Origin of the sequence: Belnapia rosea (assembly GCF_900101615.1) — a bacterium.
GTDB classification, from domain to species: domain Bacteria; phylum Pseudomonadota; class Alphaproteobacteria; order Acetobacterales; family Acetobacteraceae; genus Belnapia; species Belnapia rosea.
Map to the genome: position 1 here is coordinate 55,522 of NZ_FMZX01000011.1, position 56,137 is coordinate 111,658.

Annotated in this window: 51 protein-coding genes (2 of these 51 running past the window's edge); 33 read left to right on the plus strand and 18 right to left on the minus strand. The window is 71.8% G+C overall.

Annotated features, from left to right (window positions below; translation table 11 throughout):
* Both BLR02_RS17480 and BLR02_RS17485 read right to left on the minus strand, forming a co-directional pair.
* Positions 1–160, minus strand: partial view of a hypothetical protein gene (locus tag BLR02_RS17480; RefSeq protein WP_090664098.1) — the beginning only. 170 nt of this gene lie to the left of the window's left edge; 160 of the gene's 330 nt are visible here — the first part of the coding sequence; the start codon lies at positions 158–160; its stop codon lies off the left edge, out of view.
* A gap of 83 nt (positions 161–243) precedes the next feature.
* A complete protein-coding gene (locus BLR02_RS17485; protein ID WP_090664099.1) occupies positions 244–951 on the minus strand; it encodes an RraA family protein in 708 nt (235 codons plus the stop codon).
* A 204-nt stretch (positions 952–1,155) separates the two neighbouring features.
* On the opposite strand from BLR02_RS17485, the gene BLR02_RS17490 reads away from it, so the two are divergent.
* The 9 genes from BLR02_RS17490 to BLR02_RS17530 all read left to right on the plus strand — a co-directional run bounded on the left by BLR02_RS17490 (position 1,156) and on the right by BLR02_RS17530 (position 13,079).
* Complete coding sequence (locus BLR02_RS17490) at positions 1,156–3,102, plus strand: type VI secretion system Vgr family protein (protein WP_176849643.1); 1,947 nt, start codon at positions 1,156–1,158, stop codon at positions 3,100–3,102.
* Between the two features lie 4 nt (positions 3,103–3,106).
* Positions 3,107–3,703 (plus strand): DUF6931 family protein, encoded by a 597-nt coding sequence (locus BLR02_RS17495; RefSeq protein ID WP_090664100.1) that lies wholly within the window; start codon positions 3,107–3,109, stop codon positions 3,701–3,703.
* Positions 3,703–3,990, plus strand: a complete 288-nt coding sequence (locus tag BLR02_RS17500) for a PAAR domain-containing protein (RefSeq protein ID WP_090565296.1) — start codon at positions 3,703–3,705, stop codon at positions 3,988–3,990. Before BLR02_RS17495 ends, BLR02_RS17500 begins: the two co-directional genes overlap by 1 nt.
* A complete protein-coding gene (tagH, locus tag BLR02_RS17505; protein ID WP_090664101.1) occupies positions 3,990–5,393 on the plus strand; it encodes a type VI secretion system-associated FHA domain protein TagH in 1,404 nt (467 codons plus the stop codon). The genes BLR02_RS17500 and tagH overlap by 1 nt, the downstream gene beginning before the upstream one ends.
* Positions 5,394–5,643: 250 nt before the next feature.
* Positions 5,644–6,981: a type VI secretion system baseplate subunit TssK gene (gene tssK, locus BLR02_RS17510; protein ID WP_090565292.1), complete on the plus strand. Its 1,338-nt coding sequence runs from the start codon at positions 5,644–5,646 to the stop codon at positions 6,979–6,981.
* Positions 6,978–8,357: a type VI secretion system protein TssL, long form gene (tssL, locus tag BLR02_RS17515; protein WP_090664102.1), complete on the plus strand. Its 1,380-nt coding sequence runs from the start codon at positions 6,978–6,980 to the stop codon at positions 8,355–8,357. Before tssK ends, tssL begins: the two co-directional genes overlap by 4 nt.
* Entirely contained in the window at positions 8,357–11,824 is a 3,468-nt protein-coding gene (gene tssM / locus BLR02_RS17520; protein WP_090664103.1) for a type VI secretion system membrane subunit TssM, read from the plus strand. The genes tssL and tssM overlap by 1 nt, the downstream gene beginning before the upstream one ends.
* Positions 11,803–12,360 carry a type VI secretion system-associated protein TagF gene (gene tagF / locus BLR02_RS17525; protein WP_090664104.1) on the plus strand — a complete coding sequence of 186 codons (558 nt, stop codon included), beginning with the start codon at positions 11,803–11,805 and terminating at the stop codon, positions 12,358–12,360. The genes tssM and tagF overlap by 22 nt, the downstream gene beginning before the upstream one ends.
* Complete coding sequence (locus tag BLR02_RS17530; RefSeq protein ID WP_245704836.1) at positions 12,357–13,079, plus strand: PP2C family protein-serine/threonine phosphatase; 723 nt, start codon at positions 12,357–12,359, stop codon at positions 13,077–13,079. The genes tagF and BLR02_RS17530 overlap by 4 nt, the downstream gene beginning before the upstream one ends.
* A gap of 14 nt (positions 13,080–13,093) precedes the next feature.
* Here BLR02_RS17530 and BLR02_RS17535 read toward each other — a convergent pair whose 3' ends face one another.
* The 3 genes from BLR02_RS17535 to tssH form a co-directional block, all read right to left on the minus strand.
* The gene (locus BLR02_RS17535; protein ID WP_090664105.1) at positions 13,094–13,561 is read right to left on the minus strand and encodes a type VI secretion system tube protein Hcp; all 468 of its coding nucleotides are present in this window, start codon (positions 13,559–13,561) and stop codon (positions 13,094–13,096) included.
* Between the two features lie 138 nt (positions 13,562–13,699).
* Entirely contained in the window at positions 13,700–14,176 is a 477-nt protein-coding gene (locus BLR02_RS17540; protein WP_090565283.1) for an Hcp family type VI secretion system effector, read from the minus strand.
* Positions 14,177–14,229: 53 nt separating this feature from the next.
* Positions 14,230–16,878, minus strand: a complete 2,649-nt coding sequence (gene tssH, locus BLR02_RS17545; protein ID WP_090664106.1) for a type VI secretion system ATPase TssH — start codon at positions 16,876–16,878, stop codon at positions 14,230–14,232.
* Between the two features lie 147 nt (positions 16,879–17,025).
* On the opposite strand from tssH, the gene tssA reads away from it, so the two are divergent.
* The 11 genes from tssA to BLR02_RS17600 all read left to right on the plus strand — a co-directional run bounded on the left by tssA (position 17,026) and on the right by BLR02_RS17600 (position 28,577).
* The gene (gene tssA, locus BLR02_RS17550) at positions 17,026–18,162 is read left to right on the plus strand and encodes a type VI secretion system protein TssA (protein ID WP_090565279.1); all 1,137 of its coding nucleotides are present in this window, start codon (positions 17,026–17,028) and stop codon (positions 18,160–18,162) included.
* A gap of 109 nt (positions 18,163–18,271) precedes the next feature.
* On the plus strand, positions 18,272–18,781 hold the full coding sequence (tssB, locus tag BLR02_RS17555; RefSeq protein ID WP_090565277.1) for a type VI secretion system contractile sheath small subunit: 510 nt from the start codon (positions 18,272–18,274) through the stop codon (positions 18,779–18,781).
* 3 nt (positions 18,782–18,784) lie between these two features.
* Positions 18,785–20,278, plus strand: a complete 1,494-nt coding sequence (gene tssC / locus BLR02_RS17560; protein ID WP_090664107.1) for a type VI secretion system contractile sheath large subunit — start codon at positions 18,785–18,787, stop codon at positions 20,276–20,278.
* Between the two features lie 185 nt (positions 20,279–20,463).
* On the plus strand, positions 20,464–22,044 hold the full coding sequence (tssC, locus tag BLR02_RS17565) for a type VI secretion system contractile sheath large subunit (RefSeq protein WP_245704837.1): 1,581 nt from the start codon (positions 20,464–20,466) through the stop codon (positions 22,042–22,044).
* Positions 22,041–22,844, plus strand: a complete 804-nt coding sequence (locus BLR02_RS17570; protein WP_090565272.1) for a type VI secretion system accessory protein TagJ — start codon at positions 22,041–22,043, stop codon at positions 22,842–22,844. The genes tssC (BLR02_RS17565) and BLR02_RS17570 overlap by 4 nt, the downstream gene beginning before the upstream one ends.
* A 30-nt stretch (positions 22,845–22,874) precedes the next feature.
* Positions 22,875–23,375, plus strand: a complete 501-nt coding sequence (gene tssE, locus BLR02_RS17575) for a type VI secretion system baseplate subunit TssE (protein WP_090664108.1) — start codon at positions 22,875–22,877, stop codon at positions 23,373–23,375.
* A gap of 1 nt (position 23,376) precedes the next feature.
* Positions 23,377–25,200: a type VI secretion system baseplate subunit TssF gene (gene tssF / locus BLR02_RS17580; protein WP_090664109.1), complete on the plus strand. Its 1,824-nt coding sequence runs from the start codon at positions 23,377–23,379 to the stop codon at positions 25,198–25,200.
* Entirely contained in the window at positions 25,164–26,210 is a 1,047-nt protein-coding gene (gene tssG / locus BLR02_RS17585; RefSeq protein WP_090664110.1) for a type VI secretion system baseplate subunit TssG, read from the plus strand. Before tssF ends, tssG begins: the two co-directional genes overlap by 37 nt.
* Positions 26,211–26,344: 134 nt before the next feature.
* Complete coding sequence (locus BLR02_RS17590) at positions 26,345–26,908, plus strand: OmpA family protein (RefSeq protein ID WP_090664111.1); 564 nt, start codon at positions 26,345–26,347, stop codon at positions 26,906–26,908.
* Positions 26,909–26,978: 70 nt separating this feature from the next.
* On the plus strand, positions 26,979–27,650 hold the full coding sequence (locus tag BLR02_RS30895) for an OmpA family protein (RefSeq protein WP_090664112.1): 672 nt from the start codon (positions 26,979–26,981) through the stop codon (positions 27,648–27,650).
* Between the two features lie 6 nt (positions 27,651–27,656).
* Entirely contained in the window at positions 27,657–28,577 is a 921-nt protein-coding gene (locus BLR02_RS17600) for a hypothetical protein (RefSeq protein ID WP_090664113.1), read from the plus strand.
* 9 nt (positions 28,578–28,586) lie between these two features.
* Here the strand turns inward: BLR02_RS17600 and BLR02_RS17605 are convergent, their stop codons facing one another.
* Both BLR02_RS17605 and BLR02_RS17610 read right to left on the minus strand, forming a co-directional pair.
* Positions 28,587–30,602, minus strand: coding sequence for a serine/threonine-protein kinase (locus BLR02_RS17605; protein ID WP_176849645.1), 2,016 nt, complete (start codon positions 30,600–30,602; stop codon positions 28,587–28,589).
* A gap of 67 nt (positions 30,603–30,669) precedes the next feature.
* Positions 30,670–33,738, minus strand: coding sequence for a CHAT domain-containing protein (locus BLR02_RS17610; protein WP_090664115.1), 3,069 nt, complete (start codon positions 33,736–33,738; stop codon positions 30,670–30,672).
* A 242-nt stretch (positions 33,739–33,980) separates the two neighbouring features.
* On the opposite strand from BLR02_RS17610, the gene BLR02_RS17615 reads away from it, so the two are divergent.
* From BLR02_RS17615 to BLR02_RS17630, 4 genes are all read left to right on the plus strand, one after another.
* Entirely contained in the window at positions 33,981–34,277 is a 297-nt protein-coding gene (locus tag BLR02_RS17615; protein ID WP_176849646.1) for a type II toxin-antitoxin system prevent-host-death family antitoxin, read from the plus strand.
* A 72-nt stretch (positions 34,278–34,349) separates the two neighbouring features.
* Positions 34,350–36,167 carry an ABC-F family ATP-binding cassette domain-containing protein gene (locus BLR02_RS17620; RefSeq protein WP_090664117.1) on the plus strand — a complete coding sequence of 606 codons (1,818 nt, stop codon included), beginning with the start codon at positions 34,350–34,352 and terminating at the stop codon, positions 36,165–36,167.
* A gap of 61 nt (positions 36,168–36,228) precedes the next feature.
* Complete coding sequence (locus tag BLR02_RS17625) at positions 36,229–36,813, plus strand: hypothetical protein (RefSeq protein WP_090565252.1); 585 nt, start codon at positions 36,229–36,231, stop codon at positions 36,811–36,813.
* A 7-nt stretch (positions 36,814–36,820) separates the two neighbouring features.
* Entirely contained in the window at positions 36,821–37,579 is a 759-nt protein-coding gene (locus BLR02_RS17630; protein ID WP_176849647.1) for an endonuclease/exonuclease/phosphatase family protein, read from the plus strand.
* Here BLR02_RS17630 and BLR02_RS17635 read toward each other — a convergent pair.
* The 6 genes from BLR02_RS17635 to BLR02_RS17660 form a co-directional block, all read right to left on the minus strand.
* A complete protein-coding gene (locus tag BLR02_RS17635; protein ID WP_090565248.1) occupies positions 37,518–38,360 on the minus strand; it encodes an alpha/beta fold hydrolase in 843 nt (280 codons plus the stop codon). The two genes, BLR02_RS17630 and BLR02_RS17635, sit on opposite strands and share 62 nt — an antisense overlap.
* Before the next feature lie 70 nt (positions 38,361–38,430).
* On the minus strand, positions 38,431–39,165 hold the full coding sequence (locus BLR02_RS17640) for an aspartate/glutamate racemase family protein (RefSeq protein WP_090664119.1): 735 nt from the start codon (positions 39,163–39,165) through the stop codon (positions 38,431–38,433).
* Positions 39,166–39,169: 4 nt separating this feature from the next.
* Positions 39,170–40,000, minus strand: a complete 831-nt coding sequence (locus BLR02_RS17645; protein WP_143018180.1) for a hypothetical protein — start codon at positions 39,998–40,000, stop codon at positions 39,170–39,172.
* Positions 40,001–40,037: 37 nt separating this feature from the next.
* Positions 40,038–41,171: a zinc-dependent alcohol dehydrogenase family protein gene (locus tag BLR02_RS17650; RefSeq protein WP_090565243.1), complete on the minus strand. Its 1,134-nt coding sequence runs from the start codon at positions 41,169–41,171 to the stop codon at positions 40,038–40,040.
* A gap of 11 nt (positions 41,172–41,182) precedes the next feature.
* Complete coding sequence (locus BLR02_RS17655) at positions 41,183–42,145, minus strand: Bug family tripartite tricarboxylate transporter substrate binding protein (RefSeq protein WP_176849648.1); 963 nt, start codon at positions 42,143–42,145, stop codon at positions 41,183–41,185.
* Between the two features lie 215 nt (positions 42,146–42,360).
* Positions 42,361–42,816: a cupin domain-containing protein gene (locus tag BLR02_RS17660; RefSeq protein WP_176849649.1), complete on the minus strand. Its 456-nt coding sequence runs from the start codon at positions 42,814–42,816 to the stop codon at positions 42,361–42,363.
* A 143-nt stretch (positions 42,817–42,959) separates the two neighbouring features.
* Here BLR02_RS17660 and BLR02_RS17665 point away from each other — a divergent pair, with 143 nt between their 5' ends.
* Positions 42,960–43,367 carry an ester cyclase gene (locus BLR02_RS17665; protein WP_176849650.1) on the plus strand — a complete coding sequence of 136 codons (408 nt, stop codon included), beginning with the start codon at positions 42,960–42,962 and terminating at the stop codon, positions 43,365–43,367.
* 114 nt (positions 43,368–43,481) lie between these two features.
* Here BLR02_RS17665 and BLR02_RS17670 read toward each other — a convergent pair whose 3' ends face one another.
* A complete protein-coding gene (locus BLR02_RS17670; RefSeq protein WP_090664124.1) occupies positions 43,482–44,120 on the minus strand; it encodes an MBL fold metallo-hydrolase in 639 nt (212 codons plus the stop codon).
* Positions 44,121–44,196: 76 nt separating this feature from the next.
* Here BLR02_RS17670 and BLR02_RS17675 point away from each other — a divergent pair, with 76 nt between their 5' ends.
* From BLR02_RS17675 to urtE, 6 genes are all read left to right on the plus strand, one after another.
* A complete protein-coding gene (locus BLR02_RS17675; RefSeq protein WP_090565233.1) occupies positions 44,197–45,105 on the plus strand; it encodes a DMT family transporter in 909 nt (302 codons plus the stop codon).
* Positions 45,106–45,332: 227 nt separating this feature from the next.
* The gene (urtA, locus tag BLR02_RS17680; protein WP_218127984.1) at positions 45,333–46,577 is read left to right on the plus strand and encodes an urea ABC transporter substrate-binding protein; all 1,245 of its coding nucleotides are present in this window, start codon (positions 45,333–45,335) and stop codon (positions 46,575–46,577) included.
* A gap of 53 nt (positions 46,578–46,630) precedes the next feature.
* Positions 46,631–48,190, plus strand: a complete 1,560-nt coding sequence (gene urtB, locus BLR02_RS17685) for an urea ABC transporter permease subunit UrtB (RefSeq protein WP_090664125.1) — start codon at positions 46,631–46,633, stop codon at positions 48,188–48,190.
* Positions 48,187–49,281, plus strand: a complete 1,095-nt coding sequence (gene urtC / locus BLR02_RS17690; protein WP_090664126.1) for an urea ABC transporter permease subunit UrtC — start codon at positions 48,187–48,189, stop codon at positions 49,279–49,281. The genes urtB and urtC overlap by 4 nt, the downstream gene beginning before the upstream one ends.
* Positions 49,278–50,015 (plus strand): urea ABC transporter ATP-binding protein UrtD, encoded by a 738-nt coding sequence (gene urtD / locus BLR02_RS17695; protein WP_090664127.1) that lies wholly within the window; start codon positions 49,278–49,280, stop codon positions 50,013–50,015. Before urtC ends, urtD begins: the two co-directional genes overlap by 4 nt.
* A 3-nt stretch (positions 50,016–50,018) precedes the next feature.
* A complete protein-coding gene (gene urtE / locus BLR02_RS17700) occupies positions 50,019–50,714 on the plus strand; it encodes an urea ABC transporter ATP-binding subunit UrtE (protein ID WP_090664128.1) in 696 nt (231 codons plus the stop codon).
* Here urtE and BLR02_RS17705 read toward each other — a convergent pair.
* From BLR02_RS17705 to BLR02_RS17715, 3 genes are all read right to left on the minus strand, one after another.
* Positions 50,700–51,590 carry an MBL fold metallo-hydrolase gene (locus BLR02_RS17705; RefSeq protein WP_090664129.1) on the minus strand — a complete coding sequence of 297 codons (891 nt, stop codon included), beginning with the start codon at positions 51,588–51,590 and terminating at the stop codon, positions 50,700–50,702. The genes urtE and BLR02_RS17705 overlap by 15 nt on opposite strands.
* A 49-nt stretch (positions 51,591–51,639) precedes the next feature.
* Positions 51,640–52,170: a GNAT family N-acetyltransferase gene (locus tag BLR02_RS17710; RefSeq protein WP_090565221.1), complete on the minus strand. Its 531-nt coding sequence runs from the start codon at positions 52,168–52,170 to the stop codon at positions 51,640–51,642.
* An 87-nt stretch (positions 52,171–52,257) separates the two neighbouring features.
* Positions 52,258–53,445: an amidase gene (locus BLR02_RS17715; RefSeq protein ID WP_245704838.1), complete on the minus strand. Its 1,188-nt coding sequence runs from the start codon at positions 53,443–53,445 to the stop codon at positions 52,258–52,260.
* 157 nt (positions 53,446–53,602) lie between these two features.
* On the opposite strand from BLR02_RS17715, the gene BLR02_RS17720 reads away from it, so the two are divergent.
* Entirely contained in the window at positions 53,603–54,412 is an 810-nt protein-coding gene (locus BLR02_RS17720; protein WP_090565219.1) for a ferredoxin--NADP reductase, read from the plus strand.
* Here BLR02_RS17720 and BLR02_RS29575 read toward each other — a convergent pair.
* Positions 54,402–54,539 carry a hypothetical protein gene (locus BLR02_RS29575; protein ID WP_176849651.1) on the minus strand — a complete coding sequence of 46 codons (138 nt, stop codon included), beginning with the start codon at positions 54,537–54,539 and terminating at the stop codon, positions 54,402–54,404. The genes BLR02_RS17720 and BLR02_RS29575 overlap by 11 nt on opposite strands.
* A gap of 287 nt (positions 54,540–54,826) precedes the next feature.
* On the opposite strand from BLR02_RS29575, the gene BLR02_RS17725 reads away from it, so the two are divergent.
* On the plus strand, positions 54,827–56,137 hold the 5' portion of the coding sequence (locus tag BLR02_RS17725) for an MFS transporter (RefSeq protein ID WP_245704839.1). 405 nt of this gene lie beyond the right edge of the window; the window shows 1,311 of its 1,716 coding nt (coding positions 1–1,311); its start codon is at positions 54,827–54,829; its stop codon lies off the right edge, out of view.

Here is a 56,137-nt window from a genome sequence, read left to right on the forward strand (position 1 = left end):
ACCGCTCCGTCACCGCGCCGCGCCGTACCCGGACGGCGAGCCGCGCATTCGCGGCCGGCCCCACATCGTCGATGAAGCCGGTGAGGTCGCCGGCCAGGCAGGCCCGCAGCGCCGGGACGAAGGCGGCGAGGGAGTTCTCCCAGCCGGGCTCGGCCGCCAATGGCCGCGCCAGCAGCAGGCCCGGGAGGAATGCCAGGCAGAGGCGGCCCGGCGAGCCGGGCCGGCGCCGGGCGGCCTTCCCCCTCAGTGGATCTCGTCCGACCGCGAGAGCGCCTCCTTCAGCTTGTGGATGTCGAAATCGTCGCGCTTGGCCATCTCGAGGATCACCGCCTCCCGCCGGGTGCAGAGGTCGATCGCGGCGGGCAGCTGACGCACCGCTTCGGCCGGAATCACCACCGCCCCGTGCCGGTCGGCATGCACCACGTCGTCATGCATGCAGGGCATGCCATGGACGATCACGTCCCGGCCGAAATCCACCATATGCACATGCGCATGGCTCGGGTTGAGCATGCCGCCGATGATCTGGAAGCCAGGCGCCAGCATGTCGAGGTCGCGGAAGGAGCCGCTGGTGACGCAGCCCTGGCAGCCGAGGCCCTTATGGACATTGCTGTTCACCTCTCCCCAGAAGGCGCCGATGCCAGGGCTCTCGTCCAGGTCCTCGATGACGGCGATGGTCGGGAGGTCGGCATCGGCGACGTACTCGTACCAGCCTATGCGCGCGTCGCGGTCCTGCTCCCGGCTGCGGCCGGAGGGGGCCGCGGCGCGGATCTGACCGGTGCGCGCGAGGCCGCAGATCGGCGGCAGCGAGGGATCGGCGGCGACGAATTGCTTCAGGGTGAAGCCGCGGCCGCGCCGCGCCGGCGCCACAAGCTCCAGCGCGTTGCAGATGGTGGGCGTGTCCCAGCGCCGCAGCAGATCGAGGTCGGCGCGGGTGAAGGGGCGTTCGGTCATGGATTGGTCCTCCCGGGGAGGCCTAGCTTCGGGGAGGTACCGCGGCCGGTCAAATCCCGGGTCGTGGGGCCCGATGCGGTTCGGTCACGACCTTTGACATAATCCTCACCTCGTCGCGAAATGTGTGCTGGCACAGGCCGGTTCGCGGTATTCCACCGCGGGTAGGCCCCCTGTATGATGGCGAAACGGGGCGTAGGGGGGGGTATGTCGTCAACGCCGGAGATCAGCCAGTCGGGCCGGCTCCTCAGGATCACCTCGCCGCTTGGTCCGGATGCGCTGATCCTGCGGCACCTCACCGTCACCGAGGCGATCGGCCGCCCCTTCACCATCGAGGCCGAGGTGGTCTCGGCCCGGGACAGCCTGACGCCCAAGGATCTGCTCGGCAAGTCGATCACCTGCACCGTCGCCTTCGGCGACCAACCGGAGCGGCATTTCAACGGCATGGTCCGCGCCTTCGGCAAGGTCGGCGCGCATGAGCGCGACCTGACCACCTACCGCCTCGAAGCCGTGCCGCTGCTCTGGAGCCTGACGCGCACCGCCGACTGCAGGATCTTCCAGGAACAGGCGGTGCAGGACATCCTCGGCACGCTGTTCGGCGAAGGTGGCGTCGCGCCGGTGCGCTTCGGCACCCTGCCGTCCAACCCGCGCCCCTACTGCGTGCAATTCCATGAGACCGATTTCGACTTCGCCAGCCGGCTGATGGACGAGATCGGCGCCGGCTACTTCTTCGAGCACAGCGCCAACGACCATACCCTCGCCGTGACCGGCGAGAATGCCGATTTCCCGCTGGTGCCGGGCCAGCCGCTGGTCGTCCGGGCCGAGCGCAACGCTGCGGATGTCGTCACCGGCTGGTGCGTCACCGGCTCGCTGCAGCCCGGCAAGCATGTCGCCCATGACTTCGACATGCTGAAACCCTCCTCCCTGCTGCAGGCGGAGGAGCCGACCCGCCTCGACACGCCGAATGCGGGCCAGTGGGAGGTCTTCCGCTGGGGCGCCGGCCAGGCCGCGCAGCCGGATGCGAGGCCCGCCAGCCTTGGGATGCAGCAGAACGAGGCAGATGCCGATTCGGCCTCGGGCCAGACGCAGACCGCCGCCCTCTTCGCCGGGGGACGGCTCAAGGTGCAGGAGGGCCTGGCCGGCGCTGAGGCGACCTGGCTGCTCACCACCGTGCAGCATGTGGCAATGGATGAGAGCCAGATCGTCGGCGACGGCCAGTCGAGCTACGCCAACAGCTTCATCGCCATCCCCGCCGACCGGACCTGGCGCAATGCGAGGCCGCGCCGCCGCCCGGTGATGCCCGCGCTGCAGACGGCGATCGTCACCGGCCCCGCCGGCGAGGAGATCCATTGCGACAAGTACGGCCGGGTGAAGGTGCATTTCCTCTGGGACCGCGCCGGCAAGCGGGACGACACCTCCTCCTGCTACGTCCGCGTCTCGCAGCCCTGGGCCGGCAAATGGGGCGGCACCTGGTTCCTGCCCAGGATCGGCGACGAGGTCCTGGTCGGCTTCCTCGACGGCGACCCGGACAAGCCGGTGGTGCTCGGCAGCCTCCACAACGAGGAGGCGATGCCGCATTACGGCCTGCCCGGCGCCAATACCCGCAGCGGCATCACCAGCCGGTCGTCGAAGGGCGGCGGCAAGGACAATGCCAACATGCTGCGGCTCGAGGACAAGAAGGGTGCGGAGGAATTCTACCTCCAGGCCGAATACGACATGAACGTGCTGGTGAAGCACGACCTCTCCACCACCATCCGCGACGGCGACGAGACACGCGAGGTCACGACCGGCAACCGCGACACCATCATCAAGACCGGCAACGACACCTACACGCTGAGCACCGGCAACCTGTCGCAGACCCTCGACAAGGGCAATTACGACCTGAAGCTCTCCATGGGCAACATGAGCACCAAGCTCGCCATGGGGAACTACAACCTCAAGCTCGACCTCGGCGCCGTCACCATCGAGGCCATGCAGGCCATCACGCTGAAGGTCGGCCAGTCCGAGGTGAAGATCGACCAGATGGGCGTCAGCATCAAAGGCATGATGGTGAAGCTCGAGGGCCAGATGATGCTTGAGGCAAAGGGGCTGATGACCACGGTCAAGGGCGATGCCATGACCCAGGTCTCCGGCGCCATCATCATGATCGGCTGAGCGGATGAGCGGAGCACGCCCCCCGTCGAAACTCCTGGTCGCCTTGCCGCCGCTGCTGCCGCGACTGGAACTCGACACCGAAGGCCGGTCGCTGCTCAACGGCGCCGCCGATGCCGCCACCGCGCTGGAGCGGCTGGAGGCCGCGGGCCGGATGATCGAGGCGCTGCGCCTGCTCGCCCATGCCCTGCCGAAGCGCGAGGCCGTCTGGTGGGCCTGCATGTGCGCCCGCGCCGTGCCCGACCCGGCCACCCGCCCGGAGGATGCCGCGGCGCTCGAAGCGGCCGAGAGCTGGGTGCGCCGGCCGGAGGAGCCGGCCCGCCGTGCCGCCATGGCCGCCGCCGAGCGCGCCGCCTTCCGCAGCACGGAAGCCTGGGCGGCGGTCGGCGCCTTCTGGTCCGGCGGCAGCATGGCGCCCGAGGGCCAGCCGGTGGTGCCGCCGGCCGAGCACCTCACCGGCGTCGCCATCGCCGGCGCGGTGGTGCTGGCCGCCGTCCGCACCGCGCCGGAACGGGCCGCGGCGCGCTATCCGCGCTTCCTGGCCAGCGCGCGCGACATCGGCGCCGGCGGCGCCGGCCGCCTCCCGCCCGAGGGAGAGGGCTGATGCCGCCCGCCTCCCGTGTCACGGACATGCATGTCTGCCCGATGGTCACCGGCGTCGTCCCCCATGTCGGCGGGCCGGTCCTGCCGCCGGGTGGCATGACGGTGCTGATCGGCGGCCTGCCGGCGGCCCGCGTCGGCGACATGTGCGTCTGCGTCGGCCCGCCGGACGTCATCGCGATGGGCTCCGTCAAGGTGCTCATCAAGGGCCAGCCGGCAGCCTATATGGGCAGCCTCACCGCGCATGGCGGCACGGTCGTCCTCGGCTGCCCGACGGTTCTGGTAAGCTGATGAGCCTGACCCTCAACGTGCTGCGCTGCCCGGATGCCGCAGTGCCGGAGAGCCGCCACTCCTCCGGCGGCGACCTCACCATCGGCCGCGGCCTCGAATGCGACTGGATGCTGCAGGACCCTGAGCGGGTGCTGTCCAAGCGGCATTGCGTGCTGGAATTCCGCGGCGGCTTCTGGCAGGTGCGCGACCTCTCGACCAACGGCACCTTCCTCAATCACGCAGCGACGCCGATCGGCCGTGACCTGGTGGCGTCGCTCTCCAATGGTGACCGGCTGCGCCTCGGCAGCTACGAGATCGAGGTGCGGATCGGCGCGGCCGAGACGCAGGGCTTCGGCGCCGCACCGGCCTGGGGCGGGCCGCCCTCCGCCGGCATGGGCCGCGCCGTGCCGGACCCCTTCGCCGATCCCTTCGCGCCGCCGCCGGCGGCCGGCCCCTCGCCCGGCTTCGCCACCCCGCCGCTGCCGACCGCCGGCGTTGCCCTCCCCGACGATTTCGATCCCTTCGGCGATGAGCCGCCCATGCCGGACCACCGGCCGGCCGCCTCGGATGCCTTCGCCCCGCCACGCCCCGTGGCGTCGGCTGCCCCGCTGCCGGATGATTGGGACCTGGATTTCGACCTCGCGCCGCAGGCCGCGGCCAGGCCCGCCGCTCCGCCTCCGGCCGCACCACGACCGCCCGCCTGGACGCCGCCACCCGTGGCATCGCCGGTGGTGCCGTCGCCGGTGGATGCCACCGAACCGGCCGATCCCTTCGCCGAGGACGGCGTGCCGAGCATCCCCATCCCGGCCCCCCTTCCCGCAGCAGCGCCGCCGCCACCGGCGGCACCCGTCGCGGCCATCGCCCCCGATGCGGCGCTCGCCCTGCTGCTGCAGGGCGCCGGCCTGCCGCCCAGCGCGCTCGCCGGGGCCGATCCGGCGGCGACGCTGCTCGCGGCCGGGGCCAGCCTCCGCGCCGCCGTCGCCGGGCTGCGCGCCCTGCTGATCGCCCGGGCCGATGTGAAGCGGGAATTCCGCATCGAGCAGACCATGCTCCGCGCCGCCGGCAACAACCCGCTGAAATTCGCGGCGACCGACGATGCGGCACTCGCCGCCCTGCTCGGCCCGAAGCCCGCCGTGACGGCGGTCGAGGAGACGGTCAACGACCTCAACGCCCATCAGGTCGCCTCCCTCGCCGCCACCCAGGCGGCGGCCCGCGCCCTGCTGGACCGCCTCGCCCCGGCAGGGCTCGAGGCGCAGGACAAGGGCGGCGGCTTCCTCGGCGCGAAGGAGAAGCGCCTGTGGGAGGCCTACAAGGTGCTGCACGCCCAGCTGCTCGACCAGTTCGAGGATGACTTCGACAGCGCCTTCGGCAAGGCCTTCGCGCGGGCCTATGAGGAAGCGTCGCGCAAGGATGGCGGGCGCTAGTGTCCTGCCCCTGTCATTTGTGGGCTTGCCCGCGAATGACAGGGACAAGCAGGCCACTGACACTGAAAGCCAGTGTCCTGATGTCGAAGTCCACAGGACTTCGACATCAGGACACCAGAGCAAACTCCGGTCGGGCGGACTCACCTGATCGGAGATCCTTGCTCGACGAAACAACAGGCTAGAGCGGCGTCATCCCGCCAGGCTACGGATGACGCCGTCCTGTCCGGCAGCGCCGGGGAGTGGGGGGTTGATGAGCTGGTATGACAAGGTGGTCTGGCAGGAGGGCATGTTCCTCCGCGCCCAGCACTTCCAGCAGCAGGACCGCTACCTGGAGCATCTGCTCCAGGCGCGCACCGCACCGCTCCGCCCGCATCCCTGGGGCGTGACGGAGCTCTCGCTCGACCGCGACCTGCTGGGCGCCGGCAAATTCGCCCTCGCCAGCGCCGCCGGCGTGCTGGAGGACGGCACGCCCTTCGCCATTCCCGGCCAGGCCGACCAGCCCCTGCCGCTCGACCTGCCGGAAGGCACGCGCAATGCGGTGGTCTATCTCGCCGCGCCGATCCGCCAGCCGGGCAGCCCCGAAGTCGCCTTCACCGAGGGTCCGGAGAATGGCGGCGCCCGCTATGCGCTCCGCAGCTTCGAGGCCTTCGACACGCATTCCGACAGCACCCTGCCGGCCGAGTTGCAGGTTGGCCGGCCGCGCCTCCGCTTCATGCTGGAGACGGAGGAGCGCGCCGGCTTCACCGGCATCGGCATCGCCCGCATCGTCGAGGTCCAGGCCGACCGCCGCGTGGTGGTGGATGAGCGCTTCATCCCGACCTGCCTCCGCATCTCCGCCGCACCGCCGCTCGCCAATCTCGTCGCCGAGCTGGTCGGCATGATCGGCCAGCGGGCCGAGGCGCTGGCCGGGCGCCTTGCCCAGCCGGGCTCGCGCGGCGTCGCCGATGTCAGCCAATTCCTGCTGCTGCAGGCGCTGAACCGATGGCAGCCGCTGCTCGCCCATTGGGCCGATGCGGGCAACACCCATCCGGAGGCGCTCTATGCCAGCCTCGTCCAGCTGGCCGGGGAGCTTGCCACCTTCACCGACCCGAGCCGCCGCGCGGGCAGCTATCCCGGCTACCGGCACGAGGACCTGCAGCGCAGCTTCGCCCCGGTGATCGCCGATCTGCGCCGCGCCCTCTCGGCCGATATCGACCAGAACGCCGTCTCCATCCCGCTGCGCGACGCGCGGCACGGCGTCCGCATCGGGCCGATCACGGACCGCAACTGGCTGCGCGCCGGCTCCTTCGTGCTGTCAGTCCAGGCCGACATGCCATCCGAGCATCTGCGCCGCCTCTTCCCGAACCAAGTCAAGATCGGCGCCGTCGAGCATATCCGGGAGCTGGTGAACGTGGCGCTCCCCGGCATCGCCGTGCGCCCCCTGCCGGTCGCGCCGCGGCAGATCCCCTTCCATGCGGGCGCCACCTATTTCGAGCTGGATCGCGGCAGCCCGCACTGGCAGCAGATGCAGACCTCGGGCGGCTTCGCCATCCATGTCTCCGGCGACTTCCCGAACCTTCGCATGGAGCTGTGGGCGATCCTCGCATGAGCGACAATCCCTTCTCCGAGCCCGAGGACAGCGACCGCACGGTGGTGCGCGGCCCGACGCGCGCCGCGACCCCGATCCCGGCCGCTGCTCCGGCGGTGCCACCGGGCTTCGCGCCCGCCATGCCGGCCGGCCCGACACCCCGCATGGCGGGCGAGGCGGAGACCTTGCCGAAGATCGGCCTCGGCCCGCTCTCCGCCGCGGCCGGGCCGCTGCTCGACCTGCTCTCGCGGCTGGTCGCCAATGTGCAGGTGCCCAACCCGGCCGAGCTGCGCGAACGCGCGGTCCGTGCGCTGCGCAGCTTCGAGGCCGAAGCGCGCGCCGCCGAGGTGAGCCCGGATGAGATCCGCGCCGCGCATTACGGCCTCTGTGCCGCGATCGACGACGTGGCGATGGCGACACCCTGGGGCCAGCAGAGCGGCTGGAGCGCCCATTCGCTCGTCTCCACCTTCCACCAGGAGGTGAAGGCCGGCGACCGGTTTTTCGACCTGCTCGCCGGCATGCAGAAGGACCCGGGCCGCTACCGCCAGGCGCTGGAAGTGGCCTATCTCTGCCTGGCCCTCGGGCTGCAGGGGCGCTACCGCCTCTCGCCGCGCGGCGCCGCCGAACTCGACCGCATCCGCGAGGGCCTCTACCAGCTCCTGGTCCAGCTCCGCGGCCCCTATGAGCGCGAGCTTTCGCCGCATTGGCGCGGCGTCGACGCACCGCATCGCCGCGCCGGCCGCAGCGTGCCGAGCTGGGTGGCCGGCGCTCTCGCCTTGGCCGTGCTCGGCATCGGCTATGCCGGGCTGGCGAACAGCCTGAGCGGACGGTCGGAGGATCTCTTCGCCCGCCTCGCCGCGCTGCCGCCCGGCGCCCTGCCGACCATCCAGCGCGCCGCGCCGCCGGTGCCGCCCGCCCCTCCGCCGCCCGCCCCGGCCCCGAGCCGGCCCGACCTGCAGACGCGGCTCCGCCAATTCCTCGCCCCCGAGATCCAGCAGGGGCTCGTCACCGTGCTCGCCGACCCCAACCGCGTCATCGTCCGCATTCGCAACCGCGGCATGTTCGCCTCCGGCAGCGCCAGCCTCGACCCGCGCTTCCGGCCCCTGCTGAACCGCATCGGCGAGGCGCTGCGCGAGGAGCCGGGGACGGTGCAGATCCTCGGCCATAGCGACAACCAGCCGATCAGGACGGCGCGCTTCCCGTCCAACTACCATCTCTCCACTGCGCGGGCGCAGGCGGCGCAGGATGTCATCGCCACGGCGACAGGCGGCGACCGCGCCCGCTTCAGCGCCGAAGGCCGCGGCGAGAGCGAGCCGGTTGCGGCGAATGCGACGGCCGAGGGACGCGAGGAGAACCGCCGCATCGAGGTCGTGGTGAATTACGGAAGGTCCCGCTGATGGACGCGTTGCTCTCCGTCCTCGGCACCGTCCCGGCGCTGGCAGGGCTCGTCGCGGCCCTGGCCATGGCGGCGCTGTTCTGGATCTACGCGCCGCTGATCGGCGCGGGCGACGTCTATCCCTTCGACTCCCTCGTCCCTCGCCTGATCCTCGCCGCGCTGCCGGTCATCGTCTTCCTCGTCACCATCACCCTCATCGGCCTGCGCCGGGCGCGGCGCGACACGGCGCTGGTCACCGAGGCCGCCGCGCCCGACCCCGCCGCGCAAGCGGGCGCCGAGGAGGAGGCCGCGCTGCGCGAGAAGCTGACGGCGGCACTCGCCGCGCTGAAGCAGGCGACCGGCGGCAAGGGCGGCTATCTCTACGACCTGCCCTGGTATGTCTTCATCGGCCCGCCCGGCAGCGGCAAGACCACGGCCATCGCCCAGTCCGGCCTCGAATTCCCGCTGGCCGAGGGCCGCGTCGCCGGCGTCGGCGGCACCCGCAATTGCGACTGGTGGCTGACCGACCGCGCCGTTCTCATCGACACCGCCGGCCGCTACACCACGCAGGACAGCGACGCCGCGGCCGACAAGGCAGGCTGGGACCGGTTCCTGGCCATGCTCCGCCGCAACCGACCACGCCAGCCGCTGAACGGCGTGCTGGTCTGCTTCGGCGTCGACATGCTGAGCCGGCTCGACGCCCAGGGCCGCCAGGACCATGCCCGCGCCGTCCGCAAGCGCATCAAGGAGTTGGAGGAGAAGCTCGGCCAGCGCCTGCCGGTCTACCTGCTGGTCAGCAAGGCCGACCTCCTCTCCGGCTTCACCGAATTCTTCGACGATCTCGACAAGGAGACACGCGCCCAGGTCTGGGGCATGACCTTCCCGGTCGAGACCGGCCCCGAGGGCACCGCCGGGCGCTTCGCGGGCGAGTTCCAGGCGCTGCTCGGCCGGCTGCAGGCCCGGCTGCTCGAACGGCTGCAGGCCGAGCGCGGCCCCTCGCAGCGCGCCGCCATCATGGGCTTCCCGAGCCAGGTCGCCTCCCTCGCCGAGCCGGTCGGCGCCTTCGTCCAGGCCGCCTTCGGCGGCACGCGGCTCGACCCGGCGCCGATGCTGCGCGGCGTCTATCTCGCCTCCGGCACGCAGGAAGGCACGCCGATCGACCGGCTGACCGGTGCGCTCAGCCGCGCCTTCGGCCTCGACCCGCGCCGCCCCGCCAGCGTGCTCGGCCAGCGGGGCCGCAGCTACTTCCTCGGCCGGCTGCTGCGCGAGGTGGTGTTCAACGAGGCACGCCTCGCCGCCCGCGACCGTGGGGCGGAGCGCCGCCGCCACATGGTCGCCATCGCCGCCTGGTCCCTCGCCCTGGTGGTGACGCTCGGCGGTCTCGGCTGGGCCTACGGCGCCTATACCGCCGAGCAGCGCCGCGCCGCCGCGCTGGAGGAGGCGCTGGCCAAGGCCGAGGGCGCCGGCCGCACCGTCCGCTTCGACCCGGTGGTGGATGCCAACCTCGCCGCCATCCTGCCCTATCTCGACGCGGCACGGCCCCTCCCCGCCGCCGCGCACACGCCCGGCGGCGGCCTCGGCCTGTCGCAGGAGGCGGAGCTGGCGACGGGTGCCGAAGCCGCCTACCGCCGCACGCTGGACCGGGTGATGCTGCCGCGCCTTCTGGCCGGGCTCGAGGCGCAGATCCGCGCCAATTTCCAGCGCCCCGATTTCCTCTACGAAGCCTCCCGCGTCTACCTGATGCTCGGGCGCCAGGGCCCGCTCGACCGGCCGCTGGTCCGCGAATGGCTGCTGTCCGACTGGCTCCGCAGCTTCCCCGGCGCGACGGGCGCACCGCAGCGCGACGCCCTGCTCGGCCATCTCGACGCGCTGATGGCGATGGAATTCTCTGCCTACCCTCTCGACGGCGCGCTGGTGGATGGCGCCCGCCGCGTCTTCTCCCGCCTCCCCATGGCCGAGCGCGTCTATTCCCGCCTCCGCCCGCTCGGCCAGCCGCTCCGCCCCTGGACGCCGGCCGAGGCGATCGGCCCGGCCGGCCAGCGCTTCTTCACCCGGGCCTCCGGCCGGCCGCTGACCGAGGGCGTCCCCGGCCTCTTCACCGTGGACGGGCTGTACCGCACGCTGATGCCCGCCCTCGGTGATGCGGTGCGCGGGGCGGCGGCGGAATCCTGGGTGCTCGGCCCCGAGGCGCAGGCCGGCGGCGCCGAGGACCCGGCGCGGCTCGAGGCCGCCGTGCTCGGCCTCTATGCCGAGGATTATGCCCGCGCCTGGCAGACCCTGCTGGACGACTTGGTGCTGCCGCCCTTCCGCAACCTCACCGAGGCGGCCGAGGGCCTGAACGTGCTCGGCGCCCCGACCTCCCCCATCCGGGACCTGCTGCGGGCCGCGGCACGCCAGCTCTCGCCCGGCACGCCACCCGAGGGCTGGGCCGCGGCCGGCCGTGGTGCCGAGGCGCAGCGGGTCCAGGCAGCCCAGGGCCAGGCCCCTGCGCCCACCGGCGCCGAGCCGGTCGCGCAGCTGGTGGAGGGCCGCTTCCAGGCGCTCCGCACCGCCGCCGGCCAGCCGATCGACGGGGTGCTGGCGATCGTCAACGAGCTCTATGTCCAGGTCGCCCGCCTCGCCTCCTCCCCGCCCGGGACGGTGGTGCCGGCGCCGACCGCGGGGCTCGACCCCGGCCAGCGCCTGCTCGCCGAGGCCGCCCGGCAGCCGCAGCCGCTGGCCCGCTGGCTGACCGCCCTCGGCCAATCGACCGCTGCGCAGCGAAGCGGCGGCGCTAAGGCCGCCATCGCCGCGGCCGGTGGCCAGGCGCTCGGGCCGGTCTGCCGGGCATTGGGCGATCCGCGCGCCATCCCCTTCCCCTTCCGCCGCGACGCCGCGCAGGACATCCCGGTCGATGATTTCGCCCGCCTCTTCGGCCCGGGCGGTTCGCTCGACCAGTTCTTCGCCCAGTGGATCCGCCCCTATGTCGACACCACCCAGCGCCCCTGGCGGCTGGTGGCGACCGCCGGCCTGGCCCCGCCGGTGACCCAGGCCGATGTGCTGCAATTCGAGCGCGCCCAGGCCATCCGCGATGCCTTCTTCCCCGGCGGCGCCATGATGGGCGGCCTTCGCTTTGAGCTGGTGCCGCAGGGCTTCGACCCGAATGCCCAGGGCGCGATCCTCGAGGTGGATGGCACGCGCTACGAGATGGCGCGCGGCGCCCCCTCCCGCCCCATCCCGCTCGGCTGGCCGAGCCGCGGCAACCTCACCCTCAATTTCGAGCCGGCCTCCTCCAGCGGGCCGCTCGCCTTCGACAGCGGCTGGTCGGCCTTCAAGCTGGTCACCGGGCGGCAGGCGACGCTCCAGGCCACCGGCCAGGGCAGCCGGTTGCGGGCCACGGTGACGCAGGGCGACCGTTCGGTGGTCTTCGAGCTGCGGACCGGCAGCACGATCCACCCCTTCGGGCTGCGCGAGCTGCAGGAATTCCGATGCCCGCAGCTCGCGCCCTGATCGGCCTGCATGGCAAGCTGCCGGCACACGGGGATTTCGTGCGCCGCGGCCTGCCCGCGAGCTTCTGCGAGCCCTGGGATGCCTGGCTCCAGGCCGGCATGACCGCCGCGCGCAGCAGCCTCGGGCCCGGCTGGGAGGCCGCCTGGGCCACCGCCCCGGCCTGGCGCTTCGCCCTGCCTGCCGGCGCCTGCGGGCCCGACCCCGTCGCCGGCATCCTTGCCTGCTCGACGGACAGCGTCGGCCGCCGCTTCCCGCTCACCCTCGCCGCCATCGCACCCGGCCAGGCCGAGCCGCCTTGGCACGTCCCCTGGCCCGCCCCCTGGTTCGCACTGCTGGAGGGTGCGCTGCGCCAGGCCCAGGCCGAAGGGCTCGATGCCGATGCCCTGGCCGCCCGGCTGCCGCCACCCGGCGAGGCGGACCCCACCGAGGCGCCCGAGCCCGGCTGGTGGACCGCCGGCGAGCCCTGCCTGGTCTGGCCGCTGCCCGCCCTGCCCGCACCCCATGAATTCGTCCTGCTGCTGGATGCCCAGCCATGACCCCGTCGATCGAGCCCGGCCTGCTCTCCGACTCAGCCACCCATCCCGGCGCCGTCCGAAAACGCAACGAGGACAGCCTGGTCCATCGGCCCGATCTCGGCCTCTGGGCCGTGGCCGATGGCGCCGGCGGCCATGGTGCGGGCGATGTCGCCAGCCAGGCCGTTGCCGCGGCGCTCGAGGCCATCCCGCCCGGCCTGTCGGCCGCCGAGATCCTGACCCAGGCCCGGCTCCGCCTCGCCGGCGTCCATGCCGAATTGCAGGCCCAGGCCGCCGCCCTCGGCGCCGACCGGGTCATCGCCACGACGGTGGTGGTGCTGCTCGCCCGCCACGGGCATTTCGCCTGCCTCTGGGCCGGCGACAGCCGCGCCTATCTGCTGCGCGACGGCCTGCTGCAACGGGTCACGCGCGACCACTCGCTGGTGCAGGAGATGGTGGACCAGGGCACGTTGACCGAGGCGGAGGCGGAGACGCACCCCCAGGCCAATGTCATCCTGCGCGCCGTCGGCGCCGCGGGGGAGCTGGTGCTCGACAAGGTGAGCGGCCGCATCACGCCGGGCGACAGGCTGCTCCTCTGCAGCGACGGCCTCTTCAAGGCGCTGCCGGAGGAGGAGCTTGCCGGGCTGCTCATGCAGGGCGCGGGCGCCGAGGCCGTGATCTCCGCCGCCGTCGCGCGGGGCGCCCGCGACAATGTCAGCGCCGTCCTGCTCTGCGCGACCTGAGGGCGGCGCGACGCCTAGTCGCCGGTGGCGACGTTGTAAAGGATGTTGGCCGAGACGCCGGTCAGGTCGTCGCCATAGGCGGTGTACTTGATGTCGATGGTGGTGAAGTTGATGGCGAAGGATTCCATCGGCACGCCATCCCCCGCGCTGCTGTGCTGGAAGGAGGCGATGCCCGCCTCGCCCAATGTGTAGACGAGATACGGCAGCAGCATGCCGGTGCCCTGCCGGACGAAGCTGATGGTCACCATGCGGTCGAACTTGCCGGTGAAGCCTTCGGTCAGCAGGCCGATGGTGCTGGTGTCGCTGACCTTGGTGCAGGTGACCTCGGTCACGGCAGGCTCGGTCCTGGCACGCAGCCCGGCGCGCACCGCACCGCTGGCACGGGACATGCCCCAGCCAAGGCTCTCGAGCTTGATGTAGCCTGCCTCGCCGTTGAGGCTGTGCTCGCCCTCGATGCCGTCATAATGCATGAAGATGGTCATGCGGGCCTGCCCCGGGATGCTACGGCATGGTCACTGGAATGGCGGGCGCGCATCACGCTGCGCGCCGGAACCCAGGCGCCGGATGGGATGCGGGGCGAAGCCGCCGCATCCCAGGGCCCGGGGCAGGCGCAGCCGGGCTCAGGCGCCCTTCGCGGTAGACAGATCCCAGCTGTAGAAGCTCTGCGAGCCGCTCAGGTCATCGCCGACCGGGTTGTAGCCAAGCTTCACCTTGTCGAAGTTCAGGCTGATGGATTCCGTCGGGCGGTCGCCGCCGGAGCTCATCGAGAAGCCGGAGACGCCGCAGCCCTGCAGCTCGACGCTGAAATAGACGACCGGGGTGTTGCCCTTGCCGGTGCGGACGAACTTGATCTCGACGGTGTTGTCGAGCTCGCCATGCAGCGCTTCCTCGAAGAGCTTGATGGTCGTGCCGTCGCTCACCTTGGTCATGGTGATCTCGCTGACGGACACCACGCTGCCTTCCCGGGTCGAGGTGCCATAGGCGGAAGAAATCGCGCGGCCGACGCCGAACTGGAAACTGCTGACCTCGAAATGATCATCGAAGCCGGTGATCTTCGACTCACCCTTCACGTCCGGGTACTTAACGAGAATCGGCATTGGTGAACTCCCTTTCTGCCTGCCCGGCCTCGGTGGCGGCCCTTTGCCGTCGCCTAGCCGATATCGTAGCGGAATGTGCCCGCTTCGCCCATTCCAACCTGCACCCGGCCGATCTCGCCGCCCTCCGCCAATCGCGAGAGAATGCGAGATGAGAGCTCGGGAAGCATCGTGCGGTTGAGGATATTCTCAATATTTCGTGCGCCGCTTTCGACCTCTTTGCAGCGCGCCACGATGGCCTCGGGCACGCTGTCCTCGACCTCGAACCCGACGCCGTAGGCCGCCTTGACGCGCCGGCCGATGCGCTTGAGCTGCAGCCCGACGATCAGCTTCATGATGTCGTCGGCCAGCGGGTAGTAGGTGACGATGTTGCAGCGGCCGAGGAAGGCGGGCTTGAACACCTTCAGCAGGTCCGGGCGCAGCGCCTCGGTCAGCGCCTCCGGCTCCGGCATCAGGTCGGGGTCGGCGCAGAGCTTGGCGATGGTGTCCGTGCCGGCGTTGGATGTCATGATGATGACGGTGTTGCGGAAGTCGATGTCCCGCCCCTCGCCGTCCTTCATGTTGCCCTTGTCGAAGACCTGGTAAAACACGTCCTGCACGCCGGGATGGGCCTTCTCCATCTCGTCGAGCAGGACGACGCTGTAGGGACGGCGGCGCACGGCCTCCGTCAGCACGCCGCCCTCGCCATAGCCGACATAGCCGGGCGGCGAGCCCATCAGGAGCGAGACCTTATGCTCCTCCTTGAACTCGCTCATGTTGATGGTGGTGAGGTTCTGCTCGCCACCATAGAGCAGGTCGGCGACGGCGAGCGCCGTCTCGGTCTTCCCGACGCCGCTGGTGCCGACCATCATGAAGACGCCGATGGGCTTGCGCGGATCGGTCAGCCCGGCACGGTTGGTCTGGATGGCCTGGGCGATGGCCGCCAGCGCATGCGGCTGGCCGACGACACGCTCCTCCAGCCGCTCCTTGAGGTTCAGGATGGTCTTGATCTCGTCCGAGACCATGCGGCCGACCGGGATGCCGGTCCATGTCGCCACCACCTCGGCCACGGCCTGGCCATCCACCACCGGATGCACCAGCGGCTGCTCGCCCTGCAGCGCATGCAGCGCCTCGGTCGCGCCGGCGAGCGCCGCCTTGGCCTCCGCCGCCTCCGTCCCGGCCGCCATCGCCGCCTCGATCGCCTCGCGGGATTCGCGGATGCGGGCGACGAGTGCCTTCTCCTCCGCATAGCGCGCCTCGAGCGCCGCCAGCTCCCCGGTGAGCGTCCCGCGCTCCTCCTCCAGCGCCGCGCGTCGCGCGGCATGGTCCTGCCCGGCCGCCTCCTCCCGGGCGATGGCGCCGAGTTCGGTGGCGATGAGGTCGAGCCGCCGCCGGCGGTCCTCGAGCGGCGCCGGCTCGGCCGCCTGGCTCATGGCGACGCGGGCGCAGGCGGTATCCAGCAGCGAGACGCCCTTGTCGGGCAGCTGCCGCGCCGGGATGTAGCGGGCGGAGAGCGCGCAGGCCTGCTCCACCGCCTCGTCCAGGATGCGCACGCCGTGGTGCTTCTCCAGCACCGGCACCAGCCCGCGCAGCATCGCCTGCGCCAGCGGCACGGAGGGCTCGCCCACCTGCACCACCTGGAAGCGCCGCGTCAGCGCCGCATCCTTCTCGAAGTATTTCTTGTACTCGGCCCAGGTGGTGGCCGCGAGGCAGCGCAGCTCGCCGCGCGCGAGCGCCGGCTTCAGCAGGTTGGCCGCGTCGTTCTGCCCCTGGGCGCCCCCGGCACCGATCAGCGTATGCGCCTCGTCGATGAACATCACGACCGGCACCGGCGAGGACTTCACCGCATCGATGACACCTTTGAGGCGGTTCTCGAATTCGCCCTTCACGCCGGCACCCGCCTGCAGCAGGCCAAGGTCCAGCGACATCAGCTTCACCTGCCGCAGCGCCTCCGGCACGTCGCCCGCGGCGATGCGCAGCGCCAGCCCCTCGGCGACGGCGGTCTTGCCGACACCCGGCTCGCCGGTGAGGATCGGGTTGTTCTGGCGACGGCGGGTCAGGATGTCGATCACCTGACGGATCTCGCCATCGCGGCCGAGGATCGGGTCGATCTTGCCGGCCTTCGCCTGGGTCGTGAGGTCGGTGCAGAATTGCTCGAGCGGCCCGCCGCCGCGGGGAGCGTCGCCGGGCGCTGCCGGTGCGCCGCCCGGTGCCTCGCCGGGCAGTGGCGCCGCAGCCTCCTCGGCCTCGAGGCTGCCTTCGCTCAAGGCCTCCAACCCGCCACGGCGCAGCGCATCCGCCGGCAGGGCGAGCAGGCTCGGCGCGCTGTCCTTCACCGTGCGGGACAGGGTCTCGTCCGAGAGCAGCGCCGCGAGCATATGTCCCGAGCGGATGCGCCCCGTCCCGGCCTCGAGCGAGGCCAGCAGCCAGGCCTCGCGCAACCAGGTGACGATATCGGGCGAGAGGGAGGGCGCCCGCGCATTGCCGGTGCGCAGCTTGTCGAGCGCACGGGTCAGCTCCGCAAGGACACGGCCGCTGTCAATCCCCTGCTTGCGCAGCAGCACGTTCACATCCGTGCCCTGCGTCTCCACCAATTTCAACAGCAGGTGCTCGATCTCGACATTGTAGTGCGAACGGGAAAGAGTGAGGCCGGCCGCAGCCTCGAGTTGGCGGCGGCCCAGCGCACTGAGGCGGCCGACGAGGGATTTCAGGTCGATCGCCACCATATCCCGTTAACCTCCCGTTAACTGTATCGGTCGCCATGCCGAACGGGCGGGACCGTAAACAAGTTGGGAGAGCGCTGTCCAGCATGATAGCGTATCGGTTGCAGGCCGGCGTTGCCCGGCACATCCAAGGGACCAGATCGAGGCGGCATGTCGGGAAGCCTGTTCGATATTGAGACGTTGCTCGCACCGCTCGACGGCGCCGATGGCGCCGGCATCGACTTGCGCAGCGACTACTCGCCGACATCGCCCTATCAGAAGCTGCGTGACGCGCGCGCCGAGGCACGCGCCGAGGAGCGGGCACTCGAGACCTCGGAGGAAAGCGACCCGGCCGTGCCGCAGGGCTGGCGCGAGGTGAAGCGCATCGCGCTGCAATGCATCGGCGAGCGCAGCAAGGATTTCGAGGTCGCCGCCTGGCTGCTGGAATCACTCGTGCGGCTCGACGGCCTGGCCGGGCTCAGCGCCGGTTCCGAGCTGCTGACCGGGCTGCTCGATCGCTACTGGGAGCCAGGCTTCCCCCAGCCCGACGAGGACGGGATGGATGTACGGGCCGCGCCGCTCGGCGGCCTCTCCGGCGAGGGGGCCGATGGCACCCTGATGCAGCCGCTGCGCCGGCTGCCGATGTTCCGCCGCCCGGATGGCCGCGCCGTCGGCCTGCATCTCTGGAAGATCGCCGAGGACACCGAGGCCATCCCGAACGAGGGCGACAACAAGAAGCGGCGCAAGGCGCGCTACGACGCCGGCGTGCCGGAGATGAAGGCGCTGGAGAACGAGGCCCGCGTCGAGGCCGCCTCGCTGCGGCGCACCGCGCAGCAGGCGCTGCAGGCGCAGCGCGCCTGGGCGACGCTGGCGGCGCAGATGGATGCCCGGTTCGGTGACCTCGCCCCCAATACGCGGCGGGTGTCCGAGGCGCTCGAGCAGATCATCCAGATCGCCAGCCGCCTGATCGGCCCGGTCGCCGAAGCGGCACCGGAGCCCGGCGGCGGGATCGAATCCATGGAGGAGGTGACGGCCATGGTCGAGGAGGCACCGGCCGGCGCCGGCGCGGCGGTGGCGGTCCGGCCGCTGCGGACGCGGGAGGATGCGATCCGCCAGCTCGAGGAGCTGGCCGAGTATTTCCGCAGGACCGAGCCGCACTCGCCGCTGGCCTATACGCTGACCGATGCGGTGCGGCGGGCGCGGATGCCGCTGCCCGACCTGCTGGCCGAGGTCCTGCCCGATAACGGGGCGCGGCAGGCGATGCTCACCATGCTCGGCATCCGCAGCGCCATGGACGAGGGTAGCTGAGCGGCCGGTCAACCGCTCGGCAAGGCTTTCATTGACGGGATTTCGTGCCGCCGCGTATCGTGTTTGACGACTGCCAGAACCGTTACGGGCGCGTTGAGGGAGAGGAAGGATGAGCGGCAGCGTTCACCAAAAGCTGGCCCGGGTTCGCAAACCTCGCGTCCACATCACCTATGAGGTCGAGACGGAGGGCGCCGCGATCGAGCGGGAGCTTCCCTTCGTCGTCGGCGTCATGGGCGATTTCGCCGGTGACCCTTCGGAGCCACTGAAGCCGCTCGCCGAGCGGAAATTCGTGCAGATCGACCGCGACAACTTCAACGATGTCATGGCGCGCATCCAGCCGGGCCTGAACATCAAGGTCGACAACACCCTGGCCGAGGATGGCAGCCAGATGGCGGTCAACCTGAAGTTCCGCTCGATCGAGGATTTCGAGCCCGCCAAGGTCGCCGAGCAGGTTCCCGCCCTCAAAGCGCTGCTCGACACCCGCGCCAAGCTGCGCGACCTGATGAGCAAGGTCGACCGCTCCGAGGAGCTGGAGGGCCTGCTCGAGGATGTGCTGCAGGACAAGGACAAGCTGGCGGCGCTCTCGTCCCAGCTCGGCCTCGACAAGCAGGGGGGCTGAGCGATGAGCGAGACGCAGCCATCGGCCGCCGCCGCCACGACCACCACGGAGGAGGCCGGGCTCGGCCTGCTCGACCAGGTGCTCGGCGCCACCAAGCAGACCGAGCGGGACCGCGCCCAGGACCTCATCAAGGCGCTGACCGAGGAGGCGCTGAAGGGCACCGTCACCTACAGCCGCAACCTCACCCAGACCTTCGACCGGGCGATCGCCGCGCTGGATGCCAAGATCAGCACCCAGCTCAACGCGGTGATGCATCATGAGCGCTTCCTGAAGCTGGAAGGCTCCTGGCGGGGCCTGCATTACCTCGTCATGAATTCCGAGACCGGCTCCTCGCTCAAGCTGCGCATGCTCCAGTGCAGCAAGCGCGAGCTCTCCCGCGACCTGCAGCGCGCGGTCGAGTTCGACCAGAGCCAGATGTTCAAGAAGATCTACGAGAACGAGTTCGGCACCCCGGGCGGCGAGCCCTATGGCGCGCTCGTCGGCGACTACGAATGGACCAACCACCCGGACGACATCGAGACGCTGCGCCTCGCCTCCAACGTCGCCGCCAGCGCCTTCGCGCCCTTCATCTCGGGTGTCGGCGCCGGGATGTTCGGCTTCTCCGACTGGCGGGAGCTGTCGAAGCCGCGCGACCTCACCAAGATCTTCGAGACCGCGGAATACGCCAAGTGGCGCTCCTACCGCGACACCGAGGACAGCCGCTTCGTCTCCCTCGTCATGCCGCGCGTCATCGCCCGCCTGCCCTATGGCGCCGGCACCGTGCCGGTCGAGGAATTCGGCTATGAGGAGGCGCCCTTCGACGCCACCGGCAAGCCGAAGGCGATGGAGCACAACGACTACTGCTGGATGAACGCCGCCTATGTGATGGCGCAGCGGCTGACCGATACCTTCGCCCAGACGAGCTTCTGCGTCGCCATCCGCGGCGCCGAGGGCGGCGGCAAGGTGCAGAACCTGCCGACCCATGTCTTCACCTCGGATGACGGCGACACCGACGCCAAATGCCCGACCGAGATCGGCATCACCGACCGGCGCGAGGCGGAACTCTCCTCGCTCGGCTTCCTGCCGCTCTGCCATTACCGCAACACCGACTACGCGGTCTTCTTCGGCGCCCAGTCCACCCAGAAGCCCAAGAAGTATGACCGGCCGGAGGCAACCTCCAACGCCGCCATCTCGGCCCGGCTGCCCTATCTCATGGCCACCAGCCGCTTCGCCCATTTCCTCAAGGTAATGGCGCGGGACAAGATCGGCTCCTTCATGGAGGCCTCCGATTGCGAGGCCTGGCTGAACCGCTGGATCAACAACTACGTCAACGGCAACTCCAGCGCCGGGCCGGAGACGAAGGCACGCTACCCGCTGCGCGAGGCCAAGGTGGAGGTGAAGGAGATCCCGGGCCGCCCCGGCTCCTACAACGCCGTCGCCTATCTGCAGCCCTGGCTGCAGATGGAGGAGCTGACGACCTCCATGCGGATGGTCGCCCGGATCCCTCAGAAGGCCTGAACCGCCTGCCCCTGGCCCGGCCTGTGCCGGGCCAGGCTTCTTATTACCCTTGGCCCGGCCTGTGCCGGGCCAGCCTTCGTAGTGCCCTTGGCCCGGCCCGCGCCGGGCCAGGCTTCGTATAACCCTTGGCCCGGCCTGCCTGAGCCGGGCCAGGCTTCCTATCCTGGAAAGGGGCGCGCCGGAGCATGGATGGATCGCCGGCCGCGGTGACTGGCGATGCGGGGACAGGAACGGCGGAGCCACCGCCGCTCCGCGCCGGCATACTCTCCGGCGCCTTCCTAGGCCGCGCCGGGGCGATGGCCGCCGATGCGCTGGCCAGCTTCCTGATCGAAGGCCCGGCGGCCTCGCTGCGGCTCTGGTTCGGTGAGGCGGCCCTCTCCCGCCTCCTCGCGCATGACGGGACGCGGCACGGCCGGGCAGAGGCGTTGCAACGGCTTGAGGAGGCGGTGGACCGCGACCTCGCCACCATCGACCGCATGGTGTCGGAGCAGCTCGACGCGGTGCTGCGGCAGGACCGGCTGCGGCGGCTGGAGGGTTCCTGGCGCGGGCTGCACTGGCTCGCCGGCCGTCTCCCACCGGGCCGCAGCTGCAAGGTCAAGCTGCTGAGCCTCCGCTGGTCGGAGCTCTGCCGCGATTTCGAGCGCGCCATCGAATTCGACCAGAGCCAGCTCTTCAAGAAGGTCTACGAGGAGGAGTTCGGCACCCCGGGCGGCGAACCCTATGGCCTGCTCTGCGGCGACTGGGAATTGCGTCCCTTCCCCGGCCCCGGCAGCAGCACGGATGACATCGCCGGCCTCGATGCGCTGGCCGGCGTCGCCGCCGCCGCCTTCTCCCCGGTCGCGGTCGCCGCTCATCCGTCCCTGATCGGCCTCGACCATTGGCATGAGCTCGGCCCCGCGATCGACCCGACCGAGCCGATGCGCGGCCTCGAGCGCCGCCGCTGGCGCAGCCTGCAGGAACGCGAGGATACCCGCTTCCTCAGCGTGCTGCTGCCCCGGGTGCTGGCGCGTCCGCCCTGGCCCGATGACGGCACCCGCCCCGACCGCTTCCGCTACCGGCCGGATGCCGGCCAGCCCGGCGCCCGCGCCTGGATGAGCCCGGTCTATCCACTCGCCGCCGTCGCCATGCGGGCCTTCGCCAGCTTCGGCTGGCCGGCCGATATCCGCGGCGCCACGGTCAGCGCGCTGCCGGTCGGCGGGGTCGTCGACGCCTTGCCGGTCGAGCGCTTCGCCGCCGACCCGCCCGGCCCCGCGCCACGCCCGCCGGTCGAGCTCGCCCTGACGGATGACCAGGAACGCCAGATGGTCGAAGCCGGACTGATGCCACTGATCGGGCTCGAGGGCCTGCCGGAGGCCGCCTTCGCCGCCGCGCCCAGCCTGCACCGCCCACCCCGCATGACGGCCGAGGCGGGCAATGCCAACCAGCGCCTCTCGGCCCAGTTCAACGCCGTGCTCTGCGTCAGCCGCTTCGCCCATTGCGTGAAGATGATGGGGCGCGACATGGTCGGCAGCTTCAAGACGCCGCAGGAGATCGAGCGGCGCCTGCAGACCTGGCTGATGCAGTATACCAGCACGACCAGCGGCGCCGCCGGCGAGAGCGGTGCCCGCCAGCCGCTGCGCAGTTCCCGCGTCGAGGTGCGGGAGAAGCCGGGCCAGCCCGGCGTCTTCGGCTGCACCATCCTGATGCAACCGCATTTCCAGCTGGATGAGGTGGGCGCTGCCTTCCGGCTGGTCACCGATCTCTCCGCGCCGAGGGCCGCCGCATGACCACGATCGGAGACGCGTTCCAGACGGGCGACCTGCCTGCCGCCATCGCCGCTGCCACGGCCGGGGTGAAGGCCGCCCCGCGCGATGCCGGCGCCCGCTGGCTGCTGACGGAGATGCTGCTCTTCGCCGGCGAGGTGGAGCGTGCCGACCGCACGCTCGACAGCGTCATCGCCGACGAACCCTCCCCGGCCGTGCTCGAATTCCGCCGCCTGCTGCGGGCCGAGGTGGTGCGCCGCCAGGTCTTCGGCGAGGGCCGCCTGCCGAAATTCCAGGGCGACGAGGCAACGCCGGCACAGACCGCCGCCATGCGGGCGCTGACCCTGCTCCGCCTGGGCGAGGCCGCCAATGCCGCCGCCGCGGCGGCCGAGGCGGAGGAGCTTCGCCCCCGCGCCCCCGGCGAGGCCCGCGCGCCGGACGGCACCGTCACCCCCTTCGACGACTTCCGCGATGCGGATGACCTGTTCAGCCCGCATCTCGAGGTGCTGACCGCCGGCGGCGACTACATGTGGGTGCCGGTCGAACGGCTGCAGAGCCTGGTCTTCGAGGCCGCGCGCCGCCCGCGGGACCTGTTCTGGCGCCGCACCAACCTCACCTTGAAGGACGGTACCGAGGGCCTCGTCTTCGTCCCCGCCATCTATCTCTGGACCGATCCGGCCACGCCCATGGCGCTGAAGCTCGGGCGCGAGACGGACTGGCCCGATGCCGGCGAGGGCCCGGTGCGCGGCCTCGGCCAGCGCCTGTTCCTGGCGGGCGAGGAGGCGCTGCCGCTCGCCGAGGCGGGGACGCTGACCTTTGCATGAGCGGGCCGCGCGCATGACCGGTGTGGGCGCATGAGCGGCTCCGCCCGCGACGGACGCATCCGGCTGCCGCTGCTGGACCGGCTGCTGGATGCCGATCCGGCGGCACCGGTCGATCCGCCGGCAACCCAGGCCTATGCGGTGGAGCTGCTGCGCCAGGCGGTGCGGCGGGATGTCGAGGCCTTGCTGAATGCCAGGCGGCGGCGGGTGCCGCTGCCCTCCGGCCTCGGCGCCCTGCCCGTCTCGCCGCTCGGCTACGGCATCCCCGACCCGACCGCCGGCAGCTTCACCGAGGATGAGCGGCGCGAGGCCCTGGCCGCCGAGGTGGAGGCCACGCTACGCCGCTTCGAGCCGCGGCTGGCCAATATCCGCGTGACCCTCGCCAAGGCGCCGCGCGAGCGGGCCGATACGCTCGACCGCACGCTTCGCCTCCGCGTCGAGGCCGTGCTGCGCAGCGACCCGGTGCCGGAGCAGATCAGCTTCGAGACGAAGCTGCGCCCCGTCACCCTCGATGTCTCGGTGCGCGAGGGCTGAGATGTCCGAAACCCTGCTGCCCTATTTCAACCGCGAGCTGGCCTCGATCCGCAAGGAGGCCGGCGAATTCGCCGAAGCCTTCCCGAAGGTCGCCGGCCGCCTCCGCCTCTCGGCCGAGACGGTCGATGACCCCTTCGTCGCGCGGCTGCTGGAAGGCATCGCCTTCCTCGCCGCCCGGGTGCAGCACCGGCTGGATGACGAGCTGCCCGAGATCAGCGATGCGCTGCTCGAGATGCTCTCGCCGCATCTGCTGGCGCCCGTTCCCTCGATGACCACGCTGCGCCTGGCGCCGCCGGCCGATACGCGGGCCCCGCTCCGGGTGCCGCGCGGCCTCGCGGTGGAGACCGAGCCGGTGCGCGGTGAGCCGGTGCGCTTCCGCACCTGCCATGACGTGACGCTCTGGCCGCTCGTCATCGAGGCGGCGCGGCTCACCGGCCTGCCGCTCGCGGCGCCGGCCAATCCGCGCGCCTCCGGCGCCGTCGCCTGCCTCCGCCTCACGCTAAGGACCGCCTCGCCCGACCTGCCGATGGCGGAGCTCGGCCTCGACCGGCTGCGGCTGCATCTCCGCGGCATCGGCCCCAGCGCGGCGCTGCTGCATGAGCTGCTCTGCACCGCGACCCTCTCCATCGCCCTCGCCGATGGCCCGGCCGACCCGCGCCCGACCATCCTCGGCGCCGGCGCCCTCCAGCCTGGCGGCTTCGAGGCGGAGGAGGCGGCCCTGCCCTGGCCTCGCCGCGCCTTCGCCGGCCACCGGCTGCTCACCGAGTTCTTCGCCTTCCCCGAGAAATTCCTCTATCTCGACCTCGACGGGCTCGATGCCCGCAGCCTCGTGCAGCGGGGCGACCGGCTGGAGGTCTTCCTCTATCTCTCCCGCTCCATGCCGGAGCTGGAGCGCACGCTCACCGCCGAGAATTTCGCCCTGGGCTGCACGCCGGCGGTGAACCTCTTCCCGCAGCGCTGCGAGCCCATCGCCCTCGACGGCACCCAGTCCGAATGGCTGGTCCTCCCCGATGCCCGCCGCCCCACCGCGCTCGAGGTCTATGCGGTGGAGCAGGTCCGGGAGAGCCGGGCCGATGGCACGCGCCGCTTCGTCCTGCCCTTCCACCGCCTCGGCCGGGCCGATGCCGAGGGCGAGGCCGCGGAGGCGCATTACATCGCCGGCCGCCGCCCCGCGCCACCCGCGCTCGGCGGGACGGAGACGCAGCTCAGCCTGCGCGACGCCGCCTTCGACCCGAGCCGCCCCGCCGATGGCGTGCTGACCGTGGAGGCGCTCTGCTGCAACCGCGACCTTCCCAGCATGCTGCCCTTCGGCGGTGGCCAGCCGCATCTCCGCATCGCCTCCGGCGGCTCCCCCGCCGCCTTCGCCGAGGCCCTGTCGCCACCGACCCCGACGCTCAGGCCCAACCTGCGCGAGCGCGGCGCCTGGAAGCTGATCTCCCATCTCGCGCTGAACCATCTCTCGGTCAGCGGCGGCGAGGCCGGGGCGCTGGCGCTGCGCGAGATGCTTCGCCTGCACGACCTGCGCGACAGCCCCGAGAGCCGCTCCTCCCTCGCCGCGCTGCTGGCGGTGGATGCCCGGCCCGGCGTCGCCCGCCTGCCGGGTGGCCGGCCCGGCGCGCTGGTGCGCGGCCTCGACGTCACGCTGACCTTCGACGCGCAGCGCTGGCAGGGCGGCGGCCTCTACCTGATGGCGGCGATACTGGAACGCTTCCTCTCGCTGCAGGTCTCGGTGAATGCCTTCGTCCGCAGCGGCGTCGCGCTGCGCGGCCGCAGCGGCTTCGTCGCGCAATGGCCGGCGCGCAGCGGCACGCGGGCGCTGCTGTGACCGGCTTCGCCGCCCTGCTGCCGCCGATCCGGCCCGTCGCCGCCCCGCCGGCGGAGCGGCTGCTGCGCGAGCCGACGCGCTTCACCCTGGACCAGGCCGCGCATCTGCTGGCACCGGGCGGGGATGTCCTGGCGCTGCGCTACCGCACCGTGGCCCGCCTCGGCTATCCGCAGGGCGAGATCGGTGCCCCGAGGCCGGAGCAGCGCCAGCTCGCTGTCACCACCTTCGGCCTGGTCGGCGCGGGCGGCGTGCTGCCGCGCCATTTCACCGGGCTGGTCGGGGCCGAGCAGCGCAAGCGGTCCGAGGCGCTGCATGCCTTCCTCGATCTCGGCGCCTCGCGCTTCACCGGCCTCTTCGTCAAGGCGGGCGAGAAGTACAGGCCGACGCGGGACCCCGCCCCGGCCGAACGCGGCCTCGCCGCGGTCATCGGCCTCGCCACGCCGCATCTCGCGGGCCGCCTCGGGCTCGAGCTGCAACGCCTGCTCTACCATGCCGGCAACCTCGCCTCGCGCAGCCGCTCGGCCGCGCGGCTGCAATCCATGCTGGAGGAGGAGACCGGGCTGCCGGTGACGATCGAGGAATTCGCCGGCGGCTGGATCCGCCTGCCCCCGACCGAGCAGACCCGGCTGGCCGGCGGCGAGCCGCGGGGTGGCCGCGGCCGCGGCCTTGGTGGCCAGCATGCGGTACTCGGCCAGGGTGCCGTGGCAGGGGCGCAGACCTGGGACAGCCAGGCGCGCTTCGTAATCCGCATCGGCCCGCTCGACCGGGCGGGATTCGAGGCCATGCTGCCGGGGACGCCGCAGCATCGCCGCGTGCTCGCCATGACGCGGCTCTTCGTGGGGCTCGATACCAGCTTCGCCATCAACCCGGTCCTGGCGGCCGAGGCGGTCCCGCCGCTCGCCCTTGGGGCTGGACGGCTCGGCTGGTCCTCCTGGCTCACCACCCCCCGAGCCCGGCGGCGGGACGGGGAGGAGCCGCGCTTCGAGGCCAGCCAGGTCACATCGCTGTGATGGCTGCGGCGGCCGCTCTAAGAATGGCTCGCAACCGCCAATTTCGGCGGTGAACCGGCAGGTGCACGGGCTTCGCCTCAATGTGCGGCACGGTTCCTATGCGTTATCATAGCGATCTCGAATGAAGGTGGATCATGACGCTCACCGCAAGGGCCCTGATCGTCCTCGGGGCTGCGGCTCTCCTCGCCCCCGGGCTGGCAAGCGCGCAGCGCAATGAGGCCGCGAATCCCGGCATGCGCGAGCTGATCGAGCAGCTTCAGCCGACGACACGCGGCATCCGCGTCCCCGCCGAGGCCCCGAGCCCCTCGGCCACCGCGCCGGCCCGTACCACGACCGCGCCACCCGGCGTCGGTGCCGCCTCGATCAGCCTGCGCTTCGCCACCGGCTCCGCGGTGCTGACGCCCGAGGCGGAACGCAGCCTGGACGAGCTCGGCCGCGCCCTCGCCTCGCCGCAATTGGCGGCCTACCGCTTCCGCATCGAGGGCCACACCGACACCGTCGGCAGCCGCGAGTCGAACCAGGCCCTGTCCGAGCGCCGCGCCGCCGCGGCCCGGGACTACCTGACGAGCCGCCACAGGATCTCCGCCGATCGGCTGGACGTCATCGGCCTTGGTGAGAGCCAGCTCCTGGTCGCCACGCCCGACGAGGCCGCCGAGGCGCGCAACCGCCGGGTGCAGGTCATCAACCTGGGTGGCTGACCCTCCGCTGCTGCCACGAACCATGCGCCTCCGATCCCTGCCAACTCCCTTCCATGAAAGCATCCCCCTCATGGCTCGGCTCCCCCGTCTCGCCGGTCTCGCGGCCATGCTCGCTCTGGCGTTGCCGCCGGATGCCGGCGCCCAGAGCGACCTGGCCGCGCAATCCCTCATCGACCGGCTGAAGCCCTCCGGCAGTTCGGGAACCCGCGGCATCCGCATCCCCGGCGAGGCGCCGGCGCCCGCCCCGGTCGCGGCGCCTGCACCGGTCTGGAGCCCGCCTGCCGCACCGGCCCGGCCGCAGGCCGTCGCCCCGAACCGCGCCCCCGCCCAGGAGCAATCCGCGACCAGCCGCCCCGCCGCGAAGGCCATGCCGCGCGAGACAACGACGGATGCGCCCTCCGTCTCCATCACCGTCACCTTCGCCAGCGGCTCGGCGACGCTGACGCCGGAGGCGGAGCGAGCCCTGGCCCCGCTCGGCCGCGCCCTCGCCTCGCCCGACCTTGCCCCCTACCGCTTCCGCATCGAGGGCCATACCGACACGGTCGGCGACGCCGCCGTGAACCAGGCCCTGTCCGAACGCCGCGCCGCCGCCGTGCGGGACTACCTCGCGCGGGTCTATGGCGTGACGGACAGCCGGCTCGTCGCGGTGGGCTTCGGCTCCTCGCAGCTCCTCGTCCAGACGCCGCCGCAGGTGAACGAGGTGCGGAACCGGCGCGTCCAGGTGGTCAATATCGGCAACTGACCACCGATGGCGCCAGCCGAGGATGATACGGTCAGGCTGAAGCCGCCGGGCCCGGGCTCGGCGCGGCGCGGCCTGATCGGCGGCCTGGCCCTGCTCGGCCTCCTGGGCGGCGGCGTCTGGTACGGCGCCGGTGGTCCGGGCGAGGATGCGCGCCCCGCGCCCGCGGCGACGCCGGCCCCGCCGCAGCCCATGGTGCGGGTGATGGCCGAGGCGGAATTGCTCGCCCTGCTGCCGGAGCAGCCAAGCCTTTACCGGTTGCGGGAGAACCCGCAGGTCTTCGTGCTTCTCTTCCCCGACCTCGCGCGGCAGGGCGAGGCGCTGAACCGCGCGGCTGCGCTGATCGAGAAGGCCGGCCTGCCACGCGACCGCCTGCTTGACGCCACCGAGCTGGCGGCGGCCATCGCGCGCAGCGGCGACACGCCGGCCACCTGGTATCTGGGCCATGACTACCGCTCGGCCGACCTCGCCCGCTTCTTCGCCCTCGCCGAACGCGACCGCGTGGCGCTGAACGAGGCCGAGCTCTGGCTGCGCGACCAGTTCGCCCTGGCCTCCGCCGCGGCCGGGCCGGGCCCCTTCGCCATGGTCTCCGCCGCCGCGCCCGGCCCGCAGATGGATATGCCGATGCGCATGGCCGTGCTGCGCCATGAGATCGGGCATGGGCATTACTTCACCCTGCCGGGCTTCGCCGGGCATGTGCAGGCGGTCTGGCGCAACGGCTTCACCGAGGCCGAACGGGGCGCCTTCCGCGGCTTCCTCGGCCGCGAAGGCTATGATGCCGGCAATGATGAGCTGATGGCCAATGAGGCCATGGCCTATCTGCTCTTCACCCCGGATCCGCGCCTCTTCGGCCCGGCCCAGGTCGGCCTGGCGCCAGCGACGCTGGACCGGCTGCGGGAATTGCTGCGGGTCGGCCTGACGCTGCCCTGAGGCCGGGCGTCAGCGCCGCGCCACCGTCTCCACCAGCACGGCCTGCACGGCCACGCGGCCATTCTGCGCCTGGGCGGCGCGCAGCGCGGGTGCCAGGGCGCGGAGATAATCCTCCGCCTTCTCCACCACCGGCCGGCGCTGGGCGAGGATCGGCCGGTCCGAGGTGACGACCAGCACCAGATCCGTCCCGAAGGGCTCGTCCACCTCCCACCCGGTGAAGCTGCCGGCAGGCTCGCCCAGGCGGAGCTGCGCATTGGGCGCCTCGGCGCGGGAGGGGACGAGATGCGCGACCTCCCCCGACTGCATGAGGTAGCTGACAGTGAGATGCCCCGGCCAGGGCGGCATGGTGACGGAGAGCCGCAGCAACTCCCCCTTGGCGAGCGGCGTGGCGCCGATGATGCCGGCCTGGGGCGAGGCATCCTGTCCCGCGGCATTGGGGCGCAGCAGGTCGAGCGCGGCGCAATAGGGCCCGTCGAAGCCGCGGAGCTGCATCTGCACCGCATCGCCGGGCAGGCCACGCGCCGCGACCTGCTGGCGCAGCAGCGCCTCATCGCCCCGGCGGATGATGCCGGAGAGGGTGAGCCTGGTGGCAGTCGCGCTCCAGGACAGCAGGCTGCATGGCGTGGCGGCCAGCGCCGCACCGGCCGCGGCGAGATCGGCGCGGAGCTGATCGGCACGCCGGCGTGCCTCCTCGACCACCTGCTGCTGCCGTGCCTGTTCGGCGGCCTGTTGCTGGCGCACCTGCTCGGCCGCCTGTTGCTGGCGCGCCTGCTCGGCGCGACGCCCCTCCTCCTCCCGCAGCCGTCGCTCGATCTCGGCCTCGGCCTGCGGCGGAGGGGTGGGTGTGGCTGACTCCGTCGCCGCCTGTGGGGCAGGCACCGGCTGTGTCGCCTCGGCCCGCTGGCGCGCCTCCTGCTCCGCTGCCTGGCGAAGCTGCTCCAGCCGCTGCTGATCCGCCCCCTGATCCCCGCCGCCGAGCAGCATGAAGGCAATGACGCCGGCGGCTGCCAGGACCCCGGCCCCACCAGCGATCAGCCCGACCGGCGCCCTGCGCGCCAGGGCCGGCGGTGGGGTGGGCGGCGGGGCCGACATGGCCGGGCCGGGCGGGGCGGCGGGCGGCATGGTGCCGACCAGCGTCGCATCGCTGTCGAGGCCGGGCAGCGGGCCGGCGCCGCTGAAGCCACCGGCCTCCGGCGCCGCGGCGGGCGCCGCCGCCGCGGCGCGGATGGCGGCGGCGAAGGCGGCCGCGCCCGGGTACCGGTCCTCCGGCCGCTTCGCCAGCGCGCGGGCAATCACCGCGTCGAAGGCCTGCGGCGCGGTGACCGAGAGCCTGGAGGGCGGCGGCGGCTCGGTATGCAGCGCCTTGTGCATCACCGCCGAGAAGCCGCCCTCGAAAGGCTTCTCCCCGGTCAGCAGCTGGTAGAGCATCACCCCGGCCGCCCAGATATCGGCGCGCGCATCCACCGTCTCGCCGCGCAGCTGCTCCGGCGCCATGTAGCTCGGCGTGCCCATGACCGTGCCGATCTGCGTCATCGAGGAATTCTCGAGCCGCGCGATGCCGAAATCGGCCATCTTCACCGCGCCATCGCCCGACAGCATGATGTTGCCCGGCTTGATGTCCCGATGCACGACGCCGCGGCCATGGGAATAGGCCAGCGCCGCCAGCACCTCCTCCATGATCCGGACGATCTCGGGGACGGGGAAGCGCTCCTTCCGGTCCAGCCGGTCCTTCAGCGAGCCGCCTTCGACCAGCTCCATGACGATCCAGGCGCTCTCGGCATTCTCGCCGTAATCATAGACGCCGACGATGTTCGGATGCGCCAGCCGCCCCGCCGCCTGCGCCTCGCGGCGGAAGCGCCCATGCGCCTCCTCCCCCTCCGGGTCACCGGCGGGCGGCAGCTTCACCACCTTGATCGCCACGCGCCGCTCGATATTGCGGTCGAGCGCATCATACACCGTACCCATGGCGCCGCTGCCCAGGGTGCCGCGCAACTCGTACTTCCCGGCGATCTCGTTCGGAATCATCCGCCCAGCAACCTCGAGGCTGTCCTGCCCGCGCGGCGAGCCTTGGTCATGCCGCGCGGGATACATCCTACAGCCTGGGCGCGGATTGCGCTGCCGCCGTTTGCACCGGCGCGGCACGCCGGCCATCGCCGATCAGCGCGAAGGGCGCCCAGTAGAAGGGATGGCCGAAGGCGTCGGGCAGCCGCTGGCCCGCCTCGTCCAGCAGCAGGAGCTGCGCACCGCGCAGCGCCGCGGCCGAGGAAGCGCCGGCCTGCTGGCGGCGCAGCGAGTCCGCGACCGTCAGCGCCGCCGCCGCATCGTCCACCGCCCAATGCGTCACCATCAGCCCGCGCGCCCCGGCATAGAAGAAGGCGCGCGCCAGGCCCGAGAGCGCCTCGCCACCCCCTGCCCCGCCCGGTCCGCCTGTGTTGCAGGCCGACAGGATGATGAGATCGGCATCGAGCTTGAGGCCGAGCAGGTCGCTTGCCTTGACGAAGGCCGAATTGGCATCCGCGGCCCCCGCCTGCGGCGAGACGACGATCGAGGGCTCCTGCAGGCAGGAGAGCTCGCCCGGCAGCAGCGCATGGGTGGCGAGATGGATGATCCGCCGCTGTCCAAGCTCCGCCGCGCGCAGGCTGGCCGCGGTGAAGTCGGGGCCGAGCCGCACATCCTGCGGCCGCGCGCCCATCAGCCGCTCCGCCTCCTGCACCTCGATCCGCGTTCCCGGCAGCCGCATCAGCCCGGCCGCCAGCCGCGCATCCGCGGCGCAGCGATCGACGGGGAAGCTGCGGATCAGCTGCGCCGGGCTCGGTGGGACGAAATCGCCGAAGCCGCCATAAGCCAGCGGCGCGGCGGAGCCGGGCCCGGCGCCGCGCAGCGTCACCAGCGTCTGCGGCGAAGGCACATGCACGACGGCATGGCGCCGCACCAGCCAGGGCGCCGCGCCGAGCGCCGCCGGGTCGGCCGGTCCGGTCAGCAGCATGCCGAAGGGGATGCCGAGCAGCGGCCCGTCCGGCACCACGACCAGCGTCTCCGCCCCTTCGAGCGGCCGGGCCAGCGGCGCCAGCAACGCCGCGTAGAGGGCCTGGGCCGGCGCCGGGTCGAAACGGCCCGGCCGGCCGCCGGCATCCACCACCCCCGCCCGCAGCGCATTCACCAGCCGCCCCGCCTCCGCCTCGGTGAGGGCGGAGCGTGCCATCTGCACCGCGCCGCCCCGGACCATCAGCACCCAGCCATGGCTGCGGCCGAGCAGCATGGTGACCAGCGCCTCCTGCGGCCCGAGCACGGCAGCCACGGCATCGGCATCGACCGAGCTGAGCAGCAGCTGCCGGTAGCCGGGCGCGGCGGCGGCGACCACGCTCTCGGCCTCCGCCCGTGCCTGCTGGGCGGCGGCGATCCGCGCATCGAGCCCCGGCGCCGCGCCGCTGTCACGCTCGGCGAAGAGGCCGCGCAGCGCCTGGTCGGCATCCTGCAGCCTGCGCACCGCCTCGGCCACGCGGGCATCGCCGGCGGCGGCGCCGATGCGCGCGCTGGCCTGCTGCACGAAGCGCACCGTGTTGCTGCGCTGGGCGAGCTGCGCCGCGGCGAAGGCCTCCTTGCGCAGCGCAGGCCCATCCGCCGGGTGGGCTGCCGCCTCGGCATCCAGCGCGTCGAGATAGGGGAGGACGAGGTTGATCGGCAGCGCGATCTGCCGCGCGCGGAGGATCGCGGCGCCGGCCCGGAAGGCGGTCAGCGCCTCGTCGCGGCGGCCGGCGGCCCCCCGCCTCGCGCCATTCAGGAACAGCGTCACCGCCTCCGGCCGCTCGCCTGGCGCGGCGATGGCGAAGCGCTGCGACGCCGCCTCGAGCTGGCGCGTTGCCGCATCGTCGCGGCCGAGCGAGCTGTAGGTGCCCGCCTCGGTGCGCAGCGACCGCGCCACCAGCAGGCCGTTCTCGAGGCCGGTCTGCCGCAGCAGCCGGCGGCTGTCGGCGATCAGCGCCGGCGCCGCCGCACGCCCCTCGCCGCGTGCCAGCGTGCGCGCCAGATAGCGCCGCACCTCCGACAGGCCGAGCATGGCGGAGACCGCGGCCGGGTCGCTCACCATCCCGCCGCCATCGGCACCGCGCAGCATGCTGGAGGGCACCAGAGCGGCATAGAGCGCCTCCGCCTCCCGCAGCCGGGCGAGGCCCGCCACATCCTGCCCGTCCTGCAGCAGCGAGAGCGCCTGGTAATGCGCCAGCCGCGCCCGTGCGACCGGGTCGGCGGCCCGGGCCGACAGCACCGTGGCCCGGGTGAAGAGCACCGACGCTTCCTGCATCCGGCCCTGGTTCGAGAGGTTGAGCGCGAGATGCACCAGCGCCGTCGCGGTATCCGGATTGTCCTGCCCGAGCACCCTCTCCTGCAGGGCGAGGGCGGCGCGGTAGGCATCCTCGGCGGCGGCGAAATTCTCAGCCTGGTTCAGCTCGCGCCCGAGATTCATCAGCTCCTCGTAGCGGCCGACGTCATTGGCGCTGAAGGCCTCGGCGGAGAGCCGCCGCACCGCGATCTCGAGCGCGGCCGAACGGGCCTGCCCCTGGCCCTGTCCCTGGCCCGCCGCGGCGGCGCGGCCGGTGGCCAGCCCCTCCATCACCGGCGTCGCCGTGGCGACCCCATCGGCCAGCACCGGCCCCTCCGGCCCGGCCGCGACGAGGGCGACATGCGGCCAGCCGCCGTTCTTGCGGGTACAGGCCAGCAGCCGGGCGGGGACGCCGCCCGCCAGCGTCGTCGGCTGCGGCGCCGCGCAGGTCACGCGCTGGTCGAGCCAGGTGCGCCAGAGCCCGCCCGCGGCCAGGGCGTCGAGCCGGGCCGCATCGGCCGGGCCGCGCAGCTGCACCACGCGCGCCGCCGGCTGGGTCCAGCCGCCGCAATAGACCTCGCGGCTGCGGGCCACCGGCAGGTCGGCCGGCAGCGCCGCACCGCGCTGGGCGGTGCAGTCCTCGCCCCGCGCATCCTTGCCGGCCGGGTCCATCGGGCCGGCGCTGGCCGAAGCCGCGACATAGGCGCTCTCGGGCGGGCGGGTACAGCCGCCGATGGCCAGGAGAAGGCAAACAGCACCGGCCGCGCCTGCGAGCCGGGCGAGGGCGCCATCCACCGCCAGCACCTTGGCTGCCGCCTCCAGCGAGACCCGCAACAGAGCCATCGACAGCGCTTCCCTTGGCCGATCACGGGTAGTTTAACGAAGATCTGGCCGCCTGTTAAGCAGACCGCGCAAGAATAAGCGGGCATTTCAACCAAAAGAGAATGCCATCCAGCGGACTGCGCCGCGTCTCTATTTTGGTCCAGGCCTGCATCGGGCCCGCGATCCGGCCCCGATTATTCCCTGGCCGCCCAGGCCCGCCTCCGTGCATCCTCCGCGCCTCGCAGCAAGGATCGCCTGAGCGCATGGCCGGATGGCTGGATGACCGGGACCTGCCCGTGGAGACCGAATTCGAGGGCGATCCCGCGCCGGGCCTGGAGGGCCTTCCCCGCATGGACCTCGCCCCGGTCGAGGCGCAGGTGCCGAGCCTGATCGACCAGGCCGTCCGTGGCCCCATCGTGCTGACCCGGAACGGCGCCGAGGCCTTCGTCCTGTTGCCGCTCGACATCTACCGGCGGCTCTGGAGCACGGCCCCCCGGCCGCCCGTGCTCGATGCCGAACCCTCCGAGCCGGGGCCGAAGCGCCGCACCCGCCGCCGCTGATCCCAGGGAGCGTTGGCGGGGGGAGCGTTGGCGGGCTTGACGGCGGCGCCGGGCAGGCGCCACTGCCGCCTCATGGCACCGCCCCTTCTGCTGCTTCAGGACATCCATCTGTCGATGGGCACCACCCCGCTGCTCGCCGGCGCGACCCTCTCGGTCGAGCCGGGCGAGCGGCTGGCGCTCGTCGGCCGCAACGGCTCAGGCAAGTCCACCCTGTTGCGGGTCGCGGCCGGCGAGCTGGAGCCGGAGCGCGGCACCCGCTTCCTGCAGCCCGGCGCAACCCTCCGCAGCCTGCCGCAGGAGCCCGATTTCGGCGATGCGCCAACGGCCCTCGCCTATGCCGAGGCCGGGCTCGGCCCGAATGACGACCCCTACCGCGCCCGCTGGCTGCTGAACGAGCTCGGCCTCACCGGCGAGGAGCACCCCGCACGCCTCTCCGGCGGCGAGGCCCGGCGCTGCGCCCTGGCCCGGGCGCTGGCCCCCTCGCCCGACATCCTGCTGCTCGACGAGCCGACCAACCATCTCGACCTGCCCGCCATCGCCTGGCTCGAGAAGGAGCTCGGCAGCTTCCGCGGCGCCCTCGTCCTCATCAGCCATGACCGCCGCTTCCTCACCGCCCTCTCTCGCGCCATGGTCTGGCTCGACCGCGGCACCACCCGCCGGCTGGAACAGGGCTTCGCCGCCTTCGAGGGCTGGCGCGACCAGGTGCTGGAGGAGGAGGAGGCCGCCCGCCACAAGCTCGACCGCCAGATCGTGCGGGAGGAGCACTGGATGCGCTACGGCGTCACCGCCCGGCGCAAGCGCAACATGCGCCGCGTCGGCGAGCTCGCCGACCTCCGCCAGCGCCGGCGCGAGGCGCTGCGCGCGACCGGCACGGTGCGCATGGCGGCGAGCGAGGGCGAAGGCTCCGGCACCCTCGTCGCCCAGATGGACCATGTCACCAAGGCCTATGGCGACGCGCCGCCCGTGGTGCGGGATTTCTCGACCCGCGTGCTGCGCCGCGACCGCATCGGCATCATCGGCCCGAACGGCGCCGGCAAGACCACATTGCTGAACCTGCTGACCGGCGTGCTGCAGCCCGATTCCGGCACGGTGCGCCTCGGCACCGGGCTGCAGATGGTCACCCTCGACCAGCGCCGCGAAAGCCTCGACCCCGATATCAGCCTCGCCGAGGCCCTCACCGGCGACAAGTCGGACATGGTGCATGTCGGCGGCACGCCCCGCCATGTGGTCGGCTACATGAAGGACTTCCTCTTCGTGCCCGACCAGGCCCGCACCGCGGTCGGCGTGCTCTCGGGCGGCGAGCGGGGGCGGCTGATGCTGGCCCGCGCCTTCGCCCGCCCCTCCAACCTCCTCGTCCTCGACGAGCCGACCAACGACCTCGACCTCGAGACGCTGGACCTGCTGGAGGAGCTGCTGGCGGATTATCCCGGCACCGTCCTCGTCGTCAGCCATGACCGCGACTTCCTCGACCGCGTCTGCACCAGCGTGATCGTGGCCGAGGATGAGGGACGCTGGCAGGAATATGCCGGCGGCTATTCCGACATGGTCGCCCAGCGCGGCCGCGGCGTGGAGGCGAAGGCGGCGCCCGCCGCCAGACCGGCCCAGGCACCGCGCGCGGCTGCCACGCCCGCCGCACCGCCCCCTTCCCGCCGCAAGCTCAGCTTCAAGCAGCAGCATGCGCTGGACACGCTGCCCGCGCGGATGGAGGCCTTGCAGGGCGACATCGCCACCCTCCGCACCGCCCTCGCCGCGCCTGACCTCTACACCCGCGACCGCGCCCGCTTCGAGCGCTTCACCACCGCCCTCACCGCCAAGGAGGCGGACCTCGCCGCCGCCGAGGAGGAATGGCTGGAGCTGGAAATGCTGCGCGAGGAGATCGAGGCCGGCTGACCGGCGGCACCGCCGGCGCTCCCGCGCGTTATCCCGGCCTCGAACGGGGAGGACTGCCGGTTTGGCCCTGCTGACTGCCGAGGATTGGCGCCGCCAGTCCTGGTTCGCCTGGCTATGCCTCCTCGCCCTGGCCGCGACGGCGGCCTGGTTCTGGTCCATCGACCGGCGCGGCGCCGCCGCCGGCACGCTGGCCGCCCTCGCTGGCTGCCTCGGCCTGATCCTGCCGCCCCGCGAGCGGATGCCGGTGCTGCCCGCGCGGCTCCGCGCCCTGCCCCGCCGCCTCGACGCCACGCCGGTGCTGGCGACGCTGCTGGTCAGCCCAGGCTTCGGGCTGAACTGGTTCTACGGTGCCAACGCCTATGACGAGGTCGTGCATCTGGTGAATGGCGCGCTGGCCGGCGCGGTCTTCATCGCCCTGTTCGAATGGCCGCAGCCGCGGCGGGGCGCGCTGCACTGCCTGCTCGCCGGGGCGGGCTTCGGGCTCGTCCTCGGCGTGGGCTGGGAAGTCTTCGAGGCGCTGACCGGGCTGATCGGCGACTGGACCGACACCTGGACCGATGTGGTCCTGACCACGACCGGTGCGGCGCTGGCCGCCTGGCTCCTGGGCCCGCGCCTGGCCCCATCCCCCCTGCCAGCGGGCGACTGACCGGGCCGTGCTTGTCGCCACCTACAACATCCATCGCGGCCGCGCGCCGGGCGGGCTGCGCGACAGCCGCACGCTCATCCAGGGCGTCGTCGCCGAGATCGCGCCGGACCTGATCGCGCTGCAGGAGGCGCAGCCCTATTTCCGCCGCGGCACGCCCATGCTCGACGCCGCCGCCCTCGCCCGCGACCTCGACCTCTGCCCCCTGCCGATCGCGGAGCGGCCCGGCCACCAGGGCTGGCGCAGCAACGTGGTGCTGATCCGCCGCGGCACCCGCCTGCTGTCCCCGCCCCGCCCGCTCCGCCTCGGCGGGATGGAGCCGCGCGGCGCGGTCCTGGCCGAACTCGATGCCGGCTGGGGCCCCTTCCGCCTGATCGCCACCCATCTGAGCCTCGGTGGCGAGCGCCGCCGCCTGCAGGCCCGCGCCCTGCTGGCGGCGATCGAGGCCGGCCCCGCCATGCCGACGCTGCTGCTCGGCGACCTCAACGAATGGCGGCCGGGGGCCTCGGCGCTCGGCGTGCTGGCGCCGTTCTTCGGCACGCCGCCAGCGGCGCCGACCTTCCCGGCCTTCCACCCGGTCGCCTCGCTCGACCGGATCCTCGCCCATCCCCGCGCCCTGGTGCCGCGGGTCGAGGTGCATGACACGCCCCTCGCCCGCCGCGCCTCGGACCACCTGCCGCTCGTGGCGCGGCTGGACCTCTCCGCCCTCAGCCCAGCCGCCAGCGCCCCCGCTCCACCGTCGAGAAGAAGCGCGCCAGCTCCGCATTGAAGGCCGCCGGCTCCTCGAGGTTGATCGCATGGCCGGTGCGCGGGCACATCCAGAGCCCGGCATTCGGCAGCACCTTCTTCAGGAAGATGTTGGTCTCGATGCAGGGCCAGTCCTCGTCGCCCACGGCGAGCAGGGTCGGCACCTCCATCCGCCGCAGCTCGGCCTCCCAGTCGAGGATCGAGTCGCGCTCCCCCTGGTAGTGCTTCATCGTCAGCCCGGTGCCGAGGCCGGAATGCTCGGCGAGCCGCGCCATATAGGCGGCCCAGCCGCGCGGGTCCTTCTTCTTGAGCTGGATGCGCGTCGGCGCATGGCCCGTCTCCTCGGCCATGGCCCCTGGCCAGCCCTCGGCGATCAGCCGGTCGCCGCGCGCCGCGCATTGCGACCGGAACTCGGCCAGGTCGGCCCGTGGCGAGCCGGAGCCCGCCCCGGCCGGCACCAGCGAGACCGCCATCTCCGGGTGGCGGATGCCGAAGAGCAGCGCCGCGAAGCCGCCCATCGACAGTCCGACGACATGCGCCCGCGGGATGCCGAGATGCCGCAGCACCGCCGCCGCATCCGCCACCGCGAAATCCTGGCCATAGAGCTTCGGGCTCTCCGGCACCTCGGAGGGCGGGTAGCCGCGCGCCGCATAGGTGATGCAGCGGTACTCCCGCGAGAAGAACCGGACCTGGTCCTCCCATTCGCGGTGATCGGCGCCGAATTCATGGATGAAGAGGATCGGATGGCCGCTTCCGGCCTCCTCGTACCACAGGCGCGCGCCTTCGGCTTGGGCATAGGGCATCGGGCGTCTCCTTCCTTCCCAGGGCCGATCCTGCACCCTGCGCCGCGCGCGGCAAGGGCCGTGCGACGACTCAGCCGCCGCGCAGCAGGGCGGCGAGCGGCGCCTCGACCCCACCCACCACGCGGCCCCGCGGCGCGGCGAAGCTGCCGAGGCGCGGCTTGGGCAGGCCGAGCGCCACCATCATCTCCAGCAGCCGCACGCCGCAGGCGATGCCATCCAGCAGCGGCACCGGCGCCTCCGGCTGCAGCCGCGGCGCCATGCCGGCGAGCGCGGCCCCGCCCAGCACCACGGAATCCGCCCCCTGCCCGGCCAGGCTGGCGATCGCATCCTGGAGCTTGAGTGCGACGCCCGCCGGGTCCCGCACCGCATCCTGCGGCGTGGCATCGACACCGATGAGGCCCGCGAGCCGGCCGCTCAGCCCATGCTGGGCGATGCGCTCCCGGTAGGTCTCCGTTCCCCCGAAGGTGGCGAGGCCGAAGCGCCCGCCGGCGAGGCAGGCGGTGAGGCAGGCCGCCTCCGTCATCCCCACCACCGGGCAGGGCATGAGCTGCCGCGCCGCTTCCAGCGCGGTGTCGTGGCTGACGGCGAGCAGCACCGCATCCACCGCGCCCGCATGCCCGGCGAGGAGGGTGAGCAGCGCATGCCCGGCGATGACATTCTCCGCCCGCGTGGCGATGACCGCCGGGCCGAAGCGCGGCGTGGCCGGGATGATCTCGGTGCCCGGGCTGGCCGCCGCGCGGGCTGAGGCGGCGCAGAGTTCGGTGATGGCCTCGGTGGTGTTCGCATTGGCGACCAGGATGCGCATCGGGTCAGCCCCCGACCATCTGCGGTGCGGGGCCGGTGCCGAGGGCGCGCCGGAAAGCCTCGGGCAGCGAGCGTGGGCCCGGCCGCTCCAGCCAGAGCCGGCGCAGGCCGGGCGAGCCCGGGGCGATGCGCGTCCAGACCAGCCGTGGGTTGGTCAGCAGCAGGTCCCCGGCATGCAGCGGCAGGGCCAGGGCCTGGCCGGGCGCCTCCGCCATGGCCTCAAGCCCGGCCAGCGCGGCCGCCTGCCCGGCATCGAGCCCTGCCCCGGCCATCGCGGCCCGGTCGAGATGGCCGAGGAAGGCGCCATCGGCCGTGGTGAAGACCGGCAGCGCGGCGCCCTCGCCATAGGGGAGGTCGCGGTACAGCACGGCGAGGGCCGCGCGGTCCGCCTTCAGCAGCGTATTATGCAGGGCCGGGGCTGATACCAGCGCGACGGCACCCTCCGGCAGGGTGCCGAGGCAGAGCAGCGCCGCGGCATCGGCCGGATCGGCGCGGAAGCCGCGATTCCCGGCCGGGCCCGCCACCAGGGCGCCGGCGGCATCCTGCGGCAACGGGCGCCCCAGTTGCCGGCCGAGTGCCAGCAGGGCGGCATCCGGCTCCGCCACGCGGTCGAGGTTGAGGCCGCGGATCAGGCAGAAGCCCCGTCCCTCATCCAGCCGCTCGGCCACCTGCCGCAGCAGGGCGGCAAGCGGGCCGGCGGGGGGCGTATCGGGCTCCGCCAGCCCGGCCGCGACATCGGCCCCGACCGGCAGCATCCAATCGGCGGGGCTCAGGGCGGAACCGGCCCAGGCCGCGGGGCCGGCCTGGGGAACGAGGCGAGGGGGCGACGGGATCATGGCCGGAGCCTAGCACTCCGCCCCGGCTTTTGCTGCCTCACCCGTTGGGCCGCAGCACCTGGCGCAGCACGCTGCCCTCGGCCAGCCGGTCGAAGCCGGCATTGATCTCCTCGAGCGGCAACGTCCCGGATTTCAGCCGCCCGACCGGCAGCGCCCCGCGGCGGTAGAGGCCGAGGAAGCGCGGGATGTCCCGCTCCGGCACGCAGCTGCCCATGTAGCTGCCGAGGATGCTCTTCTCGTCCGAGACCAGCCCGGCATGCATGTAGGAGAAGTTGGCGCCCGTGGCCGGCAGCCCCGCGCTCACCACGCTGCCGCCGCGCGCGGTGATGGCATAGGCCAGCTCCATCGCCCGGATATTGCCCGCGGTCTCGATCACCGTGTCGACGCCGCCCTCCGTCGCGGCACGGATCTGCCCGGCGCAATCCGGCTCGGTCGCCAGGAAGGTGTCCGTCGCGCCCCATTGCCGGGCGAGCCCAAGCTTCTCGGCGCTGGTATCGACCGCGATGATGCGCTCCGCCCCGCCCGCGACGGCGGCGAAGAGCGCATTCATGCCGACGCCGCCGAGCCCGACCACCGCGATGGTGTCGCCCGCCCGCATCCCCGCCGTGTTCAGCACCGCGCCCGCGCCCGTCATCACCGCGCAGCCGAAGATCGCCGCATCATCCAGCGGGATTGAGCGGTCGATCCTCACCATCGACCGCCGCGCCACCACCGCATATTGCGCGAAGAGCGAGAGGCCGCTGCCGTGGTTGACGCTCTCGCCATTCAGCCGGCGAATGCGCCGGGCGCCCGAGATCAGCGTGCCGGCGCTGCGCGCGGCGAAGCCGCTCGGGCAGATATTCGGCCGGCCGCGGACGCATTGCCGGCAGACCCCGCAGGAGGAGACGAAGACCGTCACCACATGGTCGTCCGGCTTCAGGTCGGTGACGCCCTCGCCGCATTCGCGGACGATGCCCGCCCCCTCATGCCCGATGACGACCGGCAGCGGCCGCGGCCGGAGTCCCTCGATCGCCGAGAGGTCCGAGTGGCAGAGCCCGGCGGCGGCGATCTCGATCAGCACCTCGCCCGGCCCGGGTCCCTCGAGCTCCACCTCCTCGACCACCAGCGGTGTGCTGGCGGCATAGGGGCGTGGCTTGCCCGGCTCGAACAGGATGGCGGCCTGCATGCGCATGCGGTGATGCCTTATTCGATATGGATGCTGGCGATGCGGGCGACCTCGGTGTTCACCGCGATCTCCCGTGGGATGCGGGCGCGGAATTCCGCCGGCCCTTCCCCTTCGACCACGCCGCCCGATTCCTCCACGCGCGCGACGATGTCCGGCCGCCGCAGCAGCCCCTGCACATCGCCGACGATGCGGTCGATGATCGGCTGCGGCAATCCGGCCGGCGCGACGAAGCTGTACCAGGGCGAGGTGTCGCGGATCGGCACCCCCTGCTCCGCCATGGTCGGCACGTCGGGGAAGGCCTTGGTCCGCCGCGGCGCCGCGACGCCGATCGGCCGCAGCTTGCCGTCGCGGGCGAGCGCGATGGCACCGGACAGGGTGGAGAAGGTGATCGGCACCCGCCCGCCCATCACGTCCTGCAGGGCCGGCACCGCGCCGCGATAGGGCACATGGGTCAGCTCGATCCCCGCCGCGCGCATGAACATCTCGGTGGCGAAGTGGCCCGAGGTGGCGACGCCCGATGTCGCCGCCGCCATTCCCGGCCGGCGCCGTGCCGCCTCCACCACATCCGCCACGCCGCGATAGGGCTGGTCCGGCCCGGTGAAGAGCATGGTCGGCGAGGAGTAGATGATGACGAGCGGCGTGATGTCGCGGAAGGTGTCGTAGGGCAGGCGCGAGAAGACCGCCGGGTTGGTCGTCAGGTTGCTGGTGCAGAGCAGCAGCGTGTTGCCGTCGGGCGGCGATTTCGCCAGCGCCTCGGTGGCGATGGTCTGCGAGGCGCCGGGCCGGTTCTCGACCACCAGCGGCTGGCCCCAGAGCCCCTGCAAGGGTTCCTGCAGCAGCCGCGCGGCGAAGTCGGTCGGGCCGCCGGCCGGGAAGCCGACCAGGAGGCGGATCGGCCGGTCGGGCCAGGCGGGCTGGGCCCGCGCGGCGGAGGCCAGCATGGCCCCGGCGCCGGCGAGGATCCCTCGGCGATCGAGCATGGCGTTCCCTCGTTTCTGTTCCTTGCCCCGAGCATTCGCCCAGGGAACCGGCCCGTCAAGCAAGCCCCAGCGGGTCGGGACAATGGCCGCTGCGGCCCGCGACGGGGAGCGCGGCGTCCGCGTGGCTGTTGCCGTCCTCGCCCTCGCCGCCGCCACGATCCTCGTCAGACGCCTGGCCCAGCCGCCATGCGGCCATCCCCCGGAGCCGTGCGACCTCAGACGAGCAGTTCGACACCGCATTCGGCTGAGAGGCGGCGCAGCCCGGCCAGCACGGCGTCCGGCGGCGGACCGGCTGGCGTGACGGGTTCGGTTGCCTGGTCCACCGGCTCACCGAGCGAGGAGAAGAACGCCTCGTGCTGCCGACCGGGCGAGTTCAGGACCAGCATGGAGGCGATGCCGGGACCCGTATTGCGAAAGTGGTGCGGAGCGCCTGTCGGGATCGGGACGTAGTCGCCCGGCCCGACGTTCCGGGTCACGCCGTCCACGCTGAACTCGTAGCTGCCGGAGAGGATGTAGAAGGCTTCCTCGTCCTCCGGGTGCCGGTTGGGCGGGGCGCCGGCGCCCGGCGCCGATCGGCATTCGGACAGGAGGAACGCCGAGCCCTCGGATGGCCTGGCCCGGAAGGTCAGAACATTGCCGAACAGATGGTAGCTCGGTGCCGGGTCGGGCATCTGCATCTCCTGCGCTGTGCAACCTTCCACGCCATCGCTGCCGGGGCAACGCGGGGCCCGGGGTGACCTGACCGCGGAATGAAGCAATGATGCCTCCGGCGGATAACGGCAACAAGCTCCGCTCCTCCGGAAGGGAGACGCGAATGTCCACGGAACGGAACAAGCGGATCGTCCGTGACTTCATCGAGCAGGTCATCAACGAGGGCAGGCTCGATGCCGCGGGCGATTACTTCGCGGAGGATGTCGTGGAGCTCGAACCCTTCCCGGGACAGGGACCCGGCCTTTCAGGCGTGAAGGAGGTGCTGCGGGGCATGCGGGGCGCCTTTCCGGACATGCGCTGGACCGTGGAGGAGCAGATTGCCGAGGGCGACAAGGTGCTGACGCGCTTCGTCTGGACCGGAACGCACAAGGCCGCGTTCCTCGGCGTGCCCGCCACGCATCGCCAGGTGTCGGTCCGCGGCATGGTGATCGACCGGATCGAAGCCGTCAGGGTGAAGGACACGCGGATCCAGATGGATGTCTTCGGTCTCATGCAGCAAATCGCGTCATGAGCACGGGCATGCCGCAGCAACGAGGCGGCCAGCGCTCGATGGTGCCGGCCCGGCGCTGCGACGCGCTTCTGCTGCCGGGCGGCGTACGGGCCGCGGCCTGATCCGCGACGCGCATCATTCCCTGAGGAAGGGGTTGCGCACCCGCTCATGCCCGAGGGTCGAGCCCGGGCCATGGCCGCAGAGAAAGGCGATGTCGTCGCCGAGCGGCAGCAGCTTGCCATGGATGGCGGCCAGCAGGGCCTCGTGGTCGCCATAGGGGAAGTCGGTACGGCCGACCGAGCCGCGGAAGATCACGTCCCCGACCAGCGCCAGCCGCAGCCCCGGCTGCACGAAGACCACATGCCCCGGCGTATGGCCCGGGCAGTGCAGCACGCCGAATTCCTCGCCGGCGATGGCGACGCTCTCGCCCTCCGTCAGCCAGCGGTCCGGCACCAGGTTGCGCGCCGCCATGCCGTATTTCGCCGCCTGCGCCTCGAGCCCTTCCAGCAGGAATTCGTCGCGCCGGTCCGGCCCGATCACCGGCGGCGTGCCGGGCAGCGCCTCCTTCAGCTCCGCCGCCCCGCCGGCATGGTCCATATGGCCATGGGTGAGCAGGATGCTGTCGATCGAGAGCTTCAGCTCGCCGATGGCGGTGAGGATGCGGTCCACCTCCCCCCCAGGGTCGATGACGCTGCCGCGAAGGCTCGCCTCGTCCCAGAGCAGGGCGCAATTCTGCTGGAATGGCGTGACGGGGATGATGGCGGCTTTCAGCATCCCCGGAGCCTAGGCACCCGGCCCCATCGCGGCAAGCGGGCTGGACGCCGCTGCCCGTCCGCCGCAGCCTCGCCCCATGCCGGACTCGACACGCGGCGGCGCGCTCCCGCCCCGGGCCATTGGCCTGATGCTGTTCCTCTGCCTCGTCTGGGGCCTCAACCTCGTGGCGATCAAGCTCGGCAACCAGGGCATCCCGCCGGTGCTGCAGGCCGGACTGCGCTCGCTCATCGCGGCCGTGCTGCTGTTCGGCTGGTGCCGGTGGCGCCGCATCGGCTTCGGTGACTGGCAGCGGAACGGCACGCTGCTGCCGGGCATCGTGGCCGGGGTGCTCTTCGCGGTGGAATTCATCGCCGTCTATGTCGGAGTCGGCCTGACCACGGCCTCGCGCGGCGTCGTCTTCCTCTATGGCGCGCCCTTCTTCGTGGCGATCGGGGCGCATTGGCTGATCCCGGACGACCGGCTGACGCGGGCCAAGGCGATCGGCCTGCTGGTCGCCTTCAGCGGCCTGGTGCTGGCATTCCTCGAAGGGCTCTGGGCGCCGGGCGGCGAGCAGGCCCTGCTCGGCGACCTGCTTTGCGTGATCGGCGGCGCGCTCTGGGGCGCGACGACCGTATTGGTGAAGGCCTCCGCCCTGCGCCGGGCCCGGCCGATGCTGGTGCTGTTCTATCAGCTCGCCGTCTCCGCCCCGCTGCTGCTGCTGGCCTCGCCGCTGCTCGGCGAGCCCTTCCGGATCTCGCCCGAGCCGCTGGCGATCGGCGCGCTGATCTACCAGGCGGCCGGAATCGCCGGGGCCAGCTACGCGCTCTGGTTCTGGCTCGTCTCGCAATACTCCGCCTCGCGCCTGGCGGCCTTCAGCGTGCTGACGCCGATCTTCGGCGTGCTGGCTGGTGCCGTGCTGCTGGGCGAGCCGCTCGGCCAGCTCTTCGGGGTCGCGGTGGCCCTCGTCGTCTTCGGGCTCTGGCTGGTGAATCGACCTGCCCGCTGAGGCTGCAGGCTGCGATGAAACTTCGTCCATCTGCCTGAATTAGGGGCAATCTCAGATCGCGCCGGCGTGAACCCGGCCCCGATCGGCTGGCACGCATCTCGCAAAGACCTCTCCGCAACCCGGCACCCCAGGGGGGTGATGCGGCTGCCTGCCGCCAAGGCTGCACAGGCCCAAGGGCGTCCCCGCCCTGGGATTGAAGGCCAAGGTCTTAAAAGGAAGGAAAACTGGTGACCTCGACCTCTCCCATCCTCACGCGGCGCGCGGCGCTCGGCGGCCTCGGCGCCGCGCTGGCCATGCCCGCCCTCCGCCCCGCCTTCGGCCAGGGCACCCCGATCAAGGTCGGCGTGCTGCACTCCCTCTCCGGCACCATGGCGATCAGCGAGACCGCGCTGCGCGACACCGTGCTGATGATGGTCGACTGGGTGAACGCCAAGGGCGGCGTGATGGGCCGCAAGGTCGAGGCGGTGGTGGTCGACCCGGCCTCCAACTGGCCGCTCTTCGCCGAGAAGGCGCGCGAGCTGCTGCAGGTCCACAAGGTGGACGTGACCTTCGGCTGCTGGACCTCGGTCTCCCGCAAGTCCGTCCTCCCCGTCTTCGAGGAGCTGAACGGCATGCTCTTCTACCCCGTCCAGTATGAGGGCGAGGAGGAGAGCAAGAACATCTTCTACACCGGCGCCGCGCCGAACCAGCAGGCGATCCCGGCGGTCGAGTACCTGATGTCGAAGGATGGCGGCGAAGCGAAGCGCATTGCGCTCCTCGGCACCGACTACGTCTATCCGCGCACCACCAACCGCATCCTGCGCGGCTTCCTGAAGTCGAAGGGCATCGGCGATGCCGACATCATGGAGGAGTACACCCCCTTCGGCCACAGCGACTGGCAGGGCATCGTCGCCCGGGTGAAGCGCTTCGCCGGCGAGGGCAAGAAGACCGCCATCGTCTCCACCATCAACGGCGACGCCAACGTCCCCTTCTACCGCGAGCTCGGCAACCAGGGCATCAAGGCCGAGGACATCCCCTGCGTCGCCTTCTCGGTCGGCGAGGAGGAGCTGGCGGGCATCGACACCAAGCCGCTGGTCGGCCACCTGGCGGCGTGGAACTACTTCATGTCGGTCCCCGGCACGCCGAACACCGAGTTCAAGCAGCTCTGGCAGAGCTACATCAAGAACCCGAAGCGCGTCACCAACGACCCGATGGAGGCCACCTACACGGGCTTCCGCATGTGGACCCAGGCCGTCGAGCGGGCGAAGTCCACCAAGGTCGACGACGTGCGCGCCGCGATGATCGGCCAGAAGCTGATGGCCCCCTGCGGCTATGAGGAGGAGATGCTGCCGAACCATCACCTCTCGAAGCCCGTCCTCATCGGCGAGGTGCAGGAGGACGGCCAGTTCAACATCGTCTGGAAGACGCCGAACGCGGTGAAGGCCGAGAACTGGTCGCCCTTCATCCCCGAGAACGCGAACCGCCGCCGCTGAGCGTGACCACGGCGCCGGGCCTCCCCCGGCGCCGCCCATTCCTGAAAGTCGATATGAGACAGTTCCTCCTGGCCCTGGGCTTGCTGCTGTGGCTGGCGCTGCCGGCCAGGGCGCAGGATGCCTACACCGCCGCCCTGCCCGGCCTCGCCGGCAGCTTCGGCGACATCGCCACCTCGGTCGAGCAGCTCGGCGCGCTGGGCGACCCGCGCGCGCTGCCGCTGCTGCGCGCCCTGCAGGAGGGCAAGCTGCAGAAGACCGCCGATGGCCGCCTGCTGCTGCCCGGCCCCGTCGACGCCGCCACCGGCCAGCCAACGGACGCCGCCGGGGCGGAGACGGTGCGGCTCAACAACCGCGTGCGCCAGGCGCTCCGCGGCGCGCTCGGCCGGCTGCAGCTCGTCTCGCCCGACGCGGCGGAGCGGGCGACGGCGGCGGATGCGATCTTCCGCTCGCGCAGCGCCGAGGACGTGCCGCTGCTGCAGGCCGCCATCGCCCGCGAGGCGGATGCCGGGGTGAAGGCGCGGATGGAGCTGGCGCTCGCCGCCGCGCAGCTCGTTGCACCGGATGAGTCGGCCAAGCGCGACGCCATCGCCCGGCTCGGCGCCGCCGGCACGGTCGAGGCCCGCGCCCTGCTGATCGAGGCCCGCGCCGCCAACCCATCCATGGTGACGGCGATCGACGTCTCCATCGCCACCATCGACCGGGCGCTGTCGATCCGCCGCGCGGCGGAGACGCTGTTCCAGGGCCTCTCGCTCGGCTCCGTGCTGCTGCTGGCCGCGCTCGGCCTCGCCGTCACCTTCGGCGTCATGGGCGTCATCAACATGGCGCATGGCGAATTCGTCATGCTCGGCGCCTATGCGACCTTCGTCGTGCAGGAGGCCTGCCGCGGCATCCCTTGGCTGGCGCCCTGGTCGCTGCCGCTCTCCGTCCCCGCGGCCTTCCTCGTCGCCGCCGCGGCGGGCGCGGTGCTGGAGCGCGGCCTCATCCGCCACCTCTACGGCCGCCCGCTCGAGACGCTGCTGATGACCTTCGGCGTGGGGATGATCCTGCAGCAGGCGGTCCGCACCATCTTCGGCGCCCAGAACCGCGAGGTCACCTCGCCGGCCTGGATGCAGGGCACGCTGATGCTGCCGGGCGGCATCGCGGTGACGCAGAACCGTCTCTGGATCATCGTCTTCGGCATCGCCGTGCTGCTGCTGGTGATCGCCGCCATCCGCTTCACCCGCTTCGGCCTCGAGATGCGCGCCGTGGTGCAGAACCGCCGCATCGCCGCGACCATGGGCATCCGCACCGGCCGCGTCGATGCGCTGACCTTTGCGTTTGGTTCAGGCATCGCCGGCATGGCGGGCGTGGCGCTCAGCCAGATCGACAATGTCTCGCCCAATCTCGGCACCGGCTACATCATCGACAGCTTCATGGTCGTGGTCTTCGGTGGCGTCGGCTCGCTGGCCGGGACGCTCGTCGGCGCGCTGACGCTCGGCGTCGTCAACAAGGTGCTGGAACCCTATGCCGGCGCGGTGCTGGCCAAGGTCTTCGTCCTCGTCGCCATCATGCTGTTCATCCAGCGGCGGCCGCGAGGCCTCTTCGCACTCAAGGGCAGGGCGGCCGAATCATGAGCGCGTCCCTCGCCGTACCTGCGCCCGGCGGCTTCGGCCGGATGACCCTGCGGCTGGTGCTGATCGGCGCCGTGCTGATCCTCGCCCTGCTGCCGGCGCTGAACCGCCTGCCGGCGGACAGCGCGCTGCATGTCTCCGACTTCATCGTCAGCATCACCGGCAAGTGGATCACCTACGCCATCCTGGCTCTCGCCATCGACCTGGCCTGGGGCTATGCCGGCATCCTCTCGCTTGGCCATGGCGCCTTCTTCGCCCTCGGCGGCTACGCCATCGGCATGCATCTGATGCGGCTGATCGGCCCGCGCGGCGTCTATGGCCACCCCACCCTGCCGGATTTCATGGTCTTCCTCGGCTACCAGGAACTGCCCTGGTACTGGCTGGGCTTCGACCACTTCCCCTTCGCCATCCTGATGGCGATGCTGGTGCCGGGCCTGCTGGCCGGGGTGGTCGGCTTCCTGGCCTTCCGCAGCCGCATCACCGGCGTCTACCTATCCATCATCACCCAGGCGCTGACCTATGCGCTGATGCTCGCCTTCTTCCGCAACGACATGGGCTTCGGCGGCAACAACGGCTTCACCGACTTCAAGGAGCTGCTGGGGATGCCGCTGAACACCTCGGCGGCCCGCAGCACGCTGTTCTACGCCTCGCTCCTGCTGCTGCTCGGCGCGCTCTGGCTATGCTCCTGGGTCGCGCAGTCGAAGCTCGGGCGCGTGCTGGTCGCCATTCGCGACGCCGAGAGCCGGGTGCGCTTCCTCGGCTATGACGTGACGCGGCACAAGCTCTTCGTCTTCGTCCTCTCGGCGATGATCGCAGGTCTCGCCGGGGCGCTCTACGTGCCGCAGGTCGGCATCATCAACCCCGGCGAGTTCAGCCCGGGGAACAGCATCGAGGCGGTGATCTGGGTGGCGGTCGGCGGCCGCGGCACGCTCATCGGCGCGCTGCTCGGCGCCTTCTCGGTCAATGCGCTGAAGACCTGGCTGACCACCGTCGCGCCGGATCTCTGGCTCTTCGCCCTCGGCGGCCTCTTCGTCGCCGTCACCCTCTTCCTGCCGCGCGGCCTGATCGGCCTGTTCTCGAAGGCGCCCAGATGAGCGAGCCCGTCCTCTATCTCGACGGCGTCTCGGTCGTCTTCGATGGGTTCAAGGCGCTGAACAACCTCTCCCTCATCGTCGATGCGGGGGAGCTGCGGGCCATCATCGGCCCGAACGGCGCCGGCAAGACCACGATGATGGACGTCATCACGGGCAAGACGCGGCCGACCGCCGGCGTGGTGCGCTTCCGCGAGCATGACCTGACGCGGCTCGACGAGGCGACCATCGCCAATCTCGGCATCGGCCGGAAATTCCAGAAGCCGACCATGTTCGACGCGCTGACGGTGTTCGAGAACCTGGAGCTGGCGCTCAAGGCACCGCGCGGCCCCCTGGCCTGCCTGCGCTGGGTGCTCTCGGGCGAGGCCCGCCGGCGGATCGAATCCGTGATGGAGGAGGTCGGCCTCTCCGCCCGGGCAGGGGACCGCGCCGCCATCCTCAGCCATGGCCAGCGGCAATGGCTCGAGATCGGCATGCTGCTGATGCAGGACCCGGAGCTGCTGCTGGTCGATGAGCCGGTAGCGGGCATGACCGACCAGGAGACGGAGCACACCGCCGCCCTCCTCGTCCGCATCGCCGGCCAGCGCAGCGTCGTCGTGGTCGAGCACGACCTGGAATTCGTCCGTGCCCTCGGCAGCAAGGTGACGGTGCTCTGCGAGGGCACGATGCTCTCCGAGGGCAGCATCGACCATGTGCAGAACGACCCGCGGGTCATCGAAGTCTATCTGGGACGCTGACCCATGCTCCGTGTCGAGACCATCGACCTCTCCTACGGCGCCAGCCGCTGCCTGCGCAGCGTCTCGCTGGAGGCGGACCCCGGCCGCATCACCTGCGTGCTCGGGCGCAACGGCGTCGGCAAGTCCTCGCTGATGCGGGCGATCGTCGGGCTGGAGCGCATCCAGTCCGGCCGCATCCTGTGGGAAGGCCGGGACATCGCCGGCATGGCCCCGGCCGAGCGGGCCCGGGCCGGCATCGGCTACGTCCCTCAGGGCCGCGAGATCTTCCCCTTTCTCACCGTGCAGGAGAACCTCGAGACGGCGCTGGCCGCCGCGCCACGCGGCGCATCGGTGCCGGAGGAGGAGATCTTCACCCTCTTCCCTATCCTGAAGCAGTTCCTCAGGCGGCGCGGCGGCGACCTCTCGGGCGGGCAGCAGCAGCAGCTCGCCATCGCCCGCGCGCTGACGGCGCGGCCGCGGCTGCTGATCCTCGACGAGCCCACCGAGGGCATCCAGCCCTCCGTCATCAAGGACATCGCCCGCGTCATCCGCCACCTCGCGCGGGAGAAGAACTTCGCCGTGGTGCTGGTCGAGCAGTATTTCGAATTCGCCCGCGATCTGGCCGACCGCATCACCGTCATGGTGCGCGGCGAGGTGGCGCTGGGCGGCCGGGTCGAGGAGCTGGAGGACGAGGCCGTCCGCCGCCTACTGACCGTGTAGCCCGCCCCGCAGCACGACCGGGATCTTCATGTAGCGCACGCCATTGCTCTCAGCCGGCGGGAAGCGCCCGGCCCGCATGTTCACCTGGATCGAGGGCAGCAGCAGCACCGGCGGCGCCAGCTTCGCGTCCTTCGCCTCGCGCATGGCGACGAACTCATCCTCCGTCACCCCGTCCTTCACATGCGGGTTGCGGGCGCGCTGCTCGGCGACGGTGCTTTCCCAGGCGAAGTGCTCGCGGCCCGGCGCCTTGTAGTCATGCGCGGTGAAGATCCGCGTCGCGGGCGGCAGGTCGAGCAGCCGGCGGATGCTGCGCCAGAGCATGCGCGCATCGCCGCCCGGGAAGTCGCAGCGGGCGGTGCCGTAATCCGGCATGAAGAGCGTATCGCCGACGAAGGCGGCATCGCCGATGCGATAGGCGATGCAGGCCGGCGTGTGTCCCGGCACATGCAGCACCTCGACGGTCAGGCCACCGAGCGGGAAGCGGTCGCCATCGGCGAAGAGCCGGTCGAAATCGCCGCCATCGGGGGCGAGGTCCGCGGCATCGAAGACGGGGCGGAAGATCGCCTGGACATCGCGGATATGCTCGCCGATGCCGATCCGGGCGCCGCTGCGCGCCTTGATATAGGGCGCGGCCGTCAGGTGGTCGGCATGCACATGGGTCTCGAGCACCCAGGCCAGCCGCACCCCCTCCGCCTCGGCGGCGCGCAGGATGGCATCGGCGCCGCCGGTATCGGCGGTCCCGCCACGGTTGTCCCAGTCGAGCACCGGGTCGATGACGGCGCCTTCCAGGCTCGCCGGGTCCCAGACCAGGTAGCTGACCGTATTGGTCGCGTCATCGAAGAAGGCCCGGATCGCCGGGCCGGACGTCTCCGCCATGACATCCCCCTGTGCTGCCGGGGCAGCATGCGGGATCGGCGCTGAAATGTCAGCCTGGAAGGTCCCGGTCGGCCATGCCGATGCCGCGCTGCATGAAGACGAGATCCACCCAGCGGCCGAACTTCACCCCGGCCGATTTCAGCACCCCCGCCTGGCGGAAGCCGAGCGAGACATGCAGGCCGATGGAGCCGACATTGTCGCTGTCACCGATGAGGGCGAACATCTGGCGGAAGCCGGCCTCGGCGGCACGCTCCAGCAGCGCGGCCACCAGCGCCTTGCCCACGCCCTGGCCGCGCACGTCGTTGCGGACATAGATGCTGTCCTCCGCCGTATAGCGATAGGCGGAGCGGTCGCGGAACTGGGCGTAATAGGCAAAGCCGATGATGCCCTGTCCCTCACCCTGCTCGGCCTCGGCGACCAGCCAGGCCCAGCCCTCGCCCTGAACATGGCGCAGGCGCCGGGCCATCTCCTCCTGGTCGGGCGGCACCTCCTCGAAGGTGCCGGCGCCATGCTCGACATGATGGGCATAGATGGCGGTGATGGCCGGGAGGTCGTCTGGGCCGGCATCACGGATGATCATGCGGCAATCCCTGGCATCTGGAGGCGGTTCCGGCCCCGTCCTAACCGCCATGGGCGACGGGGACAAGCGGAACGGTCCACCAGCCCCTCAGACCGGCAGGCCGAGTTCCGCCGCGAGGCGCTCCGCGAGGTCCAGCAGGGCACGGTCCCGCCCCGCCGCGGCCACCAGGGAGAGGCCGACCGGCGCCCCCTCGGCCCGGCCGACCGGCAGGCTGACCTCCGGCAGGCCGGCGAGGCCGGCGATGGCGGTGACGCCCATGCTGCGCTCCCGCACGGCATTCTGCTCCGCCTGGCTCGCCTCGAGCTTCGGCGCCGGCACCGGCGAGGTCGGGTAGACGAGGACGGCCCCGCCGGCCAGCAGGGCCCGCATCCGGGCCTGGAAGCCGCGGCGGAAGGCCCGGCCGGCGGCCGCCTTGGCGGGGTCCATCGCGCGGGCGGCGGCGAAGCGCTCCTTCACCCCCGGGCCGAATTCGGGCCCCACCGCCTCCACCCAGGAGCCGAGCGTGGCCCAGGCCTCCTCCGCCTGGGCGCAGCGGAAATGCTCGTAGAGCGCATCCAGCCCCTCCGGCGCGACATCGACCCGCAGCGCCCGGCCGAACAGCCGCTCCAGCACCAGCATCGGCTCCGCCAATGCGACGACGGTGGCCGGCACGGCATTGATCCAGGCATCGTCCACCTTCAGCAGCGGCCCAAGGCCGGGGCCCGCCCCATCCTCCGGCAGCAGCACCTGCCCGACGCGGGCGAGGACGGAGGCACGGGCGGCGAACCAGCCGGGCGTGTCGAAGCTCGGCCCGAGGCCGCGGGCGCCGGCGAGGCTGATGGCGCCCCAGCTCGGCCGGATGCCGAAGACGCCACAATAGCTGGCCGGGATGCGGACCGAGCCGCCGGTATCGGACCCCATGGAGAAATCGACCAGGCCCGCCGCCACCGCCGCGGCCGAGCCGCAGGAGGAGCCGCCGGGAAAGCGGTCCGGCGCCGCCGGGTTCACCGGCGTGCCATACCAGACATTCTCGCCCGTCAGCCCGTAGGCGAGCTCGACGGTCTTGGTCTTGCCGCGCAGGCTGGCACCCGCCTGCAGCAGGGATTGCACCACCGGCGCGGTCGCCGCCGCGGGCGGGTTGGTGCGGGCCCAGTCCGGGTTGCCGTAGCCGGTCGGGCTGCCGGCGACGTCGTAGAGATCCTTCACCGCGAAACCGAGGCCGGCGAGCGGCCCGTCCGGCGCGCCGGCGATCTCCAGCCGGGGGCCGGGCATGAAGGGGCCGTCACGGTCGGTCATGGCATCCGGCATGCTGGTCGCCTCGGTCTGCTGGCCTGTTGCGCGATGATCCTGCCCTGCCGGCGGCTTCACGGCAAAGATCAATCTGCCCCGCGCATGGCAGGCCTCTCGCTACGGCTGTTGCACTTTTCGCCGCAGCGCAGCATGTAGCCTTGCCATGGATGCCATCGCTCCCCGCCCCAAGCCCGCCATCCCGCCCGCCTTCAATGGGGAGACGGTGACCTGGGTCCATCACTGGACCGACAGCCAGTTCTCCTTCCGCTGCACGCGGGATCCGGGCCTGCGCTTCGTCGCCGGCCAGTTCGCCATGATCGGGCTGATGGTCGATGGCAAGCCGCTGGTGCGGGCCTATTCCATCGTCAGCCCGCCCTGGGACGAGGAGCTCGAATTCCTCTCCATCAAGGTGCAGAACGGGCCGCTGACCTCCCGCCTGCAGCATATCCAGCCCGGCGACACGGTGCTGATCGGCAAGAAGCCAACAGGCACGCTGCTCACCGAGAACCTGCTGCCGGGCAAGACCCTCTGGCTGCTGGCGACCGGGACCGGCCTCGCCCCCTTCATGTCCCTGATCCGCGAGCCGGATGTCTATGAGCGCTACGAGCATGTCGTGGTCGCTCATACGGTGCGCGAGGTGAAGGAGCTGGCCTACCGGCAGTACATCTCCGAGGAGCTGCCGCGGCACGAATTCCTCGGCGAGATCCTGGCCGGCAAGCTGCTCTACTACCCGAGCGTGACGCGGGAGCCCTTCATCACCCAGGGCCGGATCACCGACCTGATCGAATCCGGCAGGATCTTCACCGATCTCGGCCTGCCGCCGCTCTCGCCGGAGCGCGACCGGGTGATGCTCTGTGGCTCCGAGGCGATGAATGCCGATGTGAAGGCGATGCTGGAGGCGCGGGGCTTCACCGAAGGCTCGAACAGCGAGCCCGGCAGCTATGTGCTCGAGAAGGCCTTCGTCACGAAATAGCTGGGCGCCGTCGCTCACCGGCCACAAAATGGTGGCAATCGATCCGCACGCGGCGCTTTTCTGAATTTTCGGCAATAATCCGGCAATAAGGCTGGGCGCCGCCAAGCATGCCGCGATTGCGCGCCATCGGCTCCGGCCAAAGCGGCACCAAGCTGCTCGGGCGCCCGCTTGGCCGGTTCCGCTGCCCCTCCTGCCCCATGCCGCATGCCATCCTCCATCCCGCCCGGCTCCCGTAGGCCGCAGATGCGGATGGATTCTTGCGCCGAGCTAAATATATCGTAATCTTGTTAATAGTTGAGGTCCGGCCGCGGCTTCCGGAGATTGCGTTGCAGGGGGAGAACGGCAGGCCAGTTCGGCCTCCGTTTGCCCGTGGACGCGAACCCGATGCCGGAAGGCGGGGGGAAAGGGCAGGAAATGAGCGCGCATACCGCAGCAACGACCACCGGCGCCAAGGTGCCGCCGATGACGAAGGAGGAACGGAAGGTCATCCTGGCCTCCTCCCTCGGTACCGTCTTCGAGTGGTACGACTTCTACCTCTTCGGCTCGCTGGCCGCCGTCATTGGGGCGAATTTCTTCAACCCGCTGGGCGCCGATGGCCAGCCCATGTTCAACGAGGCGACGCGCAACATCTTCGCCCTGCTGGCCTTCGCCGCGGGCTTCCTGGTGCGGCCCTTCGGCGCCCTGGTCTTCGGCCGGCTCGGCGACCTGGTCGGGCGGAAATACACCTTCCTCGTCACCATCCTCATCATGGGTGGCAGCACCTTCATCGTCGGCATCCTGCCCACCTCGGCCAGCATCGGCATCTCGGCGGCCGTGATCCTCATCATCCTCCGCATGCTCCAGGGCCTGGCGCTCGGCGGCGAGTATGGCGGGGCCGCGACCTATGTGGCGGAGCACGCGCCGAACGGGCGGCGGGGCTTCTACACCTCCTTCATCCAGATCACGGCGACGGCGGGCCTGTTCCTCTCGCTGCTGGTGATCCTCTTCACCCAGCTCGCCCTGGGCGACGAGGCCTTCCGGGCCTGGGGCTGGCGCATCCCCTTCCTCGTCTCCATCGCCCTCCTCGGCATCTCCGTCTGGATCCGGCTGCAGATGGAGGAGAGCCCGGCCTTCAAGAAGATGAAGGCCGAGGGCACCGGCTCCAAGGCGCCGCTGAGCGAGGCCTTCGGCCAGTGGAAGAACGCCAAGGTGGCGCTGTTCGCGCTGCTCGGCCTCGTCATGGGCCAGGCGGTGGTCTGGTACACCGGCCAGTTCTACGCCCTGTTCTTCATGGGCAGCGTGCTGAAGGTTGATGGCTTCACCACCAACATGCTGATCGCCTGGTCGCTGCTGCTGGGCTCGGGCGGTTTCGTGCTCTTCGGCTGGCTCTCCGACAAGATCGGCCGCAAGCCGATTATCCTCGGTGGCTGCCTGCTCGCGGCGCTGACCTATTTCCCGCTCTTCAAGCTGCTGAGCGCGGAGGCCAACCCGGCCCTGCACAAGGCGCATTCGGAGATCTCGGTCCAGATCGTGACCGACAAGAGCACCTGCTCCTTCCAGTTCAACCCGACCGGCACGGCGAAATTCACCGAGCCCTGCGACCTCGCCAAGGCGGCGCTGGCCCGCGCCTCGGTCAACTACACCGTCGAGGAGGCGGCACCCGGCACGCCGGCCGCCGTCCGCATCCAGGGTGGGCAGCTGCTCCAGGCCAACTCGCCGACCTTCGCCCGTGACCTCGGCGCGGCG

Excerpts from the sequence above, each read along its gene's own strand:
- tagF (WP_090664104.1), top strand. The coding sequence starts at position 11,803 with ATGCCCGCAGCTCGCGCCCTGATCGGCCTGCATGGCAAGCTGCCGGCA.
- BLR02_RS17660 (WP_176849649.1), bottom strand. The coding sequence starts at position 42,816 with ATGCCCGACCCGGCACCGAGCTACCATCTGTTCGGCAATGTTCTGACC.
- BLR02_RS17645 (WP_143018180.1), bottom strand. The coding sequence starts at position 40,000 with ATGATCCCGTCGCCCCCTCGCCTCGTTCCCCAGGCCGGCCCCGCGGCC.
- BLR02_RS17485 (WP_090664099.1), bottom strand. The coding sequence starts at position 951 with ATGACCGAACGCCCCTTCACCCGCGCCGACCTCGATCTGCTGCGGCGC.
- tagH (WP_090664101.1), top strand. The coding sequence starts at position 3,990 with ATGAGCCTGACCCTCAACGTGCTGCGCTGCCCGGATGCCGCAGTGCCG.
- BLR02_RS17610 (WP_090664115.1), bottom strand. The coding sequence starts at position 33,738 with ATGGCTCTGTTGCGGGTCTCGCTGGAGGCGGCAGCCAAGGTGCTGGCG.
- BLR02_RS17490 (WP_176849643.1), top strand. The coding sequence starts at position 1,156 with ATGTCGTCAACGCCGGAGATCAGCCAGTCGGGCCGGCTCCTCAGGATC.
- tssF (WP_090664109.1), top strand. The coding sequence starts at position 23,377 with ATGTCCGAAACCCTGCTGCCCTATTTCAACCGCGAGCTGGCCTCGATC.
- BLR02_RS17655 (WP_176849648.1), bottom strand. The coding sequence starts at position 42,145 with ATGCTCGATCGCCGAGGGATCCTCGCCGGCGCCGGGGCCATGCTGGCC.
- BLR02_RS17590 (WP_090664111.1), top strand. The coding sequence starts at position 26,345 with ATGACGCTCACCGCAAGGGCCCTGATCGTCCTCGGGGCTGCGGCTCTC.
- urtB (WP_090664125.1), top strand. The coding sequence starts at position 46,631 with ATGAGACAGTTCCTCCTGGCCCTGGGCTTGCTGCTGTGGCTGGCGCTG.
- BLR02_RS17535 (WP_090664105.1), bottom strand. The coding sequence starts at position 13,561 with ATGACCATCTTCATGCATTATGACGGCATCGAGGGCGAGCACAGCCTC.
- BLR02_RS17705 (WP_090664129.1), bottom strand. The coding sequence starts at position 51,590 with ATGGCGGAGACGTCCGGCCCGGCGATCCGGGCCTTCTTCGATGACGCG.
- BLR02_RS17670 (WP_090664124.1), bottom strand. The coding sequence starts at position 44,120 with ATGCTGAAAGCCGCCATCATCCCCGTCACGCCATTCCAGCAGAATTGC.
- tssC (WP_090664107.1), top strand. The coding sequence starts at position 18,785 with ATGAGCGAGACGCAGCCATCGGCCGCCGCCGCCACGACCACCACGGAG.
- BLR02_RS17675 (WP_090565233.1), top strand. The coding sequence starts at position 44,197 with ATGCCGGACTCGACACGCGGCGGCGCGCTCCCGCCCCGGGCCATTGGC.
- tssA (WP_090565279.1), top strand. The coding sequence starts at position 17,026 with ATGTCGGGAAGCCTGTTCGATATTGAGACGTTGCTCGCACCGCTCGAC.
- BLR02_RS17720 (WP_090565219.1), top strand. The coding sequence starts at position 53,603 with ATGGATGCCATCGCTCCCCGCCCCAAGCCCGCCATCCCGCCCGCCTTC.
- tssE (WP_090664108.1), top strand. The coding sequence starts at position 22,875 with ATGAGCGGCTCCGCCCGCGACGGACGCATCCGGCTGCCGCTGCTGGAC.
- BLR02_RS17570 (WP_090565272.1), top strand. The coding sequence starts at position 22,041 with ATGACCACGATCGGAGACGCGTTCCAGACGGGCGACCTGCCTGCCGCC.
- BLR02_RS17710 (WP_090565221.1), bottom strand. The coding sequence starts at position 52,170 with ATGATCATCCGTGATGCCGGCCCAGACGACCTCCCGGCCATCACCGCC.
- urtD (WP_090664127.1), top strand. The coding sequence starts at position 49,278 with ATGAGCGAGCCCGTCCTCTATCTCGACGGCGTCTCGGTCGTCTTCGAT.
- BLR02_RS17540 (WP_090565283.1), bottom strand. The coding sequence starts at position 14,176 with ATGCCGATTCTCGTTAAGTACCCGGACGTGAAGGGTGAGTCGAAGATC.
- BLR02_RS17605 (WP_176849645.1), bottom strand. The coding sequence starts at position 30,602 with ATGATTCCGAACGAGATCGCCGGGAAGTACGAGTTGCGCGGCACCCTG.
- BLR02_RS30895 (WP_090664112.1), top strand. The coding sequence starts at position 26,979 with ATGGCTCGGCTCCCCCGTCTCGCCGGTCTCGCGGCCATGCTCGCTCTG.
- BLR02_RS17530 (WP_245704836.1), top strand. The coding sequence starts at position 12,357 with ATGACCCCGTCGATCGAGCCCGGCCTGCTCTCCGACTCAGCCACCCAT.
- tssC (WP_245704837.1), top strand. The coding sequence starts at position 20,464 with ATGGATGGATCGCCGGCCGCGGTGACTGGCGATGCGGGGACAGGAACG.
- tssG (WP_090664110.1), top strand. The coding sequence starts at position 25,164 with ATGGCCGGCGCGCAGCGGCACGCGGGCGCTGCTGTGACCGGCTTCGCC.
- BLR02_RS17600 (WP_090664113.1), top strand. The coding sequence starts at position 27,657 with ATGGCGCCAGCCGAGGATGATACGGTCAGGCTGAAGCCGCCGGGCCCG.
- urtC (WP_090664126.1), top strand. The coding sequence starts at position 48,187 with ATGAGCGCGTCCCTCGCCGTACCTGCGCCCGGCGGCTTCGGCCGGATG.
- tssL (WP_090664102.1), top strand. The coding sequence starts at position 6,978 with ATGAGCGACAATCCCTTCTCCGAGCCCGAGGACAGCGACCGCACGGTG.
- BLR02_RS17665 (WP_176849650.1), top strand. The coding sequence starts at position 42,960 with ATGTCCACGGAACGGAACAAGCGGATCGTCCGTGACTTCATCGAGCAG.
- BLR02_RS17650 (WP_090565243.1), bottom strand. The coding sequence starts at position 41,171 with ATGCGCATGCAGGCCGCCATCCTGTTCGAGCCGGGCAAGCCACGCCCC.
- BLR02_RS17640 (WP_090664119.1), bottom strand. The coding sequence starts at position 39,165 with ATGCGCATCCTGGTCGCCAATGCGAACACCACCGAGGCCATCACCGAA.
- BLR02_RS17500 (WP_090565296.1), top strand. The coding sequence starts at position 3,703 with ATGCCGCCCGCCTCCCGTGTCACGGACATGCATGTCTGCCCGATGGTC.
- BLR02_RS29575 (WP_176849651.1), bottom strand. The coding sequence starts at position 54,539 with ATGGCGCGCAATCGCGGCATGCTTGGCGGCGCCCAGCCTTATTGCCGG.
- tssM (WP_090664103.1), top strand. The coding sequence starts at position 8,357 with ATGGACGCGTTGCTCTCCGTCCTCGGCACCGTCCCGGCGCTGGCAGGG.
- urtE (WP_090664128.1), top strand. The coding sequence starts at position 50,019 with ATGCTCCGTGTCGAGACCATCGACCTCTCCTACGGCGCCAGCCGCTGC.
- BLR02_RS17715 (WP_245704838.1), bottom strand. The coding sequence starts at position 53,445 with ATGACCGACCGTGACGGCCCCTTCATGCCCGGCCCCCGGCTGGAGATC.
- tssK (WP_090565292.1), top strand. The coding sequence starts at position 5,644 with ATGAGCTGGTATGACAAGGTGGTCTGGCAGGAGGGCATGTTCCTCCGC.
- BLR02_RS17635 (WP_090565248.1), bottom strand. The coding sequence starts at position 38,360 with ATGCCCTATGCCCAAGCCGAAGGCGCGCGCCTGTGGTACGAGGAGGCC.
- tssB (WP_090565277.1), top strand. The coding sequence starts at position 18,272 with ATGAGCGGCAGCGTTCACCAAAAGCTGGCCCGGGTTCGCAAACCTCGC.
- BLR02_RS17615 (WP_176849646.1), top strand. The coding sequence starts at position 33,981 with ATGGCCGGATGGCTGGATGACCGGGACCTGCCCGTGGAGACCGAATTC.
- BLR02_RS17495 (WP_090664100.1), top strand. The coding sequence starts at position 3,107 with ATGAGCGGAGCACGCCCCCCGTCGAAACTCCTGGTCGCCTTGCCGCCG.
- tssH (WP_090664106.1), bottom strand. The coding sequence starts at position 16,878 with ATGGTGGCGATCGACCTGAAATCCCTCGTCGGCCGCCTCAGTGCGCTG.
- BLR02_RS17620 (WP_090664117.1), top strand. The coding sequence starts at position 34,350 with ATGGCACCGCCCCTTCTGCTGCTTCAGGACATCCATCTGTCGATGGGC.